Genomic DNA, 57,456 nt, shown 5'->3' on the forward strand with positions numbered 1-57,456 from the left:
GGCACCGCGGCGCCTCCCGCGGCTCGAGGATGCCCTCGAGCGCGGCACGCCGCTCGGCGAACGGGCGGCCCGTCAGATCGGCGTCACCCAGGGCGAGCAGATCGAATGCCACGAAGCGCGCCGGCGTCTTCTCGGCCAGCATGCGAACCCGACTGTCCGCGGGGTGGATTCGCTCCGACAGCGAGTCCCAGTCCAGGCGCCACGATCCGTCGCGCTCGAGCGAGACCACCAGTTCCCCGTCGACGACGCAGCGGGTGGGCAGTTCCTCCTTCACCGCCGCGACCATCTCCGGGAAATAGCGGGCCAGATCCTTGCCGCCCCGCGATCCGAGCACCACCTCGTCCCCGTCGCGAAAGACGATGGTGCGGAAGCCGTCCCACTTGGGCTCGTAGGACCACACAGCATCCGGCGAACCCTGGTCCGGCACCACCTTCGCGGCCTTGGCGAGCATCGGCTGCAGCGGCGGCATCACGGGGAGGTCCACACCGGTCATCCTCGCACGAGACGCCGACGTCCCACGGGCATACAGTGACCGCCATGCCTCTTCTCCGGACTCGCCGCACGCGCCCCGCCGCGCTGCTGCTCGGTGCGGTCGCGGCGGTGCTCGTGGCGGCCGGATGTTCGTCCACGGTCACCGGCACCCCGGTCGCGGCGCCGACCACGTCGGCGGCGTCCACGACCTCCGAGATTCCGAACGACCGCCTCGTTCCCCCGACCACCACGTCGTCGGGCGGGGACGTCTCCATCGACGTCGCGCCGGGTGACTGCGTGCGCCTCGGCGGCACGGTGAACGACGCGACCATCGAGGAAGCCGAGTGCGGCTCGGACGAGTCGAACTACGTCGTGGTGGCGTCGTCACCGACGTCGAGCGGGTGCCCGTCCGACGTCGACCAGACCTACTACGAGACGCTCGACGGCATCGAACAGGGCGCGCTGTGTCTCGACATCGACTTCGTCGTGGGCGGCTGCATGGACCTCGGCGGCGAGGACCCCGTGCGCGCCGACTGCTCCGAGCCTATGGCCGACGGCGTCCGTGTCGCCGAGATCATCCAGGACTCCGTGGACGAGTTCGACTGCAACACCGACCGCGCGTACGTCTACGACGAGCGGGAATTCGTCGTGTGCTTCGACTCGCCCTGATCCGCCCCGACTCGCCGTGATCGACGCCCCGCGCCTTCGCACCGCTCGCGGACGGTGGATCGTCGCCGCGACCGTGCTCGGCTCGTCGCTGACCATGCTCGACGGCACCGTCGTGAACATCGCGCTCCCTGCCATCGCCGCCGATCTGGACGCGGACGTGTCGGGCCTGCAGTGGACCGTCACCGGCTACACCCTCACCCTGGCCGCATTCGTGCTGCTGGGGGGCTCGCTGGGTGATCACCACGGCCGTGCCCGCCTCTTCGCGATCGGGACGGTGTGGTTCACGGCGGCGTCGGTGGCCTGCGCGCTCGCCCCGTCCGTCGACGCGCTCGTCGCCGCCCGCGTGACCCAGGGGGTCGGCGCAGCGCTGCTCACGCCGGGATCGCTCGCGATCCTCTCGGCGTCGCTGGATCCCCGCGATCGCGGCGCCGCGATCGGGCTGTGGTCGGGGCTCGGCGGGGTGGCCGCCGCGGTCGGACCCGTCCTCGGGGGCTGGCTGGTCGACCTGGCCGGATGGCGGTCGGTGTTCTGGATCAACGTCCCGCTGGGAATCGTCGTCCTGGTGGTCACCGCGCGCCATGTCCCCGAATCCCGGGATCCCGACGCCACGGGTCGTCTCGACTGGGTGGGCGCAACTCTCGTCGTGGCCGCGTTGGCCGCGGTCACCATGGGCGCGATCGACGGGAATGCGGTGGCGGTGGGACTCGGGCTCGTCGGGGTCGGCGTGTTCGCCGCGTGGCAACGACGCGCTCGTCGTCCTCTGGTGTCGCCGGCGCTCTTCTCGTCCCGGACGTTCGTCGGCGCCAACGTGGTGACCGTCGCGGCGTACGCCGCGCTGGGCGGAGTGTTCTTTCTGCTCCTGCTGCAGTTGCAGACCGCGCTGGGGTACGACGCAATCACCGCGGGCGTGGCGACGCTGCCGATCACCGCTGCGATGCTGCTGTTGTCCTCACGCACGGGCGCGCTGGCGGACCGCATCGGCCCGCGCATTCCGATGACCGTGGGTCCGGTGGTGGCCGCGGCCGGGCTCGCGCTGATGACCCGCATCCATCCCGGCGCCGCGTACGTCGGGACGGTGCTGCCCGCCGTCGTCGTGTTCGGGGTGGGGCTGTCCATCCTGGTGGCGCCGCTGACCGCGGCGGCCATCGGTTCGGTGCCGAGCGAGCACGCGGGCGCGGCGTCGGCGGTGAACAACGCCGTCGCGCGGACGGCACAACTGCTGGCGGTGGCCGCGCTGCCGGGCCTCACCGGGATCACCGGAACGCTGGATGCGGACACGGTGGGGCGAGGCTTCACCCCGGCGATGTGGATCTGTGCGGGACTGCTCCTCGCGGCGGCCGCCGCGGCGTTCGTGCTGGTCCGGCCGCCGGCACGGGCCTGAGTTCAGTCGGCGAGGCAGGCGACCCGCGGGTCGACCCGGAGCTTGGCCAGGGCGCTGCGGATGCGCGACTTCATGGTCGAGACGGGAACGCCCATGCGGTCGGCGGCCTCGGCGTAGGTGAGTCCCTCGAAGAACGCCATGAAGAGGCACTCGCGCTGGCGGCTCGACAGTGTGGACATCGCGTCCAGCACGGGCCGGCGGTCGAGGAAGCGGTCACCTCCGTCCGCCGAGCCGATGGCGGCGTCGAGCATCGCCCACTTGGACTCACGATCGGAGCGGGACTGCTCGGATCGCACCCGGTCGATGGCGCGGCGGTGCGCCATCGTGACCAGCCACGCGGCGGGCGAGCCCTGTGACGGCGAGAACGTGGGGGCCTTCTGCCAGACCTCGAGGTAGACGTCCTGCACGCACTCCTCCGAGAACCCGCGGTCCCGCAGGACGCGCAGCACGGCGCCGTAGACGCGAGACGAGGTGAGGTCGTAGAACCGGGCGAAGGCCGCACGGTCTCCGCGTCCGACGGCGACGAGAAGGTCGACCAGTTCACCGGTGGCGGTCTCCGGACGTCGGGCAGGGGCGGCGGCGGGCGGGGTCCGGTCGACGACGTGCTTGTCCGCCAGTCCTACCGATCCCGAATCGGGTTGTGCGACAAGAGTGTTCACGGTCATCACCTCGGTCCGCGGAGCACGGGGTCGTGCTCGATGTCTCCGACAGTGCCAGCGCCCGACAGCGGTACTGCGACACGCATGTCGCAATCAGGACACCGTCCGGTAACGAACCGATCACGACGCTCGACGTACGCCGCACCACCCGGATCGCCGCGGCCGCGTGCAGGTCTAGGGTTTTCGCCATGAGCAGCACCCCCGGCAGCACTCCTTCCGGCACCACTCCCACGACCGACCCCGACGTCAAGCCGCGCAGTCGCGACGTCACCGACGGCCTCGAGAAGACCGCCGCCCGCGGCATGCTCCGTGCCGTCGGCATGGGCGACGCCGACTGGAGCAAGTCGCAGATCGGCGTCGCGTCGTCGTGGAACGAGATCACGCCGTGCAACCTCTCCCTCGACCGGCTGGCCAAGGCCGTCAAGGAGGGCGTGCACACCGGCGGCGGTTATCCCCTCGAGTTCGGCACCATCTCCGTCTCCGACGGCATCTCGATGGGCCACGAGGGCATGCACTTCTCCCTCGTCTCCCGTGAGGTCATCGCCGATTCGGTCGAGACCGTCATCAGCGCCGAGCGTCTCGACGGATCCGTGCTGCTGGCCGGCTGCGACAAGTCCCTGCCCGGCATGCTCATGGCCGCGGCCCGCCTGGACCTCGCGTCCGTCTTCCTCTACGCGGGCTCGACGCTTCCCGGTTTCGCCACGTTGTCCGACGGCAGCGAGCACCAGGTGACCATCATCGACGCCTTCGAGGCCGTCGGTGCCTGCTCCCGCGGGCTGATGTCCCGCGAGGACGTCGACACCATCGAGCGCGCCATCTGCCCCGGCGAAGGTGCCTGCGGCGGCATGTACACCGCGAACACCATGGCCAGCGCCGCCGAGGCGATGGGCATGTCCCTGCCCGGCAGTGCCGCGCCGCCCGCCCCCGACAAGCGTCGCGACGGGTTCGCCCGCGCCAGCGGCGAGGCCGTCGTCGAACTGCTCCGCCGCGGCATCACCGCACGCGACATCATGACCAAGGAGGCCTTCGAGAACGCGATCGCCGTCGTCATGGCGTTCGGCGGGTCGACCAACGCCGTCCTGCACCTGCTGGCCATCGCGCACGAGGCGGATGTCGAGCTCACGCTGGACGACTTCATCCGCGTCGGCTCCAAGGTCCCGCACCTCGCGGACGTCAAGCCGTTCGGTAGGCACGTGATGACCGACGTCGACCGCATCGGCGGCGTGCCGGTGGTGATGAAGGCTCTCCTCGACGCCGGTCTGCTGCACGGGGACTGCCTGACCGTCACCGGCCGCACGGTCGCCGAGAACCTCGCCGACATCGCACCGCCGGATCCCGACGGCCTGGTCCTGCGCGCGATGTCGGAGCCGATCCATCCCACCGGCGGCATCACCATCCTGTCCGGATCGCTCGCACCCGGCGGCGCCGTGGTGAAGTCGGCCGGCTTCGATTCGGACGTCTTCGAGGGCACCGCGCGGGTGTTCGAGCGCGAGCGCGCCGCGATGGACGCACTCGAGGACGGCACGATCACCGCCGGTGACGTGGTCGTCATCCGCTACGAGGGCCCCAAGGGCGGACCCGGCATGCGCGAGATGCTGGCCATCACCGGCGCGATCAAGGGCGCCGGCCTGGGCAAGGACGTGTTGCTCATGACCGACGGCCGCTTCTCCGGCGGCACGACGGGCCTCTGCGTCGGACACATCGCGCCCGAGGCCGTCGACGGCGGGCCGATCGCCTTCGTTCGCGACGGCGACCGAATCCGCCTCGACGTCGCGAACGGCACGCTCGACCTGCTGGTCGACGAGGCCGAGCTGGCGTCCCGACGCGAGGGGTGGGCACCGCTGCCGCCGCGCTACACCCGCGGCGTCCTGGCGAAGTACTCCAAACTGGTCGGCTCCGCGTCGCAAGGCGCCGTCTGCACCTAGTTCCCCGCGAGCCACGCCGCTCGTGACCGACCCGAGGCCCCACCGTGATCAATTCGTGACGCGGTGGGGCCGTGGTCGTCATCGGGGCGGGGAACTCTGTCTCGTGACGGGGCAGCGCAGGGCTGCCTGAACCATCGGGAGGCAGCGCGCATGTCCATCATGAAGAAGTCCATCGCAGGAGCGTTCGGTGTAGCCCTCGGTGTCGCGGCGTTCCTGCCCGCCACCGCCTCGGCCGCTCCGGTCGACGCATGTCAGGCCCCCTTCGGCCGGGACGCCGTCACCGGTGAATGCTCCGCCACCAGCGACGCCTCCAGCGCTGCCGCGGCCTACGGCAACGCCGCCGCCGACGCCAACCGCAACGCCCTCGCCCTGGCCCTGGGCCTGAACGGCGGCTCCGCCACCTCGTCGGCCGTCGGCCTGGCCGCTCCCGCCGCCATCGCGTTCGGACCGGGCAGCGTCGCGGAGGCCATCGGCCTCAACCCCGGCCTGTCCATCGCCATCGCGGGGCCCGGCGCCACCATCACCGTCGACTCCGTCGGCGGCGTGACCTGCGACGGCCCCGGCTTCGCGGGTGACCTCACCACGCTGAAGGCCTGCATCGGCCAGAACTGACGGGTCCCGGCTGGTCGAGCACCCTGTGCGCCTCGGCGTCGGATCCTCCGGATTCCCGTCCGCCGACGCCCCGAGCCGCACAGTGCGCTCCGAGACGGACCCTTGACACACACGAGCCCCGCACCGAGAACGGTGCGGGGCTCGTGTGAGTGCTGGGTCAGGGAGCAGGAACGAAGCCCGTTCCCACGCCGCCACCGCGGTTGATGTCGTCGAAGACCGCGCGGATGTTGGTGCCCACCTCGGGACCGATGCACGGGATGCCCAGGTAGGCATTCACCATGCCCACCAGCGTGGTGCCGGCGACCACCGGACCGCCCGAGTCACCCTGCTGCACGCAGATCTGGGTGTAGGTGCGGTCGTTCTGGAACAACTCGCCATAGGTGATGCCGCAGGTGTTGCCGGTGGTCCGGCCTTCCTTGCACATGATGCCGGGGAACGTCGCGGGCTCGCCGACACCCGTGATGGTCACGTTGCCGACGCGGTTGGTCGGGGCCACACGGTTCCGATCGAACTCGATCACGGCGTAGTCCAGGCCGCCGACCGAGGAGACGATGCGGCCCACCGCACCGGCGTCCGGCAGGTATTCCGCACCCACCAGGTCACCCGGAACACCGCAGTGACCGGCGGTGATGCCGACCAGGCGACCGGCGTTGTCGTTCCCGATGGTGGTCAAGGTGCAATCGAACTTGCCCTTGCCCGAGCTGTCGGCGATCAGGATGCCGGACCCACCGCCCAACACGGCGACGGGTGCGGCGGACGCGGTGCCCACGCCGACACCGGCGGTCAGGGCGAGAGCAGCGGCAGCCGCGACGACGAGTTTCTTCAGCATGTATTCCCCTCCGGAGTTCCCGCACACCGTAGCAATCTCGGGCGGGGAATCCGTACTAGTTGCCCTGCTCGGTCAATCGGTCGAGCGCCCGGCGGGCGTCCTCGAGCTCGCGGCTGAGAACCTCGACCCGCTCACGCGCCGCCGCCCGAGCGGCCTCGACCTTCTCCTCCACGGCCTCCGACGCCGCCGGATCACCCAGTGCGCGCACGGCCTCGAGCACCCGATCGGCCGTCACGACGGTGGGCCTGCCCGCCTTGCGTGCGCCGTGCGACACCGTGACGGTCCACGTGTCGTCCGGTCCCGACGCCACGGTGACCCCGATCGACACCGGAGCCGACTTCGAGCGGCGCGGTTTCGCCGGGGCGGGTGTGGATGCCGGGGTCTGGGTCGGGGTCGGGGTCGGCGCCGCGACCGGAGCCGTCGGCGCTGCCGGGGCCGTCGGCGCTGCCGGGGCCGGGGTCGTCGGGGTCGGCCGTGGAGTCCGCGCAGCCCGGGGAGCACGGGGAGCCCGCGCGGTCGGCGCCGCCACGGGCGCGGTACGGGAGCGCCGGAGCTCCTCCGCCTCGTACGGCAGCCGGTCGTCCACCCCGGCGGGACTGACGGTGACCGTGGTGCCGTCGATCGACACCACCCGTGCGGACGCACCGGCCTCGAGACCCAGCGAGGGCGTGGCCTCCCGGAGATAGACGGTGGCGCGCTTACCGGCGTCCAGGGCGGCCTGCAACGCGGCGAGGTCGTCCGCGGTGAGGGCATCGGCCGGCGGTCGCCGACGGGACGAGGCCATGGGTGTCCTCTCGGGAACTGGGCGGGGAGGTGACGGACAGCGCCGACAGTCTGTCACGCGCCCCCGACACCTCCGCCGACGTCGCGGCGCGACGGTTGCGTGCCGATCCTGCCGGGTACGCGCCGCCCATGACCGACACCGATTCCCGCGCCCACGTCGTCGAGCTTCTCTCCGACGCGAACCTCTGCATGTTCACCACCACCTCCACCGACGGGCACCTCATCGCCCGACCGATGGCCCTGCAGGAGACGGAGTTCGACGGCGATCTCTGGTTCTTCGCCGCAGCCGACTCGCGCAAGGTCGCCGACATCGGCGCGAACCCCTCCGTCGGCATCTCCTTCCAGTCCGGCACCTCGTGGGTGTCGGTCTCGGGCCGCGCGTCCGTCGTCCGGGACGACGCGAAGAAGAAGGAGCTGTGGAGCCAGGGCGTCGCCGCGTGGTTCCAGGACGGTCCGGAGTCCGACGGCATCGTCCTGATCAAGGTGGAGGCCGAGGGCGCGGAGTACTGGTCCGCCCCGGGATCGAAGGTGTCCACGCTGATCGCGTACGCCAAGTCCCGCATCACCGGTGATCGCCCCGACGTGGGCACCAACGACACCGTCGACCTGTCCTGACACCACGCGGCCGTTCGCCCGGAGCGGACACCGCTGTGAACGGTTCGAGAGGGCGCGGAATCGGCACCGCCGTACCGCTCTGCCGCGTACCGTTCGACGGGTTCTCTGCGCCCCGGTGCTCGTGACGGGGCGGCTCCGCCACGTTCCCGGGAGAAGGCACGTTATGTCGCTGGACACGACTCCGTCCGACACGTCCTCGTCGACGGCGGCGGCACGGGAGCAACTCTTCCTCGTCGACGCGGTGACCGACGAGGACGCGCAGATCGCGAGCGCGTGGATCGAGAAGCACAGCCGGGTTGCGGATCCGCGCACCGTCCCGATGACCGGTCGTGCGCTCGATCGTGTTCTCGACGGCCTCACCGACGGCGACCCGTTGGTCACCCCGGTGCGCGTGGTCCACACCAAACCGGACTCGCCGTCGCGAGGCCTGCGCCGCTGGATCCGACCCCGCAAGGGTGAAGCCCGGGTCGCCGTCGGCGAGCCGGCGACGCTGAGCGACCTGCGTCGCCGGTTCGAGTCGACCGCCGGCCGGTCGTTGTCGACGTACGTGGCACGGCAGGCGAGCCTGACCCTCGACCGCGCCGAGCGCGACATCATCGGCAACGAGTACAAGGTGCCGCGGTTCGTGGTCGAGGAGCTGACCGAGCGGTCGCAGTTCCGACGCGACCTGGCCGAGCTGTCGAAGGCGGTGAACACTCCGCTGGCCGAGGTCCGCGCGCGGGTGCACAAGATCCTCGACGAGATGGTCGCCACCGAGAACAAGCAGGCGGTGGAGCTCTGGGGACAGCTCGGAGCGTTCTTCTCGCGGGCCTACCGCGTGGAGGTCGACGACGAGTCCCTCGCTGCGCTGCGCGAACTGGACAAGTCCTATCCCCTGGTCTTCCTGCCGAACCACCGGTCGTACCTCGATCCGCTGGTGCTGCGGCCGGCGCTGCTCGACCAGGGTCTGCCCCTGAACCACGTCATGGGCGGCATCAACGTCGGGTTCTGGCCCCTCGGCCCGCTGGCCAAGCGCAGCGGTGTGGTGCTGATCCAGCGGAAGTTCTCCGACGACGTCTACAAGTGGACGCTGCGCCAGTACATGAGCTTCCTGCTGAGCAAGAAGTTCAACCTCGAGTGGTACATCGAGGGAGGTCGGTCCCGGACGGGCAAGCTGCGCCCGCCCCGCTTCGGCTTGCTCACGTATCTGGTCGACGCACTCGAGACCAGCACCGCGGCCGACGCGTACCTGGTGCCCACGTCGATCACCTACGACCGCCTGCACGAGGTCGGGGCCATGACGGCGGAGATGCACGGCGCGCAGAAGCAGGCCGAGGGCATCAAGATGGCCATCGACTACGTGCGGGCGCAGGGCAAGATCCGCGGGACGGTGTACCTGCGGTTCGGCACGCCCATGTCCGTCCGCGCCTTCCTCGAGGAACACGAGGACAAGCGCGTGGCGGTGCAGCGAGCCGCACTGGCGGTCTCGCACGCCATCAACGAGGCCACCCCGGTGACGCCGGCCGCCCTGGTGGCGATGGCGATGCTCGGCACCGAGGACCGGGCCCTCGACATGGCCGAGATGTGCGGGGTGATCGACCCGCTGGCGCACTACATCCGCCTGCGCGGACTGCCGACGGCCGGCGGGGTGGACCTGACCGATCGCGCCGTCGTCACGGCGGCGCTGCGCACCCAGGTGACGGCCGGCGTCGTCACGCGGTTCGACGACGGCCCGGAGCCGCTCTACCTGCTGGCGCAGGACAAGCACCTGGTCGCCTCGTTCTTTCGGAACAACACCATTCACTTCTTCGTCATGCGCGCCATCGGCGAACTGGTGGTGCTGCGCATCGAGGACTGCCCGCAGGGTGTGGCCGGGGCCGACGATCTGTGGCGGTCCGCGCTGGAATTGCGCGACCTGCTCAAGTTCGAGTTCTTCTTCGGCGACAAGCGGGAGTTCGGCGCGCGTCTGGAAGCCGAGGTCGACCTGATCGATCCGGGCTGGCGCGACCGGTTGGACACCCCGGGCTACGCCGTGGCCACGCTCGAGCGTCAGCCGTTCCACCTCGCCCATCGCGTTCTGCAGCCGATCTTCGAGGCGTACCAGGTGGTGGCCGACCGACTGGTGCTCGCCGACCCGAACGCGGAGTTCGACAAGTCGGCGTTCCTCACCGAGTGCCTCGGTGTCGCGCACTCCCGTCGGCTGCGTCAGGAGCTCGATCACAGCGAGGCCATCTCGAACGAATTGTTCGACACGGCACTGCAATTGGCGGACAACCGGGGAATTCTGAACTCCGACGCATCGGACGTGCGGGAGCGCCGCGAGCAGTTCGCGGTGGAGATCGCCGCCTGGGGGCGGGTGTCGCGTCGAATCAGAGCCATGGTGTACCGCAGACTCGCCGGGCACGAGGGTGCCGCCGACTCCCCGCTCGCCGACCACCCGACCGCCGCCGACCGATCCGGAGAATCACGGTGACCTCTCGCCCGGCCCAGTCCCTGACCGATCTGCTCGACCTCGTCGCCGCGGCCCCCGAGGGCCCGGAGGTGGTCGCGTTCTTCGACTTCGACGGCACCGTGATCGACGGATACTCGGCCACGGCGGTCTTCAAAGAGCGCCTGCGCCGCTTCGACGTCGACCTGTTCGAGCTGTGGGACATCAGCAGTGCCGTCGTCGAGATGCGGCTGCGCGGCACCACCGTGGACAACCTCATGGACAAGGCCGTGCGCGCTCTCGCCGGCAAGACGCACGAGGAGCTGATGGAGCAGGCCTACCTGCTGTTCCGGTCGGAGATCGCGTCGCAGATCTTCCCGCAGGTGCGCACGTTGATCGCCGCGCACAAGGCGCGGGGGCACCGCATCGTGCTCTCCACGTCGGCCACGCCGTACCAGGCGACGCCGGTCGCCGAGGACCTCGGATTCGACGCCCTCGTCTGCACCCATCCCGAGATCGGGGAGGACGGTGTGCTCACCGGCTCTCTCGACGGTCTGTCGCTCTGGGGTCCGCGCAAGGCCGCGGGTATCGAGGACTGGGCGGCGGGCGAGAAGGTCGACCTCGCCGGCTGTTTCGGTTACTCGAACGGCGCCGAGGACGTGCCGATGCTCGAGACGGTGGGCATTCCCGTCGCCCTCAATCCCGACGGTGACCTCGACCGCACCGCCCGTGACCGCGGCTGGGCCCGCGTCCGACTGCAGAAGCCGACGACGGGGGTCGACGTCACCTCGACCGTGCGCAGCGTCGCCGCCCTCGGTTCCGTGCTGGCGAGTGCCGGGCTGGGTGCCACGCTCGGCCTGCTGAGCGGGTCCCGCCGCGTGGGCGCCAACATCACCAACTCCGTGGCGCCCGAACTGGCGTTGGCCCTGACGGGCATCGAGGTGGAGGTGATCGACGAAGCCAACGCCTGGTCGCATCGGCCCGCGGTGTTCCTCTTCAACCACCAGTCGACGATGGACATGATCGTCGTCGCCCGGGTGCTGCGTCGCGACATCACCGCCGTCGCCAAGAAGGAACTGGCGCGCGACCCCCGGTTCGCTCCCCTCGGCGCGTTGTTCGACGTCGCCTACGTCGATCGGGCGAACGGAGCGCAGGCCCGGGACGCGATCAAGCCGGCCATCGACAAGTTGAAGAGCGGCACCTCGGTCGCCATCGCGCCCGAGGGCACGCGGATGCCGACCTCCCGCCTGGGCCGATTCAAGAAGGGCGCCTTCCACCTCGCGATGGAGGCGGGCGTGCCGGTCGTTCCGCTGGTGCTCGAGGGCGCGGGCGACGTGATGTTCCGATCCGCCTTCACGGCGCACCCCGGGAAGGTGACGGTGACCGTGGGCGCACCGGTTCCCACGGACGACTGGACCCCCGACACTCTCGACGATCACATCGCCGAGGTCCGCGAGTTCTACGAGCGGACGCTCGGCCATGTCCGATAGCACCGACACCGCCGACGCCACCCGCCGCCGGGTCGAGGATGCCCTCCTCGGGTCCTCGGCGTCGTACACCCGCGACGAGGTGGCCCGGCGCGCCGGCGTCGACCTCGACCGCGCCCGACGCCTGTGGGTCGCGATGGGCTTCCCCGTGAATCCGGACCCGGACGCGGTGATGTACACCGACGCCGACGTCGAGGCGCTCCGTGCGCTGACGACGTTGGTGGACCGGAACGTCGTCGAGGAGTCGATGGAGCTGGCCGTCGCGCGCACGCTCGGTCAGTCGATGTCCCGGCTCGCGGAATGGCAGGTGGGCGTGGTCAACGCGTACATCGCGGCACGCATTCGCGAGGACGAGGCCGCGGGCGGCGAGAGCGATCCGGACGGGATCCGACACGATGCGCGGGAATTGGCCGCGGAGACCGTTCCGACGCTCGAGATGCTGCAGAACTACGTGTGGCGCCGCCACGTCGCGGCGGTCGCCGGGCGATCGTTGGACATCGACGGCTCGCCGGACAACCGTCGGACGCTGGCCGTGGGGTTCGCCGACATGGTCGGCTACACCTCGCTCACGCGCCGCCTCGACGTCGACGAGCTGACGTCGTTGCTCGAGGAGTTCGAGTCGGTGGCCGGCGAGGTCATCGCGCGCGGGCACGGGTCGGTGGTCAAGAACGTCGGTGACGAGGTGATGTTCCAGTGCGCCGACCCCGTCGACGCGGCGCGGATCGCGTTGCGGCTCCACGAGGCGTTCGCCGACCGTGACGACGTGCCGGCGCTGCGGGTGGGCATCGCGCTGGGACCCGCGCTGGCCCGGTTCGGCGACCTGTACGGCTCGGTGGTCAACATCGCCGCCCGCCTGACGAGCAACGCCCATCCCGGCACCGTGCTGGTCGACGAGCACACGGCCGAGGCGCTCACGGACGTCGACGAGTTCTACCTCAAATCGCTGCGTCCGCTGCGGGTGCGCGGCTTCCACAAACTGCGCACCTTCGCCCTGCGACGCAACCGCGATCACGGCGGTGACCGGGAAGGATCGAGCGACTCCGGGCGTTGACCGGGGCAATGACTCCCTCCCCGGCGACCGGCCTGGTCCAGGCTACCCGCCTCTGGACGCCGAAGCACGTCGTCGTCACGGCGTCCGCCGCCGACCTGCCGCACACCGCCGAGATCCTGCGACGCTGCGCGGCCGCGGGCGTCGACGACGTGACGATGCTGCCGGGCGACCGGATCACCGGGCTGCGTGCCGGGTCCGACCGCGAGGTGTACGCGCGGGCGAAGTCGACCCTGGCCGTCGTCGTCGCCCCGCCGAGTGCCCGTAAGCCCCAACCGATTCCGCCGAGTGCGGACTGGCGCATCGACCTGGCCAAGGGCTGCCCCGCGCACTGTCAGTACTGCTACCTCGCGGGCTCGTTGTCGGGACCGCCGATCACCCGCGTCTACGCCAACCTCGACGAGGTGCTGGCGCCGATCGCGTCGCACGTCGGCCGGGGGTCGGTCACGTCCGGCACCGCCGAGCGCGCGCACGAGGGCACCACCTTCGAGATGTCCTGCTACACCGACCCGTTGGGCATCGAGCGGGTCACGGGGTCGCTGGCCGCCGCGATCGCGCGGGTCGGCGCCGGCGAGTTCGGCGACGACGCGTCGATCCGCTTCACCACCAAGTTCGACGACGTCACCGAGCTCGCCGCGCTGGACCACGGCGGGCGTACGCGGGTGCGGTTCTCGGTCAACGCGGCCGACGTCGCCCACCGGTTCGAGGGCGGCACCGCCCGGATGCCGGCTCGACTCGCGGCGCTGCGCACCCTGGCCCGCGCGGGGTACCCGGTGGGCGTGACCATCGCCCCGATCATGCCGATTCCCGGCTGGCGCGAGCAGTACGGACGGTTGCTCGCCGACCTGGCCGACGCCGTCGCGGACGTCCCCGATCTCGATCTGACCGCCGAGATCATCACGCACCGCTTCACGCCCGCGAGCAAGGACGTGCTGCTCGGCTGGTACCCGGCGACCAAGCTCGAGATGGACGAGGACGCGCGCAGCGCCAAGCGGTCCAAGTTCGGCGGGGTCAAGTACGTCTACCCGAAGGACGTGATGGCCGAGATGCGCTCGTGGTTCACCGCCGAACTCGAGCGGGTGGTGCCGTCGGCGCAGCTGCTCTACTGGACCTAGCCGTGCCGGAAGGGGACACCGTCTTCGCGCTCGCGCGTCGGCTCCGGCCCGCCCTCGACGGGCAGCGACTCGCCGTCGGGCGCCTGAACGTCCCCGCCCACGCGACCGCCGACCTGTCGGGTCGGACGGTGCTCGGGCATCGCACCGTCGGCAAGCACCTGCTCACCGACCTCGACGACGGCCTCACCCTGCACACCCACCTGAAGATGACCGGCTCGTGGACCGTGACCCGGCCCGACCGACGCCTCCCGCGCCGGCTCGCCCCCGACGTGCGGGTGGAGCTCGGCGTCGCCGACGGGCCGACCGCGTACGGCATCACACTGCCCGTCGTGCAGCTCATGACCACGCCCGACGCCGCCCGCGAGCTCGCGTATCTCGGCCCGGATCCACTGCACGACGACTTCGACGCCGAGCTCGCCGCGGCGAACGTCCGCGCGGATCCGCGGCCGGTGATCGCGGTGCTGCTCGATCAGCGCGTCATGGCCGGGCCGGGCAACCTGTGGGCCAACGAACTGTGTTTCCTCCGCGGCCTCGGCCCCTGGGTTCCCGCGTCGGAGGTCGACGCCGATCGACTGGTCGCCCTCACCCGGAAGACCATGCGGCACTCCGCGACCGTGCCCGGCGCGATGCAGGTGACCACCGGCGACACCCGCCCCGGCCGGCAGCACTGGGTGGCCGGACGGGCCGGCAGACCCTGCCTGCGCTGCGGCACCACCATCCGCGTGATGGCCGAGGTGCCCGGCGACCCCGAACGTCGTCGGACCTGGTGGTGCCCGCACTGCCAACCGGGCCCGGACCGGCCCTGACGTGCGGTGATAGGTTGACTGCCGTATCGGCCGTCGACCAGGAAGACAGTGATGCAGTATCAGTCCACGCGGGGCCACGACGTGCCCCAGCACTTCTCGGACATCCTGCTCGGCGGCCTGGCCCCCGACGGCGGGCTCTACCTGCCCGCCGAGTACCCGCAGCTGACGACGGACGAGCTCGAGTCGTGGCGGTCGCTCTCCTACGCCGATCTCGCCTACGAGGTGCTGCGGAAGTTCGTCGACGACATTCCCGAGGACGCGCTGCGCGACATCACCCGGCGGACCTACACCGCCGAGATCTACTGCAACGGCCGCCCCGGTGACGACACCTCCCTCATCACCCCGCTGCGCACCCTCGGCGAGGAGCAGGGCGCGCCGCTGCACCTGCTGGGTCTGTCCAACGGACCGACGCTCGCCTTCAAGGACATGGCGATGCAGCTGATCGGCAACCTCTTCGAGTACACGCTGGCGCGCGACGACGCCGACCTGAACATCCTGGGTGCGACGTCGGGGGACACCGGCAGCGCCGCCGAACACGCGATGCGTGGCAAGCGCGGTATCCGCGTGGTCATGCTGAGCCCGCACGGTCGGATGAGCAGCTTCCAGCGGGCGCAGATGTTCAGCCTGCAGGACGAGAACATCGTCAACCTCGCGGTCGAGGGCAACTTCGACGACTGCCAGGACATCGTCAAGGCGGTCTCGCGCGACGCGGAGTTCAAGGCGCACCACGCCATCGGCACGGTGAACTCGATCAACTGGGCGCGCGTCGTCGCGCAGGTCGTCTACTACGTGCACGGCTGGTTGCTCGCCACCGACGGACCGGGGCAGCGGGTGTCGTTCTCCGTCCCGTCGGGCAACTTCGGCAACGTCTGCGCGGGACACATCGCGCGGTGCATGGGCCTGCCGATCGACCGCCTCGTCGTCGCCACCAACGAGAACGACGTGCTCGACGAGTTCTTCCGCACCGGCGTCTACCGTCCGCGGTCGGCCGCCGAGACCCACCACACGTCGAGCCCGAGCATGGACATCTCGAAGGCCTCGAACTTCGAGCGCTTCCTCTACGACCTGGTCGATCGAGACGCCGCCCGGCTGGGCGAGCTGTTCTCCCGCCTCGACACCGAGGGCGGCTTCGACTTCACCGGCACCCCCGAGTTCGACCGCATCGCAGGCGATTTCGGGTTCGCCTCGGGCAAGAGCACGCACGGCAACCGCGTCGAGACCATCCGCGACGTGCACGAGCGCTACGGGGTGGCGATCGATCCGCACACCGCCGACGGCGTCACCGTCGCGCGGCGCCACCTCACCGCGGGCGTGCCGATGATCGTGCTCGAGACGGCGCTGCCGGCGAAGTTCGCCGACATCGTCCGCGAGGCGCTCGGCCGCGAGCCGGAGCGGCCGGCGGCGTTCGAGGGCATCGAGGATCTACCGCAGAAGTTCGACGTGGTCCCGGCGGACGCGGACCGCGTGAAGGCGGTCATCGCGGAGCACACCGGACGCTAGTTGTTCTTCGCGGCTGTAGCGCTTCTGACTACGAGGTTCGATTTTGGCAGTGAAGATTGCCCGCGGACCGTTGGAAAGCCTGAGGAGCGCCGCCGCACTGTTGCCACGGTGTCCACAAATACAGGGCTCCGCTAAATTAGATTCCGAAAGGCTCCGGAATCTCCGCCCGTGCTCCTGTACACCGAACAGTGACCCCAACGAGGGCATGGTCTCAAACTAGTGGCCAAAATCATTGCCACACCTACGATATCTAGCAGGTCTGCGCCCGCACATCCGCCTTAACGGAGAAATGCAGCGGCGGCTCGCACGCCAGCGCCAGGGTCGAGTCCAAACAGGTGCAGTGGATAAGCGGGCCCGTAGATGATGTGGGTCTATTCTCGATGACGCCCCGATCAAGACGGCGGTGGCGTCGTTGCTCGACCAACCATTGACTTGCCCGTATGCCGCCGCTTAACTAACCTGAATTCCTTAGCGCTCTGCACTACGGACGTCTTTTTCTTCGCTTAAGACGCATCTGGAGGCCTCGTTGTTTCACAGTCACACTCAACCGTGGGGGACCGGAAACGCACAAGCCTGGATCCGCGAAAAGTACGGACCGGGCTATGAACCGGTGCCTTACAAGACAACCTTCGCGAGCTTCGACTACGGAGAATTCGCGATCATGCACCGCATAGTCGCGCGTCGGGTGGATCTCTACACCGGCAGGTACACGTTGAAGTCCATGCCGCTGCATGATGCTGCATTGCCGGAAGACCTGATCTTCCCTATCCCCCTGCGTGACGAAGCAAACAACTTGGACGCTTTCAGCTATCACTGGCAGCAGCTGACATACGCTTTCAAACTTCCAAGTCCTGCGGACTTCCCAGCGCTGACGTTGTCCGATCATGAGCGGGCGCTTCTGAAGCAGTACGTGGCCTACTGCCGTCGACTCGCGAAGTACTCTGTTTTCAACGAAAAGCTCGGCTCGCTCTCTATTACTACTCAGCATGATGAGACCTACATATCCGCCACGCTACCGAGCGAGGAGGCATTCACTGCGGCGTCCGCTACTTTCAGGCTCATCAACAACGACGGAGATGAGGCTTCGTTCGACAAGGCCTTCAAACTCCTCAACAAGACTCTGCAAAGCGAGACTAGCTCGCGCATCGCGCGCGGAAATGTCGTACTTTCTGCATGGATGCAGGCACGCAAGGAAATCAGCAAACAGATGTTGGAAACATACATATCGCGTAAATTGGTAGCTCACAAAGAAATCGACAAGCGACCACCTCTCACATTTTCAAACATTAATCCTAGCAGGCTGATTCGTGATTTCAATTACGGCGACACACTTCACTGGGGGAAAAGGCGAGAAGCGCTTGCCGAACTGACGGCGGACGGCCAGATGGAGCAATTCTACAAGTACTGCGTCCTCAGTTCGATGCTGAGCCTGGGTCATTTGTACTTTGGTTTCGCGGTCACAGTTGAGGCTGCACTGGGCGCTCGCAGGTAGCAGGCAGGCCCCGGCACGAGAGGATGGTCGTAGGCCGGAGTGGACACACACGACTACTGCAACGCATGCAGGAAGAACCGCAGCATGCCTTCGACAGCGGAGCTGGCGTTAGCCCAGTCAGTCAAGATGGCGACATATTCGCGGCATGCCTATGCAATAGTCGTCGATGCGAGAAGCCAAGATACGAGCATCTCAGCCCTCCGCATGAGCGCCAACTGGCCCGTACAGACACGTTCAGTAGGCCGCGCGATCGCATGGATGGCGGCCAATAGGTTGAACGACTAAACGTCATTTTGAGTTTTTTGACGTACATTTGTGAGCGAGAGCAGGAGAACAACCTGAATAGTTGCTCTTTGTAAGTCTGCACCGCAAGCAGCCTGGTGATGTCGAGGTACGATACCCGCATGCTTGGTCAGGCGTTCATGTGGTTCGTGGCTCCAATCCTTGGGTTCCTCTATATCTGGAACGTCATCGGTTTGGTGATCACGCGCCGAGACCGCTCGTGGCCGGTCAAACTTGCCAAGCATAGCTGGCAGGGCCTGTTGCTACTGTTCGTAACGCTGGGTGTATCCGCGGCTTCGATCGTGCGAGGCGTTCAGCTGCTGATTGCATTCTCTTCCATGTAAAATCGTTATGAATTTGTCAATTTCTTCGTCGACCGTCGTTCTAAATGCGGCCACCCTCGAAGCCTGCGATCCGCGCTAGTTCCGGGTTTGCGGCGAAGCCGTTAGTCACTCCTAATGTGCCTCCGACCGAAGCGTGCGCTTTACTGATGCGTGAACGCTGTTCGTGCCCCAAGCTTGTCGCCCACCAGCGCTAGTACCTCCTTGGCCTCGAACTTCGTATGACCGCGTCCTTTCGTGTCGGGTTGTTCCCATAATGGCGCGCCTAAGCCCCGTCACGTTCGTTTGTTCCTCCTTGCAAACCCGGTACCGGTTGGCCGATTTGTCCGCGAAGTTGGTGATGCCAAGAAGGCTTCCCAGCTGTCGGTGCAGCTGTGGGTATCCCACACCGACACCAATACGCCCGCCTGTCTGTTGTCGTCGCAACGCAGTCCAAACGTCCCCGGCCAATACAGCTAGCCGCTTCTACCTGGCGTCAGCCGGCGATGTCACGGTGGTAGGCCGCCATCGCGGCGGTGAGGGCGCCGAAGACACGGTGGGCGGCGTCGAGGTCGGCGTCGGGCAGGTCGGCCATGGCCGTCCGGACGTGCACGCCGAGCGGACCGAAGAACTCGCGTGCCACCTCCATGCCGGGCTCGTCGTACCGCAGGATGACCCGGCGTCGATCGCGGGTGTCCGGTTCGCGGCGGATGTGGCCGGACGTGATCATGCGCTCGACGAGGTAGGTCATGGCGGCCGAGGACAGCCCGAGGACGGAGCCGAGCTCACCCGGGGACACGGGCCGACCGCCGACGTCGGCGACCATGATGTGCAGCAGCGCTCGGAAGTCGTTGGCACTCAGGCTGTGCTGGGCTCCGAATACTCGACCGAGACGATCGGACTCGGCGGTCATCGCGCGCACGTCCGATGCGATGCGGGACTCGAGCTCGGCCCGCTCGGGGGTAGGACGGCCGTCCTGGGCTGACATCGACACTCCTTCGACCGGAGTCAGACTACTCGCGCTCAAGTATCTCAGTTGCTGAATCATCAAAAAACTGAGATAGTTGTCGCCGTGAGCGCATCGACCGCACCCGCCGACTCGTCGTCCCCGTCGTCCCCGTCGTCGCTGTGGAGCCGCGTCTCCGCTCTGGTCTCCTCGCGCCGATCCTGGATCGTGGCGCTGATCGTCACCATCGCGGCCATCGGACTGGTCGGCGGCGTGGGGGCCAACGACGCCGCCGAGAGCTCCCCCAGCTCGGTCCCCACCGACGCGGAATCGGCCCGGGCGAGCGCAGTGCTCGAGCAGTTCCCCGACGCCGACGTCGCGTCGACCATCCTCGTGGCCACCCGCGCGGACGGCGGAGCGCTCACCCCGCAGGACCTCGCGGCCGTCGACGAGGCACGCGGTCGCATGCTCACCGTCGACCGCGGCCTCGACGCCGATTCCCCGGCAGCGCCGGTGATTCCGTCGCCCGACGGCCAGGCGGCCATCGCCCCGGTGCAACTGTCGACGGCGGAGACCGGACTCGGCCTGTCCGACACCGTGACCGAGCTGCGCGACGCCGCCCGTGACGGTGCGCCCGCCGACCTCGTCCTCCAGGTCACCGGTGGGCCGGCCTTCGGCGCCGACATCGCGAACTCGTTCTCGGGCGCCAACTTCGTCCTCCTGGGCGTCACCGCCCTGGTCGTGGCCGTCCTGCTGATCGTCACCTACCGCTCGCCCGTCCTGTGGCTGATTCCGTTGGCCGTCATCGGATTCGGTGACCGCGTGGCGTCGTCGGTCGGCACGGCCGTCGCCGAGCTGACCGGGCTGTCGTTCGACGGCAGCACGTCGGGCATCACCAGCGTGCTGGTGTTCGGCGCCGGCACCAACTACGCCCTGCTGCTCATCTCCCGCTACCGCGAGGAACTGCGCCGCGAGGCCGACCATCGCGTCGCGCTACGCCTGGCCGTGCGCCGCGCCGGCCCGGCGATCCTCGCCAGCAACGCCACCGTGGTGCTCGCGCTGCTGACCCTGCTGCTCGGCACCCTGCCCAGCACACGGAGTCTCGGCGGACTGGCCGCGGCCGGACTGGTGGTCGCCGCGATCTTCGTCCTGTTCGTGCTCCCCCCGTTGCTGGCCCTGTTCGGGCGAAAGCTGTTCTGGCCGTTCGTCCCCCGCGTCGGTGATCCCGAGCCGACCGACAAGGGCGTCTTCTTCCGCATCGCCTCCGGGGTGAGCCGTCGCCCCGGCCGCACGGCCGTCGTCTCCATCGTCGCCCTCGCCGTCTGCGCGCTCGGGCTGATCGGCACCAGCGTGGGGCTGTCGCAGACCCAGCAGTTCCGCGTCGAGGCCGAGGCCGTGACCGGCATCGACACCCTCGCCGAACACTTCCCCGCCGGTCGGTCCGATCCGACCGTGGTCATCGCGCGGACCGACGCCGCCCCCGCCGTTCAGGACGCACTGGACGCGGCCCCCGGCGTGGTCTCGGCGACCGAGTCGGCCGCGTCGACCACCGGGCTCACCGAGTGGTCCGTCGTCCTGGACGGTGAGCCGGCCTCCGATGCCGCGTTCGACGCCGTCCGGGCCGTGCGCGGCGAACTCTCCGCCGTCCCGAACGCCGACGCCGTCGTGGGCGGCAGCGACGCCGAGGCGCTCGACACCGCCGACGCCGCGCAGCGGGACCGCCTGGTGATCATCCCGGTGATCCTCGCCGTGGTGCTCGCCGTCCTGTTCCTGCTGCTGCGCTCGGTGGCCGCGCCGCTGATCCTGGTGGCCACCACGGTGCTCAGCACCGTCGCCGCGCTGGGCGTGGGCAGTTGGGCCAGCCAGACCGTGTTCGGCTTCCCGGCCCTGGGCGACAACGTCCCGCTGTTCGCGTTCCTGTTCCTCGTCGCGCTGGGCGTCGACTACACGATCTTCCTGGTCACCCGTGCGCGGGAGGAGACGCCGCAGCACGGCACCCGGACCGGCATCGTGCGCGCGGTCGCCTCGACGGGTGCGGTCATCACCAGCGCGGGCATCGTGCTCGCCGCCGTGTTCGCCGTGCTCGGCGTGCTGCCGCTCATCCTGCTCACCCAGCTGGGCATCATCGTCGGCATCGGCATCCTGCTCGACACCTTCGTCGTCCGGACCGTCGTCATCCCGGCGCTGTTCACGCTGGTGGGTCCCCGCATCTGGTGGCCGACCGCGCTCGACCCCGAATCCGAAGAACCATCGACACCCGAAGATCCACGGACACCCACTCACGAAGGAGCTCATCGATGAAGCGCACGTTCGCCCGAGCCGCCGCTGCTCTCGCCCTCGCCACCGGAGCCGCACTGGCCGGCAGCGGCGCCGCCTCCGCCCAGCCGCTGTGGGAGCCGCTGCAGCCGATCCAGAAGCTCGACATCGAGCGCTACACCGGCGACTGGTGGCAGCTCGCCGCCGTGCCGCAGCCGTTCAACCTGAACTGCGCGAAGGACACCAAGGCGAACTACCAGCTGCTCGACCCGGCGAACGTGCGCGTGCAGAACACCTGCACCCGCTGGGACGGCGGCCGCAACGAGATCCTCGGCAACGCGCGCGTCAACGACCCGGTCACTCAGGCGCAGCTGCACGTGAGCTTCCCCGGCGTCCCCACGCAGGACAACCCGGACGGCCCCACCAACTACATCGTCACCTACATCGCCGACGACTACTCGTGGGCCCTGGTCGGCGATCCGTTCCGCACGTCGGGCTTCGTCCTCTCGCGCTCCCCGCAGGTGAGCACGGAGAAGTGGCAGGAGATCCGGCGCGTGGTCGAGAGCCGCGGTTACAACGCCTGCCTGGTGCTCACCTCGCCCACCACCGAGGGCTCGAACGAGATCCGTCCGCTCTGCACCGTCTGACGCACCGAGGACCGCCGCGGTGGCTCGCGTCACCGCGGCGGTCGACGGCCCCCGTGCGCCGATAAACTGGGCTCACCATGCTCACACCCATCACGGTCGCGCTCTACGTGCTTCCCCTCGTCGCCGCGGGGTGGGCGACGGTGAAGATCGTCCGCGACAAGCCGCTGCTGCTGGCGCACCGCAGCGACCGCGTCTTCTTCCGTTTCCTCGTCGGCATCGAACTGCTCGTGATCGTGCAGGCCGTCGTCGGCTTCGTCAGCCTCGCGGTGACCGATCACCAGGTCCACGCCGTGACCTTCGGCGCCTACCTGATCGGGCTGACACTGCTGCTGCCCCTCGGGGTCTGGTGGTCGCTCGGCGATCGCAGCCGCGGCGGTACCGCCGTCCTCGTCGTCGTCACCCTCACGCTCGCGGTCATGGTGCTGCGACTGACCCAGATCTGGAACGGCCATGCCTGACGCCCACACCGACGACACCCGCGCAACCCTGGCGGCCACGACGCGGTCGGGGCCGGGTCGCATCCTCATCGCCCTCTACGCGATCTTCTCCGTCGCCGCGACGTCCCGGTCCGCAGTGCAGATCGCGACGCGATTCGACGCGGCCCCGATCGCCTTCCTGCTGTCGGCGTTCGCCGCGGTGGTCTACATCGTCGGAACCGTCTGTCTGGCCCGCGCCTCGGTCGTCTCCCGGCGGATCGCCACGATCTCGTGCGTGGTCGAGCTGGTCGGCGTCGTGGCCGTCTCGATCGCCAGTTACGCCGTGCCGCAGGAGTTCCCGGAGCCGACGGTCTGGTCGCACTTCGGGTCCGGCTACCTCTTCGTGCCGGTGGTCCTGCCCATCGCCGCGCTCTGGTGGCTGCGGCGCACCGAGCGCGTCGGCGGCTAACCCAGCTTGGCCAGGTTGGTCACCGAGTCCCGCACGTCGGATTCGAGCACCTTGGCCACGACGGTGCCGATCGGACCGCTGAGCAGTCCACCGCGGAAGTTCGCCTCGAGGGTGAACGTCGACCCCGCGTCCTTCGGCGCCACCAGCATGCGCAGATCGATCTTGACCCCGCCCTTCCCGGTGCCGAGCAGGGCGATCTCGTGCGGCTTGTCGTACTCGGCGATGGTCCAGGTGATGACGTTGCGGAAACCCTTGACCTTGATCAGGGAATCGACCGTCACGCCCTCGTGCAGCGTCGTGGGAATCGGGCTGCGCCATCCGCCGAAGATGGTCATCCAGTCGTCGAACCCCGACAGGTCCGACGCCCGCGCCCAGGCCTCGTCCGGTGTCATCGTCGATTCCACCGACACGTTCACTCCCGCCACGCGGATCCTCGCTCCCACTCGTCGTGCCCGAACCCGGGTCACCGGTCCGGATCGAGTCCACCTGTACCCACGGAGGACTCGCCACAACCGTCCCACGGCTCACCGAGGCGCCCCCGCCTAGGGTGGAGCGCATGCCACCCGCCGGGTCGACGCGTCGCGAGATCGACGGGCACACGCTGACCTTCACGAATCCGGACAAGATCCTGTATCCCCAGACCGGCACCACCAAGGCCGAGGTGATCGACTACTACCTCGCCGTGGCCGACGCCATGCTGCCGCATCTGGCCGGCCGACCCGTCACCCGCAAACGGTGGCCGAACGGCGTCGAGCACCCGGCCTTCTTCGAGAAGAACCTCGCCGCGTCGGCTCCGGACTGGTTGGACCGCCGCCGCATTCATCATTCGGACCGCGTCGTGGTGTACCCGGTGTTCCACGGCCACGCCGACCTCGCGTGGCTGGGGCAGCAGGCGGCGCTCGAGGCGCACGTCCCGCAGTGGACCTTCGATCGGGACGAGCAGGGCAAGGCCACCCGCATCGTGTTCGACCTCGACCCCGGTGACGACGTCGACCTCGACACGTGTGCGACGGTCGCGTGCGCGGTCCGGGCCATGGTCACCGACATCGGACTGACCGCCTTCCCCCTCACCAGCGGCAGCAAGGGAATTCACCTCTACGTGCCGCTGGAGAAGCCGGTCACCTCGGCGGGCGCGTCGACCGTCGCCAAGCGCGTGGCGACGCTGCTGGAGGGCACGATGCCGGACCTCGTGACGGCGTCGATGTCCAAGGCGCTCCGGCCCGGCAAGGTGTTCCTCGACTGGAGTCAGAACAACGGCAAGAAGACCACCATCGCGCCGTACTCGCTGCGCGGACGCAGCCGGCCGACCGTGGCCGCCCCTCGGACCTGGGAGGAGATCGAGGGCGGCGGGCTGACCCAACTCGCGTTCGGCGAGGTGATCGATCGCCTGCACCGCGACGGCGATCTGCTGGCGGATCTCGACGCCGCCGTGCCCGGGGGCACCTCCGACCGGTTGGGGCCGTACCGCGGTAAACGCACCACGTCGCGCACACCCGAGCCCGTCCCGACCGGTTCGGCGCCGGAATCCGCCTCCGCGACCACGACCTTCGTCATCCAGGAACACCACGCCCGTCGGCTGCACTACGACTTCCGACTCGAACGCGACGGCGTGCTCGTCTCGTGGGCGGTACCGAAGAACCTGCCCGCCGACACCGCGACGAACCACCTCGCCGTCCACACCGAGGATCACCCCCTCGACTACGCCACCTTCGAGGGCACGATCCCGTCGGGCGAGTACGGCGGTGGCGAGGTCACCGTCTGGGATCACGGCACCTACACGACCGAGAAGTGGCGGGACGACGAGGTGATCGTCACCCTGGCCGGCCAGCGCGTCTCCGGCCGGTACGCCCTGATCCGGACCGGGGGCGATCAGTGGCTGGTCCGCCGGACCAAGACGACCGCGTCGGGCATCCCGCAGGGCGACGCGGCGCTGCCCACCCGGGTTCGTCCCATGCTCGCGACCACCGGTGAGCTCGACGCGCTCGACGCGGATCAGTGGTCCTTCGAGGGCAAGTGGGACGGCGTGCGCGTGGTGGCCACGTTCGACCGGGGCGAGGCCGTGCTCGAGAGCCGCACGGGACAGGACCTCACCCGTCGCTACGCGGGCATCACGGCGTTGGCGGCGGACCTCGCCGACCACCGGGTGGTGCTCGACGGGGAAGCCGTCGCGTACCGGGAGGACGGCGTCACCAGTTTCGAACTCCTGCAGGACGCCCATCCCGACGACGTCCAGTACATCTGCTTCGACATCCTCCATCTCGACGGCACCGACCTCACCGGCAAGAAGTTCGCCGACCGACGCCGCATTCTCGAGCTGCTCCTCACCGGCCTCGAATCGGCGACGGTGTCGCCGCTGATGGCCGGCACCCCGGCGGGCGCGCTGGCCGAGAGCGAACGACGGGGGTGGGAAGGCATCGTCGCCAAGCGCCGCGATTCCGTCTACGAGGTCGGCCGGCGCAGCACCGCGTGGATCAAGGTGAAGAACTGGCGGACGCAGGAGGTGGTGATCGGCGGGTGGCGTGCCGGACAGGGCGGGCGGACCGGCAGCATCGGCTCCCTCCTGCTCGGGGTCCCCGACGGCGACGGGCTGCGGTACGTGGGCCGGGTGGGGACGGGATTCACCGAGCGCGCCCGTGCCGACCTGCTCGACCGGTTGCGCCCACTGGTGCGGGAGGACTCACCGTTCGATCGTCCGCTGCCGACCGTGGATCGCAAGGACGCGACCTGGACCGAACCCGTCCTCGTCGGCGAGGTGCGGTTCTTCGAGTGGACCGAGGGTGGGTCGTTGCGTCACCCCAGTTGGCGCGGGCTGCGCGAGGACAAGAATCCCGACGACGTGGTGCGGGAGTCCTGACCCCACCGGGGGCTACCCGGGACCGTTCACAACACCCGCGCATTCGATTGCCGGTGTTCGCGCGCATGGTTACGGTTCGGATACGGAGCGGGGTGCCGGTTGCTGTGCTCGCACGGCACGGGGGGCGTCGGTTTTTCGGGACCATTACGGGCCCGAGGACCGATGTGCCACCATCGGCACCGACAACCGCACGGTCGGTTCGTAGGGAGTGGTATCACCGTGGGCACAATTCGTCGTTCGTTTCTCGTCGCCGTCGCGGCCGCACTGGTCGCCGTCGGTCTACCCGGTTCGGCGTCCGCGGGGGCGCAGTACCCCATCCCCAACGCCGACCCGTTCTACTCCGCCGGCGGCGACATCTCCGGAGTCGCCCCCGGTACGGTGCTGGCGGCGCGGCAGGTACCCAACCCGCCCAACTTCATCGGGGTGAACACCTGGCAGCTCGCGTTCCGCAGCACGGCCAGCGAGGGCAAGCCCATCGTCGGCGTGACCACGGTCTTCGTGCCGGTCGTCAAGGCGCCGGACGGGCCCCTGCTGTCCTACCAGCAGATCGTCAACGCTCTCGGGCTGAAGTGCGCGCCGTCGCAGGCCCTCTACTCCACCGACCCCAACGTCGTCATCCGTGACGCGGCAGCGCTGAACGTCGTGTTCCAGCGCGGGTGGTCGGTCGCCATGACCGATCATCTGGGCCCCACCAGCGCCTACGGCGCGGCCAAGCTCGGCGGCCAGCTCACCCTCGACGGCATCCGCGCCGCCAAGAACTTCGACCCGCTGCAGCTGCGCAACAGCCCGGTCGCCATGGCCGGCTACTCCGGCGGCGGCATGGCCACCGCCTGGGCCGCGGCGCTCGCGCCGTCCTACGCCCCCGAGCTGAACATCGTGGGCAGCGCCCAGGGTGGGGTGCCGATGAACCTGGTGAAGATGGGCTACCTGCTCGGCGAGGACACGCCGCACCCCGCGTTCGGCCTCGTCCTCGCCGCCGCCATCGGCCTGGGGCGGGAGTACCCGGATCGGATGCCGGTCTCGGAGAACCTGACGCCGCAGGGCACCGCGATGATGAACCAGGTGGCCAACTCCTGCACCAACGACATCCTCGCCGTCGGCGCGAACCACAGTGCCGCGGAGATCACCGCCAACCGGTCCGTGTTCCAGGACCCCGAGGGTCGGCGCGTGGTGGAGGAGAACAGCCTCGAGCTCTACCCCGGCATCCCGCGAGCGCCGATCTTCGAGTGGCACAGCCCCACCGATGTGCTGATCCCGGTGGACGCGATCGACAACTCGACCAGGCGGTACTGCGCAGCCGGCACCCCGGTGCAGACCCTGCTGACGCCGAGCCCGGACCACCTGTCGGCGGCCCTGCTCGGCCTCCCCGCAGCGCTGCAGTGGCTGAACGACCGCTTCGCCGGGCTGCCCGCGCCCAGCACCTGCTGATCGGTCAGGTGCGGACGGGCTCGTCGAACTGCGTCCGATACAGCTCGGCGTAGCGGCCGGAGGTCGCCAGCAACTCCACGTGGGTCCCGCGTTCGACCACCTGTCCGTCCTCGATCACCAGGATCAGGTCTGCCGCGCGGATGGTCGAGAGCCGGTGGGCGATGACGAGCGAGGTGCGTCCGTCCAGGGCCTCGGCCAGCGCGTCCTGCACCGCGGCCTCCGAGGTGGAGTCCAGCGACGCGGTCGCCTCGTCCAGCACCACCACCTGTGGATGCGCGAGCAGCAGACGCGCGATGGTCACGCGCTGACGCTCGCCGCCGGAGAAGCGGTAGCCGCGCTCGCCGACGACGGTTTCCAGACCGTCGGGCAGGGATCGCACCAGCTCCCCGAGGCGGGCGCGCTCGAGTGCGGACCAGACCTCCTCGTCGGTCGCCTCGGGGCGTGCCAGCGTCAGGTTGGCGCGCAGGGTCTCGTGGAACAGGTGCCCGTCCTGCGTGACCATGCCCACCGTGGCGCGGACGGACTCGGCCGTGAGGTCGCGAACGTCCACGCCGGCGAGACGCACCGCGCCGCCGTCGACGTCGTACAGGCGTGAGACCAACTGCGCGATGGTCGACTTCCCGGCACCGGACGAGCCCACGAGGGCCACCATGTGCCCGGGCTCGGCGCGGAACGAGATGCCGTGCAGCACCTCCTCACCACCACGGGAATCGAGCACCGCCACGTCCTCGAGCGAGGCCAGCGACACCTTGTCGGCCGACGGATAGGCGAACCGGACGTCGTCGAACTCGACCGTGACCGGCCCGTCCGGCACCGGGCGGGCGTCCGGCGCGTCCGCGATCAGGGGCTCGAGGTCGAGGATCTCGAAGACCCGCTCGAAGCTGACCACCGCACTCATGATGTCGACCCGCGCACTCGCGAGCGCGGTCAACGGCGCGTAGAGGCGCGTGAGCAGGAGGGACATGGTGACCACCGACCCCGCGTCGAGGGTGCCGCGCAGCGCGTAGAAGCCGCCCAGCCCGTAGACGAGGGCGAGCGCCAGAGCCGAGACCAGGGTCAGGGCGGTGACGAAGGTGGTCTGCACCATCGCGGTGCGTACGCCGATGTCCCGGACTCGGCCGGCCCGCGTCGCGAACTCCTGCGACTCGTGATCGGGTCGGCCGAACAGTTTGATCAGCGTGGCGCCGGGCGCCGAGAACCGCTCGGTCATCTGCGTCGACATCGCCGCGTTGTGGCCCGCCGCTTCGCGCTGCAGCGTCGCGAGTTTCGCGCCCATCCGCCGGGCCGGGATCACGAAGACCGGAAGCAGGATCAACGCCAGCAGGGTGATCTGCCACGAGATCCCGATCATGACGACCAGCGTCAGCAGCAGCGTCACGACGTTGCTGACCACACCGGACAACGTGCCGCTGAACGCGCGCTGCGCGCCGATGACGTCGTTGTTCAGCCGGGAGACCAGGGCGCCCGTCCGGGTGCGCGTGAAGAACGCGATCGGCATCCGCTGCACGTGGTCGAAGACCCGGGTACGCAGGTCGAGGATGAGGTTCTCCCCGATCCGCGACGACAGCCAGCGGTTGGCCAGACCGCTGGCCGCGTCGAGCACCGCGACGAGGGCGATGACGACCGCGAGGATCAGCACGGTCTCGAAGGCCACCCCGCGCACGATCCCGTCGACCACTCGGCCGGCGAGGATGGGCGTCGCCACGGCCAGCGCCGCCGACACCACGCTGAGGATCAGGAACCCGATCAGCAGGCCCCGCAGCGGGCGGGCGAACACCAGGATCCGGCGCAGGGTGACGCGGGAGACCGGCCGCGCATCCGGCGTGTGCATGCCGCGATACATCTGGCTGTACGCCACCGATTCCATGCTCACGACGCGCTCCTCCACTCGTCCGACCGCACCGGGTACCCGCTCACGCCGCCGGGGTCTCGGCCGCTGACGCCACCGGCTCCAGCGCAGCCGCGACGATATCCGCCACGTCCGACATCGGACGGACGTCGAGGGCGTCCAGGACGTCCGTGGGCACGTCGTCGAGATCGGGCTCGTTGCGGATCGGCACGAACACCGTGCTCAGCCCCGCGCGCTGGGCGGCGAGCAGCTTCTGCTTCACCCCGCCGATCGGCAGCACGCGGCCGTTCAGCGAGACCTCACCGGTCATGCCGACGTCCGAGCGCACGGGTCGCCCCGTCGCCATCGACACCAGGGCGGTGACCAACGTGACTCCCGCGGACGGTCCGTCCTTGGGTACCGCGCCGGCAGGGACGTGCACGTGGATCGCGCGGTCGAGCGTCACGGGGTCCACCCCGAGCTGCTCGGCGTGCGCCCGTACGTAGGACAGGGCGATCTGCGCGGACTCCTTCATCACGTCACCGAGCTGGCCGGTGAGCGTGAGACCCGGCTCCGCTCCGGTGCTGCTCGCCTCCACGAAGAGGACGTCGCCACCGAGGCCGGTCACGGCCAGTCCCGTGGCGACGCCGGGCACCTCGGTGCGCTCGTGCGCCTCCGGGGTGAAGCGGGGTCGGCCCAGGTAGGCCGTGAGATCGTCCGCATCGACGGTGACCGGGCCGGTCTCCGCCGCCGCGATCTTCCGCAGCGTCTTCGCGACCAGCCGCTCGACCTGCCGCACGCCCGGCTCGCGGGTGTACTCGGCGGCGATGCGGCGGAGAGCGGCCTCCGTGAACTGCACGTCGTCGCCGGTCATCGCGGCGCGGTCCAGCTGACGCGGCACCAGGTAGTCCCGTGCGATCGCCACCTTGTCGTCCTCGGTGTAGCCGTCGACCGTGACCAGCTCCATACGGTCGATCAGGGCCGCCGGGATCTGCTCGACCACGTTGGCGGTCGCGAGGAACAGCACGTCCGACAGGTCGAGGTCCAGATCGAGATAGTGATCGCGGAACGTGTGGTTCTGCGCCGGGTCCAGCACCTCGAGGAGTGCGGCGGCCGGGTCGCCGCGAACATCGGACCCCACCTTGTCGATCTCGTCGAGCAGCACGACGGGGTTCATCGAACCCGCCTCCGCGATCGCCCGCACGATCCGGCCGGGCAGCGCACCGACGTACGTCCGACGGTGACCACGGATCTCGGCTTCGTCGCGGACGCCACCGAGCGCGACGCGGACGAAGGTCCGGCCCAGGGCTCGGGCCACGGATTCGCCGAGCGAGGTCTTGCCGACGCCGGGAGGTCCGGCCAGCACCATGACGGCGCCGGAACCACGACCACCCACCACCGACAGCCCGCGAGACGCACGACGGGCCCGGACGGCGAGGTGTTCGACGATGCGGTCCTTGACGTCGTCGAGGCCGTGGTGGTCGGCGTCGAGCACCGCGCGCGCGGACTCGGTGTCGGTGGTGTCGTCCGTGACGACCGACCAGGGCAGACCGAGGACGGTGTCCAACCACGTTCGAATCCAACCGGTTTCGGGGCTCTGGTCGCTCGAACGCTCCAGCCGCTCCACCTCGCGCAGCGCGGCCGACCGCACCGCGTCCGGCAGCGGGGCGGACTCGACGCGCGTGCGGTAATCGTCCGCACCGTCGGGCTCGGTCTCGCCCAGCTCCTTGCGGATGGCGGCGAGTTGTTGGCGCAGCAGGAAGTCCTTCTGCGTCTTCTCCATGCCCTCGCGCACGTCGCCGGCGATCTTGTCGGTCACCTCCATCTCGGCGAGGTGATCGGTGGTCCACCGGATGAGCGTGGCCAAACGGGTTGCGACGTCGGGGGTTTCGAGCAATTCCCGCTTCTGCACGTCGGTCAGCCACGACGCGTAGCCGGCGGTGTCGGCGAGCGCGGAGGGATCGGTGAGCTTGGTGACCGAGTCGATGGCCTGCCACGCCTCGCGACGCTGTAGGAGAGCCAGCACGAGCTTCTTGTACTCCGCGGCCGACGCGCGCACGGCGTCGGAGGGCTCGTCGGCGGCGACGATCTCCGCCTCGACCCACAACGCGGTGCCCGGCCCACTCACGCCGGCGCCGAGGTGCGCCCGTGTGCGAGCCTCGAGCACGGCCGCCGGCGCTCCGGTCGCGAGGCGGCCGACCTGCACGATGGTCGCGACCACGCCGTACGCGGGATAGCGATCGTCGAGCCGCGGTGCGACGAGCAGCTTGCCGTCCGCCGACGTGCGAGCGGCATCGATGGCGGCGCGGGCGGCGTCGTCCAGTTCGACGGGCACCACCATGCCGGGCAGTACCACGGGATCGTCGAGGAAAAGCACGGGCAAGCGAGTGGGTTCGCTCATGGGGGCCTCCAGGGTTCAGCGTGCTCGGCTCAACCTCGGGGCCGACCGCCCTGTTCCCCACTGGACCCCCGTTCGCTGGGGGCGTAAGGACCGCCTCTGATCAGCTGGTCAGCGCGACGTCGACTCCGGTGACGGACTTCAGGAACGGGCAGATCGAGCGCGCCTGTTCGAGAACGTCACCCGCGTTCTCGACTCCCGGCAACGTGACCGACAACCGGTAGGTCGCGTCGTACCCCGCACCGTCGGCGGCCGCGAGGGTCACCGCTCCCTCGACCGACGCACCGTCGAGACTGCCGCCCGCGGTGCCGACGGCGATGCGGAGCGATTCGAGGAGGCAGGACGACAGCGCGGCCGCCATGAGCTGCTCGGGGTTCGTGGCACCGCCGGGACCACCGAGATCGGTGGGCTCGTGCACGTCGAGGGTCAAGACGTCGTCGGTCGAGGTGACGGATCCGTCGGTCGCGGTGACGGTGGCGGTGTACAGGTCCTGGCTCATGCCTGTCGGGTGTCCGCCCGCGGCCGCTGGCAAACCCTCCTCGGTGGCGGCGGGCGTCAGGAGGTGAGGAAGTCGACGACCACCGACACGAACTTCTCCGGCTCGTCCAGGAAGACGGCGTGGGAACTGTTCTCGAACAGCTCGAACCGGGCGTTCGGCACTGTGTCCGCCACGAATCGTGCCGCCTCCCACGGGAATGCGCGATCGTGACGTCCCACGACGACCAACGACGGCAGGGTGAGCCCGGGCAGCAAATCACGCCAGTCGTGGTGCGTGTGATCGGCCATCACCGCGTTGCGGGCCGACGACGCCATGCGCGACATCTCGTCGAACAGGACGTCCGCTCGGTCGTCGGGCAGGTCCGTCGCGGTGATCTCGTCGAGTTGCTCCCGATCGAAGGCAGCCCGGTCGTACGTGACCCGTCCCTGCACCGCGGCGAGAGTGGCGTCGTCGAAGATCGAGTTGTGCGCGAGCGTCCAGTCGGGTGCGCGGTACTGCTTGGGCGTCTGGGCGACGTAGACGGCCTGCCGCAGGCGGTCGGTGCCGAACAACTCCTGGTAGCTCCAGATCACCGGACACCCGAGCGACCAGCCGAGCACGGTGACCTCGTGCAGGTCGAGGGCAACGATCAGGTCGCGCAGGTCGGCGGCGAGGCGGGACACGCGATAGCCGTGACCCGGGTCCTCCGACCGTCCGTGGGCGCGGAGATCGACCGCGATCACCCGGGCATGCTCGGCGAGGCCCGGCACCACGCCGGAGAAGTACTCGCCGCTGAATCCCCACCCGTGCAGCAGGATCAGAGGTCTCCCCTCTCCCTGTTCCGTGTAGTGGAGGGTGGTGCCGTCGCCGGCCGTCACGGTGCTCATCGTTACCCCGTACCCGAATCCCGCTGCGCGATAACGGTGCGGTCACGCCTCCCCTGTTGCGGTCCGGTGTCCGATTACAGTCGCGAGCACCAGCCGAGACGTGACGGATCCCGGCTCGACCCCGAGGAGAGCCATGACCGGTCCCCAGTACCCGGGCCAGCCCGGCCCCGACGACACGCCCCGCGACCCGGGCCAGTACCCACCCCCCGGGCAGTACGGCTCCAGCCCGCAGGGCGGGCAGTACGGCTCCAGCCCGCAGGGCGGGCAGTACGGCGGTCAGTACCCACCCCCGCCCGGCGGGCAGTACGGCTCCGGCCCGCAAGGCGGGCAGTACGAGTCCGCCCCGCAGTACTCGGGCGGCTACCAGCAGCAGCCCCCGGCGAGCCCGAAGAACGGCATGGGTATCGCCGCGCTGATTCTGGGCATCATCTCGGTGCTGGCGTTCTGGACGTTCGGCTTCGGCATCCTGCTCGGCATCGTGGCCGTGATCCTCGGCATCGTCGGACGAAACCGCGCGAAGCGCCTCGAAGCGACCAACAAGGGTGTCGCCACCACCGGCCTCGTCTTCGGCATCCTGGGCATCATCGCCGGCGCGGTGTTCATCGCGCTGTCGGTGTGGGTGTTCAACGAGGTCGGCGGACAGGATCTCACCGACTGCCTCTCGAATGCCGGCGGCGACCAGGCCGCGATCGAGCAGTGCCAGCAGGATTTCACCTCGAACCTGGAGGATCGCTTCTCGGTGACCATCACGCCGTCTCCGTAGGACGAGCCACCCGTGACGCGGATGCCCGGTTGACGACCCCGTCGACCGGGCATTCCCGTGTCATGAGCGATGCCGCGAACACTCCCGTCGACACCACCAGCGTCGATCCGCGCGAGGCCAGCCGGGGCACGGGCGCGGATTCCGTGCAGTCCGACTCCGAGCGCGACGAGGCGATCCGAGAGTTCGACCATCACGCGGAGACGGACGGCCCGGACACTCTCGATCGCAGCGAGGCCGTGGTCGACGAGGGCAAGACGCTGGGCACCCCGGATCCCGAGGACGTCACGCCGGGGGACAAGGACGACAAGCAGACGACTCGGTCCGAGTAGCCCGATCGATCAGGAGCCGCTCAGAACAGGGTGACGGGGTCCGCGGCAGCCATCGCAACCGCGGCTCCGACAGGCGGTGACTCCGACAGCGTGCCGTCCCGGACGCCACGCGCGGCCTCACCGGCGAGCTGGTCCGCCATCTCGTTGTACTCGTTGCCGACGTGTCCCCGAACCCACCGGAACCGCACGGGGCCCTCGCGTTCGGTGATCGCCCTATCGATGGCCCGCACCAGGTCGAGGTTGCGCACCGCGGTGCCGGTGGACGTCCGCCACCCCTTGCGCTTCCACCCCGGCAGCCACTCCGACGCGCACTTGATGGCGTACTGACTGTCCGCCTCGATCAGCAGCGGTTCTGCACCCGGGTGTGCGAGCACGGCCTCGAGCAGCGCTCTGAGCTCGGCAATCTGGTTGGTTCCGGACGCCGCCCCACCCGAGGCGCTGGGCCCGGTGTGGTCCACCCAGGCCCAGCCGATGGCGCCGCCCGGGTTCTTCAGGCAGGACCCGTCCGTACTCACGATGATCACGTCCGCGACAGTATCCGCACCCACCGACACGGTCCGGTTCCCGCGCCGACGCCGTCCGTCGGCGGTCCCCTACCCTCGATCCTGACCTCGTCCCCCGATGGGGACAGCCGTCGCCGCGAAGGAGCACTCCCGTGACCGCATCCACCGACAGCTTCCGCGCACTCGTCGCCCGCGAGACGGACGACGGGATCACGCTGGCCGACGAGGCCGTCGACGCGTCGTTCCTGCCCGCCGGCGAGGTCACGGTGGCCGTCGAGTACTCCTCGATCAACTACAAGGACGCGCTGGCGGTCACACCGAAGGGTGGCGTCGTCCGGAACTACCCGATCGTGCCGGGCATCGATCTGGCCGGCACCGTGGTCGCGTCGGACTCGGCGGACGTCGCCGTCGGGACCCGCGTCGTCGCCCACGGCTACGAGATCGGGACGGGACGCCACGGCGGGTACGCCGAGTTCGCCCGCGTTCCGGCGGAATGGGTGGTGCCGTTGGCCGACGGTCTGTCGACGGCGGACGCCGCGGCCATCGGCACGGCCGGGTTCACGGCCGCGATGAGCGTGCAGGCCCTGGAACGGCACGGAATCGGGCCCGAGGACGGGCCGATCGTGGTCACCGGCGCGAGCGGCGGTGTGGGCACGGTGGCCGTGGACCTGCTCTCCCGCAGGGGGTTCGAGGTGGTGGCGTCCACCGGCAAGTCGTCGGCGCACAATCTGCTGCGCACCCTCGGTGCCGCCGAGATCGTCGGTCGGCTGCCCGAGGACCCCGACGCGAAGCCCCGCCCGCTCGGCAAGGCGCGCTGGGCCGGCGCAGTCGACTGCGTGGGCGGCGCGACGCTTGCCGACGTGCTCTCCACAATCCGGTACGGCGGCGCCGTGGCGGCGAGCGGACTCACGGGTGGGCCTTCCGTGTCCACCACCGTTCTGCCGTTCATCCTGCGCGGAATCGCCCTGCTGGGCATCGATTCCGTCCAGTGGCCGATCGACGCCCGGCGAGCGCTGTGGGCACGCTTGGCCGACGATCTGCGGCCGAGCCGACTGGCCGAGGTCACCACCGAGGTGGGCCTGGACGGTGTGCAGGGCGTGATCGACGCGCTGCGCGACGGCGAGAACACCGGGCGTGCGCTCGTCCGTGTCCGGTAGCGACGGTCCTGTTCTGCGGCGAACGATCCACTCGGATCGTCCACTGAGCCTGCGCCACACGCTCTCTCCCCATCAGCGGGGTCGGAGCGACCCGACGCACCGCACGCTGCCCGACGGAAGCATCTGGCGAACATCGTTGTTCGCGAGCGGGCCCGTGACCTATCGACTCCGCCAGCCGTCGCGCACCGAGGTCGTCGCCGACGTGTGGGGCGAGGGCGCGGAAGAGTTCGTCGCCACGATGCCCGGACTGATCGGAATGCTGGACGACGCAAAAGGATTCGCACCCGAGCACCGCATCCTCGTCGAGGCCGCCCGACGCCTGACCCACCTCCACCTCGGTCGGACGGGGCAGGTGTTCGAAGCGCTCGTCCCCGCCGTCCTCGAACAGAAGGTTCACGGCGTCGCCGCGTTCGCGTCGTGGCGTCGCTTGGTGACGCGCTTCGGCGCTCCCGCACCCGGCCCGGCGCCGTCGGGCATGGCGGTGTCGCCGCCACCGGACGTCTGGCGTCGTGTTCCGTCGTGGGAGTTCCACCGCGCCAACGTCGATCCGAAACGGGCACGCACGATCGTGGAGGCCGCACGGGTCGCGGACAAGCTCACCCCGATCGTCGGCATGACCCACGACGATGCGTATCGACGCCTGCGGCTGGTCCCCGGCATCGGCGAGTGGACGGCTGCGGAGGTGTGCCAGCGCGCCCTGGGCGACGCCGACGCGCTGTCGGTCGGGGACTACCACCTGGCGGCGGTGATCGGGTGGAGCCTCGTGGGCGCTCCGATGACGGACGACGAGATGGTCGCCTACCTCGAGCCGCTCCGGCCGCACCGCTACCGGGCGGTGCGACTGCTCGAGGTGAGCGGGATGGCGGTCCGGCCGAAGTTCGGGCCACGGACGGCGATCACCGACCACCGGTTCCACTGATCCGTCGGGAATGGTTCGCGTACAGTTTGCGTTGAAGCTTCAACACAGACCGGAAGGACCCCCATGGCCATCTCTCGACTCAACCACGCCGTTCTCTACGTCCGCGACGCCGAGCGCAGCGCCGCGTTCTATCGCGACGTGCTCGGATTCCGCGTCGTCATGGCGATGGGCGACCGTGCCGTCTTCCTGCAGGCACCCGACAGCACCAACGACCACGATCTGGGTCTGTTCTCGATCGGCGACGCGGCCGGCGCCAGCCCCGCCGGTCGGGCGACCGTGGGCCTGTATCACCTGGCCTGGGAGGTGCGCACTCTCGCCGACCTGGCCACGGTGCGCGACGACCTCGCGGGCGCCGGAGCGCTGGTCGGCGCGTCCGATCACGGCACCACCAAGAGCCTCTACGGGCAGGACCCCGACGGCCTCGAGTTCGAGATCGTCTGGCTGATCCCGGCGGACCGCATCGACGATCGGATTCTGCAGGCCAAGACCACCATTCGGCCGCTCGACCTGGACGCGGAAATCGAGCGTTTCGGTGCGGACACCCTCGGCGGCATCGGAATCAGCGTGTCGGCCTGAGGCGGGAACAGTGAGCACGGCTCACGAGTTGTTCTCGGTATGACTCGCATCGGACACTCGGACCTGGATGTTTTCCCGCTTGCGCTCGGTGCCAACACCTTCGGATGGACGGCCGACGAGGCCGCGTCGCACGACATCATCGAGGCGTTTCTCGGTGCCGGTGGGTCGCTGATCGACACGGCCGACTCGTACTCGGCGTTCGCGCCGGGCAATTCGGGTGGCGAATCCGAGACCGTCATCGGCAACTGGTTCGCCCGCACCGGCCGGCGGGACGACGTCGTCCTCGCGACCAAGGTGAGCCGGCACCCGGACTTCCTCGGCCTGGCCGCCTCGACCGTCGCGGCCGCGGCAGACGCCTCGCTGAAGCGCCTCCAGAGCGACCACATCGACCTGTACTACGCGCATTTCGACGACGAGGACACCCCGCTCGAGGAGACGGTCGCCGCGTTCGACGCGCTCGTGAAGGCCGGCAAGGTCCGCTACGTCGGCATCTCGAACTACTCCCCCGAGCGCGCACAGGCCTGGCTCGACATCGCCGAGCGCGAAGGGTTCGACAAGCCGGTAGCGTTGCAGCCGCACTACAACCTGGTGCACCGGCAGTCCTACGAACCGGCGCTGCAGGAGTTCGCGACGACCAACCACCTGGGCGTGTTCCCGTACTTCGCACTCGCGTCGGGATTCCTGACCGGCAAGTACCGCACGAAGGACGACCTCGCCGGCAGCGCGCGCGGGAAGATGGCCGGGGGTTACCTGAGCGACGCGGGCCTGGCCGTCGTGGACGCGCTCGCCGAGATCGCCGACGCGCGCGACACCGCGATCCCCACGGTCGCACTGGCCTGGCTGCTGACCCGGCCGGGCATCGTCGCCCCGATCGCCAGCGCGAGCCGAATCGGGCAGCTGGCGTCGCTGACCGACGCTCCCGGCCTGAGCCTGACGGACGACGAGGTCGCTCGACTCACCTCGGCGTCGGACGCCGTCGGCGGGTAGGACTCACTCATCGGCAGCCCGCCGGTTCATTGCCGTCCCGGTTTCCGGTCGGTGGAGCGGCGGGTGTCGGTGGGGATCATTACAATCGAACACATGAGCGATCGGGGGGTCGGCGCGGTGAACGCGCCGCAGGTGGGAGGCGTTGCCTGGGCTACGCGTGACCACACCGCGATGGGTCTGCCCGTCTCGTTCGACCTGCCCGTCGGTGGGCATCTCGACGCACTGGCCGACCTCGCGGCCGGAGCGGCGTACCTGGAATGGCGCCGCTACCGACATGTCGCCGCCCTGCACACCGACCTGGTGCTCGCCGAAGAAGACCGCGACGAGCGGGCGGTCGATGCGTTCGCCCAGTGCGCCGCCCGCATCGCCACCGCCCTGTCGGTCTCGCAGTACGTCGCCGAACGGATCCTCGACCACGCCGTCGCCCTCCGGGACCGTCTCCCGCGGGTGTTCGAATGCCTCCGGGACGGGGTGGTCTCGCCCAGTCACATCCGCACCATCGTCTCCCGCACCGAGTTGATCCACGGCCGGTCGTATCAGGGACTGGTGGACGCCGACATCGCCGACGCCCTGCGTAAGCCGGGGTCGTGGTCCACGGGCCGGGTGCGGGATCTGTGCGATCAGATGGTCTACCGCCGCGACCCCGACGCCGTCCGCGAACGCCGCGACGACGCCCTGAAGGGGCGGTGCTTCTTCACCGAGGCCGGACTCGACGGCATGGCGACCGTGGGAGCGACGATGTCCGCCGAACAGGCTGCCATCGTCGCCCGCGTCGTCGAACGCCTCGCCGCACAAGTCTGCCGACACGACAGCCGCACCAAAACAGCGCGGGCATCGGACGCGCTGTTCGCGCTCGTCAAGCACGCCCCGTTCGGCTGCGACTGCGCACGCCCCGACTGTGCCTACACCGTGGTCGATGCGGACGAGGTCGCAACCAACGCAGCACGCATCGTCATCCACGTCGTCACCGACACCACCACCCTCACCGGACCCGCGACCACCACCGAGGGTGCGGCAGAGCCGGCCGCGCATGCACGGACTCAGGACGCCGGAACGACCGCGGCTGCCGCAGAGGAAGTTGCGGTCGAGGAGGTCGTGGTCGAGAAGACAGCGGCCGACACGGCGACGTCCGATGCCGTTGCCGCCGACGCTGTTGCGGTCGATGAGGTCGCAGTCGATGAGGTCGCGGCCGCGGAGACTACAGCCGAGGCTGCAGCGGCTGATGGCGTTGCGGCGGAGGCGGTCACGACCGACGAGGCTGCGGTCGAGGGGGCAGCGGCCGACGACGTTGTAGCCGAAGCGGTCTCGACCGACGAGGTCGCGGCCGAGGACGTTGCAGCCGAGGACATTGCAGCCGAAGCGGCGACGGATGAGGTTGCAGTCGAGTCCGAGTCCGAACTGGTGGACGGTGTCGGCTACATCCCCGGGCTCGGCATCGTCTCCGGCGCCCACATCCGCGACCTCGCCGCCGATCCCGCCACCCTGATCCGCCCCTTGGGCGACGGCACCGACACCCCACTCCCGGCCACCCAACCCGCGGACCCCTACCGACCCTCGGCGGCACTGAACACCTACATCCGCGCCCGAGACCAGTACTGCACCTGGCCCGGCTGCAACAGACCCGCGTGGGACGGCGACCTCGACCACATCACCGAATACGACCACGCCCACCCCGAGCGGGGCGGACAGACCACTGCGACCGGGCTCGGCGCGAAATGCCGGTTCCACCACCTGCTCAAGACGTTCGGTGACTTCGTCGACGACCAGTACCCCGACCCCGACCACCCCGGCCGCATCATCCGGACGTTCACCATCCCCGAAGGCCGCACCGTCCTCGGCCCCGCCTACACCGGCCACGACGCCCACCCCGGACTCGACATGATCGTCTTCGGCGACCCACCCGACGCCGGCAAGAAAACACCACCGACACCGCGCACCCCGACACCGGGCGAACCCGAACCCACCCGACCAGCCCCACGCACGGAGCAGAAACACGCCCGCCGACGGCAGGAGCGCAATCGCAATCGACTCCGCAACGCCCTGAACGGCGTCGCCCCACCCCTGGCGGAGGACACACCACCGCCGTTCTGACGGGGCGGCTCCCGGCGCAGCCGACACACCGGCCCGAGTAGAACGGAACGTATGGACGGAGACGACAGATCGACCACCCGCGATCGCCTCGCCGACGGCCGACCCCAGAACGCCCGACCGCGGGACGTCCTGGGCCGGCCGCTCCCGCACGGCTCCGTCGGCGTCCCGCGCGTGCCGGACGACCTGCAACTCCCGCCGCGCGAGTCGTTGCCCCTGGCTCAGCGCTACTTGGACGACGGGATGCCGTTCCACGCCCACGACGTCCTCGAAGGCACCTGGAAAGCGAGCGTCGGCGACGATCGCGAACTCTGGCAGGGGCTCGCGCAGCTCGCGGTCGGTCTCACCCACCTGCACCGCGGAAACCCGGCCGGCGCTGTGACGCTGATCACCCGCGGTCGTGACCACATCACCCCGTACCGCGCCGCACCCCCACACGGGGTGGCCGTCGCGAGCCTCGTGGACTGGGCCGACGCGGCGATCGACGGGATTCACCGCGGCGTGCCCGACGCCCCTCCCCCGCCCCGTCTCACCGCCGACTGACTCGGGTCCGCGCGGCCGGGAACAGAATCGGCGCCCGAGGTGCTGCAGCCCGGGTGACGACGAAACCCGCCTCGGTCGCTGCCCGCACCACGACCCACGACGAGTCGCCGCCCTCGCGACTGCGCATGATTCTCGTCCTCGGCGCTCTCGTCGCCCTGGGCCCCCTCACCATCGACGTCTACCTGCCGGCGCTGCCCGCCATCACCGACGATCTGAACTCCACCGACGCCGCGGTGCAGTTCACCCTCACCGGCACCCTGATCGGCCTCGCCGTCGGCCAGCTGATCATCGGCCCGCTGTCCGACGCTCTCGGTCGGCGCCGCCCGTTGATCGCCGGCACGGCCGTCCACATCCTGGCGTCACTGCTCTGCATGATCGCCCCGTCGGTCGCGGTGCTCGGGGTCACGCGGGCACTGCAGGGATTCGGCGCCGCCGCCACCATGGTGATCGCCCTCGCCATCGTCCGCGATCTCTACGAGGGCCGCGCCGCCGCCACCGTCCTGTCCCGTCTGGTGCTGGTGATGGGCGTCGCGCCGATCGTCGCCCCGAGCCTCGGCGGCGTCATCCTGCTGCAGGGCTCCTGGCGGGGGATCTTCGCCGGTCTGGCGGTGGCCGGTGTCCTGCTCATGCTCGTCGCCGTGTGCTTCCTCCGCGAGACGCTTCCCGCCGAGCGCCGCCGCGCCCCCGAGGTGGTGCCGGTGCTGCGGACGTACGGCAGCCTGTTGCGCGACCGCAGCTTCGTCGTCCTCGTGTTGGTGGCCGGTCTCGGTATGTCGGCCCTGTTCGCCTATATCTCGGGCAGCTCGTTCGTCCTCCAGGACGGGTACGGGCTCGGTGAGCAGCAGTTCGCGTTGGTGTTCGGCATCGGCGCCGTGGCACTCATCGGGGCCTCGCAGCTGAACGTGCTTGCACTGCAGCGGTATTCGCCCGCCCGCATCGTGACGGTGGCCCTCGTGGCCATGGCGATCTCCGGAATCGCGCTCATCGTGACCACGACGACGGAGGTCGGCGGTGTCGTCGGCTTCATGATTCCGGTGCTCTGCGTGCTGGCCTCGGCGGGCTTCGTCATGCCCAACTCGCCGGCCCTGGCGCTGTCACGGCACGGCGAGGCAGCCGGCACTGCCGCGGCCCTGCTCGGCGCCGCACAGTTCGGGCTGGGCGCGCTGATCGCCCCGCTGGTCGGCGCTCTGGGCAACGACGGACCCGCCATGGCGATGGCGATGACGGGCGGCGCGCTGGTGGCCCTGGCCGCGCTGGCCTACGCCCGTCCCGACCGCGACCGGCCGGCGACCGTGGTCGACGGGTCAGCGACCGCGTAGGTACGCGACGTCGTCGGCGATGCCCTCGCCCGGCGTTTCCAGAATGATCGGGGCGCCCGACTCCGCCGCCACCGCCGCGAGGACCTCGGGGTCGATGGACCCGGATGCGAGGTTCGCGTGGCGGTCGCGGGCCGAGTCGAACTCGTCCCGAGAGTTGTTGAGATGCACCAGGTCCACGCGGCCGGTGATCGCCTTCACCCGCTCGACGACGTCGACCAGCTCCTCGCCGCCCGCCCACGCGTGACAGGTGTCCAGACAGAACCCGGCACCGAACTCGCCGACCGCGTCCCACAGTCGGGCAATGGCATCGAACCGGCGCGCCATCGCGCGGTCGCCACCCGCGGTGTTCTCGATCCAGATGGGCACCTCGAACCCACCCGTCTCGGCCTGGCGCTCGAAGAGCTTGCGCCAGTTGGCCACACCTTCGGCCGGGTCCTCGCCGTCGCGGACGTGGCCGCCGTGGACGACCATGCCCAGCGCCCCGAGTTCGGCGGCGACGGTGGCCTGCTGCGCCAACGCCTTGCGAGACGGAATGCGAATGCGGTTGTTGAGACTGGCGACGTTGATGACGTACGACGAGTGGACGACGACGTCGACCTCCGAGTCCCGCACCGCCGCGAGAGACTCGTCGATCACCGGCTTGTTCCACTTCTGCGGGTCGGTGACGAAGAGCTGGACGAGGTCGACGTCCAAGGACGTCGCCTCGTCGAGCGGTGAATCCGACCTGACGTGTGCCCCGATGCGCATGCGTCGACCCTACCGACGAGCACCGACGCAATCGGTCAGCGCAGTCGGACCACGACCTTTCCGATGGCCGTGCGATTCTCCAGCGACGCGATGGCCGCCCCGGCCTCCTCCAGCGAATGGACGGACGGTTCGGGCGCCGAGAGTCGGCCGTCCGCGAAGAGCGGGGCGAGTTCTGCCCACTGGGTCTTGGTGTAGCCGGGCCGGGACATCCACCAGGCACCCCACCCGGCGCCGACGACCTCGACGTTGTTCAGCAGGAGACGGTTGACCTTGACCGTCGGGATCTCGCCGCCGGTGAAGCCGATGACCACCAGCCGACCCGCCGGGGCGAGGGATCGGATGCTGTCGGTGAACCGGTCGCCGCCGACGGGGTCGATCACCACGTCGACACCTCGTCCACCCGTCAGCTCCTTCACCCGATCGCGCCACCCGTCGACGAGCACGACGTCCGTCGCTCCCGCGGCGCGCGCGACCGCGGCCTTCTCCTCGGTGCTGACGACGGCGATGGTGCGGGACGCGCCGAGCACGGGGGCCAGGCGCAGCGCGGAGGTACCGATGCCGCCGGCGGCGCCGTGCACCAGCACGGTCTCGCCCTCGGCGAGACGACCGCGCTCACGGAGCGAGAAGTGCACGGTGAGGTCGTTGAAGAGCACCCCGGCGCCGGCCTCGAACGAGACCCGGTCCGGCAGCGGGAACACCAGATCCGGCGTCGCGAGCACCACCTCGGCCATGCCGCCGCCGATGCCGGTGAGCGCCGCCACGCGGTCGCCCACGGCGAGACCGGATCCCTCCGGAGCGGAGCGAACCACGCCGGCCACCTCGCTGCCGGGCACGAACGGCAGGTCGGGCTTGTACTGGTAGAGACCCCGGGTGAGCAGCGCGTCGGGAAACGCGACGCCGGCCGCGTGCACGTCGATCAGCACGCCGTCGCCGGTCGGTTCCGCGATGTCGGCGACGGACACCGCGTCCGGCCCGTCGAGTGTGGTCACCTGTACTGCGCGCACGCCGTGGGTCCTTTCGTCGGGAACTGCTCTGCACCCTCAGACAACCACACGCGTGCCGAGCGTCACACGCGCGCCGCGTCGAGCGCCCGCACCACCGGCACCACCTCGTCGACCGGGACCGGTCGGCTGACGAAGAAGCCCTGCACCGCGTCGCATCCCCACTGCCGCAGCATCTCCAGCGACTCGGCGTTCTCGACGCCCTCGGCCACCAGGTGCAGACGCATCCGCCGCGCGAGGTCGACAGTGGAGGCGACGATCGCCCGGTCGACCTCGTCGTCGACGATCGAGGCCACCAACGACCGGTCGAGTTTCAGCTGCTGGACCGGCAGCCGCGACAGGTACGCCAGGGAGCTGTAGCCGGTGCCGAAGTCGTCGATGGACAGCGTCACGCCGAGGGCGCGCAGAGCCGTCATCGTGATCACCGAACGCGTCGGGTCGGTCATGGCGGAGGTCTCGGTGACCTCCAGAACCACGGCCGACGGCGGTACGGCGTGCCTCGCCAAGGCCTCCGAGACCTGTTCCGGCAGAGTCGAATCCACCAGGTTCCGCACCGAGAGATTGATCGCGACGTCGACATCCAGCCCCGCCGACCGCCACCCGGCGCAGTCCCCGAGAGCCCTGTCGAGGACGAACGACGTCAACACCCCGATGGCCGAGGTCGCTTCGGCTCCCGCGAGGAAATCGGCGGGTCCCAGGAGGCCGTCGTCCGGGTGACGCCACCGCAGCAACGCCTCGAGACCCGACACCCGACCCGACCGCAGATCGAGGCGCGGTTGGTAGAACAGCTCGAGCTGGCCCGACCGCATCGCCACCTCGAGCTCGCCGAGCCGGCGGACCCGGTTGGCCTGGTCGGTCTCCATGGTCCGGTCGTACACGGCGACGCGCGGGTGCCGACGCTGCGCCTCACCGACCGCGGCGTGCGCGCGCTGAATCATGCCCTCGGCCGTCGTGATTCCCGCCCCGCCGGTCCCCGATCCGTCGCACGCACGCAGTGCGACGCCGATACTGCAGTCGACGGTGACTCGCATGTCGCGCATCTCGATCGGCGCGGTCACGGCCGCGCGCACGACGGCGGCTAGCCGGGTCGCGGACCGTTCGTCGAGCGGTCCGGCGACCACCGCGAACTCGTCGCCACCGAGACGACCGACCACCGACGTGGGCGGCACGGCGTCCGACAGTCGCGCACCGATGATCTTCAGCATGCGATCCCCGTCGGTGTATCCGAACGTGGCGTTGACGTCGGCGAACCCGTGCAGATCGACGAGCACCAGTCCCACCCACGGGTCGGTCGCAAGACGGCGGGACAGCCGTCGCTCGAGCTCGTTGCGCGTCGCCAGGCCCGTCACCCGGTCGGTGGTCGCGGATTCGCGCAGGGCCTGGGCCTGGCGTGCCAGCAATTTCAGGAAGATCCACATGCGCACGGTGCCGATCGTCACCATGATCGCGGTGGCCACCACCGCTACCGACCCCCACTCCGACGCCGGCACCCCGCGGGCGAGCTGCACGGTCATCGCCGCGGGCGTCAGCGCCACGGCGAGCGTCATCAGCGCGAGCCGCGAGAGTCCCGTACTGCGCCGCGAGAAGGTGGGCTCGGGCGGCGGACTCTCGGGCCGCACCGCGGCGGCGGCGAAGAGGACGTAGGCCGTCAGCCACAGCATGTTCAGCACCCGGTCGAGCGCTCCGCCGGCACTCCACACGTAGGAGCCGTAGTCGGCGATCACCATGATGGCCAGGCCGAGTCCGAGCAGCACGAGGGTGACGGTGCTGGCCCGTCGACGCAGGAAGATCGACAGGACGACGACGAGGACGAAGACGTCGATCTCGGTGTAGAAGAGCCCGAGCCACACCGACGCGGGGGTGTCCCCGAACTGCGTCGACACGACGACCCAGGACGCGAGACCGATGCCCGCGGTCATCATCGCGGCGTCGAGCACGTCGACGGGCGCGACGAGTCGACCGTGCAGGTCACGGGCGACCAGGAGCGCCACCACCACGGACAGGTAGCCCGCGACGTACCCGGCGTCGGCCCACGACGGGAAGGGGGCACCGCCCTGCGTGTTCTCGAGAACCCCGGTGTAGACGTCACCAGCGGTCCAGGCGGTCAACCCGGCCGCCAGGAACCACCACGGCGTGGTGTCGTTCTTGAACCCCGCCCGGATGCCGAGGACCACGGCGATCACCGACGACGCGGCGACGAGCGCGTAGACGCCGCTGGCCACCGGGCCGGGGGCGAGGAGGCCGTACGTGAGCACGACGACGGCGCCCCCGATCAGGACGCGAGTGGACCAGAACGACGTCATGGACCACCTCCCGGCACCGAGCAGTGCAGCCTTCCCGTGACCTCCGACTCGTTCATTGTCACCACGAACCGCCCGTTCCGCACGTATCGGGTCCATCGAAGTTGGTGAATCTTCGTTAACCGAATACGGTACGCTGCGGACCGGGCATCGAACGAGAGGGCGGCGAGGCAGGTGGGCCAGAGAAGCGGCGGCACCGAAACCGAACGTTCTCGCCTCAAGGCCGAACGCCGCAGCAACCTGCTCGACGCCGCCGCCGAACTGGTCGCGGCACGCGGCTACCACGGGCTGCGCCTCGAGGACCTGGGCGCGGCCGTCGGCATCAGCGGGCCGGCCGTGTACCGCCACTTCCCCAACAAGGAAGCCGTCCTGGTCGAGCTGCTGGTCGGGGTGTCCGAGTACCTGCACACCGGCAGCCGACGGGCGGTCGACGAGCCCGATCCGGCGGCGCGCGTCCGCGCCCTCGTCGACTTCCACCTGGAATTCGCGCTCACCTCGCCGCGCCTGATCGAGATCCAGTTCCGCGACCTCGCCAACCTTCCCGACGACGCGCGGCACCGCGTGCGCTCCCTCCAGCGGGCCTACGTCGAGACGTGGGTCGGCGCGCTCCGCGACCTGGACCCGTCGCGGTCCGAGGAAGATGCCCGCATCCGCGCGCACGCCGCCTTCGGGCTGCTCAACTCCACCCCGCACTCCGTGGGCCGCGTCCCGACCCCGGTACTGGAACAGACCCTGTCCAGCATGTCGTTGACAGCCCTGGGCGTGCACCGCATCGGCCACCCCACCGCCCCACCCCCATCAGAAGCGAGGATCCCGTCATGACCGCACCGACTTCCCCCACCTCCGTCATCGTGGCGGGTGCCCGCACGCCGGTCGGTCGGCTGCTCGGATCGCTGTCCACCCTGTCCGGGTCCGACCTCGGCGGCGTCGCCATCGCCGGAGCCCTGGAGAAGGCGGGCATCAGCGGTGACCAGGTGCAGTACGTGATCATGGGACAGGTCCTCACCGCCGGCGCGGGCCAGATCCCCGCACGTCAGGCCGCCCACGCCGGCGGCATCCCGCTCACCGTGCCCGCCCTGACCATCAACAAGGTGTGCCTGTCCGGCGTCGACGCCATCGCCCTCGCCGACCAGCTCATCCGCGCGGGCGAGTTCGACATCGTCGTCGCCGGCGGTCAGGAGTCGATGTCGCAGGCCCCGCACATGCTGTCCAAGAGCCGCACCGGCTTCAAGTACGGCGACGTCACCCTCGCGGACCACATGGCGTACGACGGACTGCACGACATCTTCACCGACCAGGCCATGGGCGCCCTCACCGAGGACCGCAACGCCGACGCCGCGTACGTCTCCCGCGAGGACCAGGACGCCTTCGCCGCCGCCTCGCACCAGCGCGCGGCCGCCGCCTGGAAGAACGGCGCGTTCGACGACGAGGTCGTCCCCGTCACCATTCCCCAGCGCAAGGGCGACCCGATCGTCGTCACCGAGGACGAGGGCATCCGACCCGACACCTCCGCCGAGTCCCTCGCGCGCCTGAAGCCGTCGTTCGACCGGAACGGGACCATCACCGCCGGGTCCGCCTCGCAGATCTCCGACGGCGCCGCCGCCGTCGTGGTCATGAGCCGCGCCAAGGCCGAGGAACTCGGCCTGACCTGGCTCGCCGAGATCGGCGCCCACGGTGTCGTCGCCGGCCCCGATTCCTCGCTGCAGTCGCAGCCGGCCAACGCCATCGCCGCCGCCTGTGCCAAGGACGGCATCGACCCCACCGACCTCGACCTCGTCGAGATCAACGAGGCCTTCGCGGCCGTCGGCATCGCGTCGACCCGCCAACTGGGACTCGACCCGGAGAAGGTCAACGTCAACGGCGGCGCCATCGCCATCGGACACCCTCTCGGCGCGTCCGGCGCCCGCATCGCTCTGCACCTCGCCCTCGAGCTGCAGCGTCGCGGCGGCGGCACCGGCGCGGCCGCACTGTGCGGCGGCGGCGGCCAGGGCGACGCCCTGATCCTCCGCGTCCCGGCGAACTGAGCGACTCCTGCGGGGTCGGGCCGGTGGACTACTCCTCCGACTGACCCCGCAGGTACCGGCCGAAGTGGGGGACCGTGAATCCGATGGACCCCCGCTCGGCGGAGTAGATCAGGCCCTTCTTGATCAACCCGTCCCGTGCCGGCGACAACGACGCCGGTTTGCGACCGAGTTCGACGGCGATGCTCGCCGTCGACACCGGTCCGTCGTCGCCCGACAGCTCGGCCATCGCCCGCATGTACTCGCGCTCGGCGGGCGTCGCGCGCTCGTAGCGCGACCCGAAGAAGCCGACGGCCAACTCGTCCTCCGCGGTCGGTGCGGCCACGCGGACGTCGTCGGCGGTGATGGGACTGTCCGCGGCGTGATCCCACGTCGCCTTGCCGTAGGCCTGCACGAAGTACGGGTAACCGTCGGCCGCGGCGTACAGCGCATCGAGGGCCTCCGCGGTGTACTCGACGTCCTCGCGCTCGGCCGGCGCGATCAGCGCCAGATCCGCCGACGCGCGGTCGAGACGGTCGATGCGGTGGTAGCCGAACAGCCGCTCCGAGTAGCTCTTCGAGGCCGACAGCACCGCGGGCAGGTGCGGCAGTCCGGCCCCCACGACGATCAACGGGGCCGCGTCCTGACTGAGCTCGTGGCAGGCACCGCAGATGGCGGAGATGTCGGCGGCGCCGAGGTCCTGCATCTCGTCGACGAAGATCGCGATGCCGACGCCGACGTCGCGGGCGAGCGATGCCGCGTCGAGCAGGAGTTCGACGAGGTCGATCTCGATGTCACCGGTGTCCGCGCGCCCTTTCACCGCCGGCGCGTCGATGCCGGGCTGCCATTTGTCCCGCATCCCCTTGTCCTGTGATGCCCGCAGCGCGAACGACTTCAGGACGCCGAGGAACTGCTCGACGCGGTCCGGATCCCGATGCGCGACAGCGATTTCCCGAACGGCCATGTGCAGCGCCGACGAGAGCGGCCGACGCAGGTCCTGGTCCGGCCGTGCCTCGATCTTGCCGGTCCCCCACCGCCGCGAGATCGCGGCGGACCGAAGATGGTTCAGCAGCACGGTCTTTCCCACGCCGCGCAGTCCGGTGAGCATCACACTGCGTTCCGGGCGGCCACGAGCGATGCGTTCGAGCACCACGTCGAAGGCGTCGAGCTGCTTCCCGCGTCCGGCGAGCTCGGGCGGGCGCTGGCCGGCACCGGGGGCGTAGGGGTTCCGCACGGGGTCCATGGCGTGACGGTAGCAACCTCGTCAGGTCTTTCTCGGTCTTTCTAGCTCGTGTCCTAGAACCGTCGATAATCGGCAAGCGACCGCGCGCCTCTATCCTGCGGGCATGGAGTGGGCACTGGTCGGGGCGGGATTGGTGCTGCTGACAGGCGCGGGCGACCTGCTGGTGCGCGGGGCCGTCGGCCTGGCCCGGCGGGTGGGCATCTCCGCCCTGATGGTGTCCCTCACCGTCGTGTCGTTCGGCACGGCGGCGCCGGAGGTCGTGGTGACCGTCGAGGCGCTCCTCGACGGGGTGCCGCAGGTGGCCCTCGGCAACGTGGTCGGCTCGAACATCGTCAACGTCCTGCTGGTCCTCGGTGTGCCGGCGATGATCTCCGTCGTTCGCAGTGCGGGGCGCGACCTGCGGACGAGCTACCTCCAGATGGTCGCGGCCACCGTGGTTTTCGTGGCACTGTGCGCCGCGGGAACCCTCACGCCGATCAGCGGCACGATCCTGTTGCTCGGACTGGCCGCCCTCCTCGGCCATCAGATCCGGACGGCGCGCCGACACCGGGACACCGACGCCTCGCCGGGCCCGTCCCCGGAGGCCGACGGGCCGATCCCCGGCCCGGGACGCATCGCGGCCTTCCTGGTGGCCGGCCTGGTGGGCCTCCCGATCGGCGCGAACCTGCTCCTCGAGGGCGCCACCGGCATCGCCCGCGACGCGGGGCTCTCGGACAGCGTCATCGGCCTCACCCTGGTCGCGGCGGGGACGTCGCTCCCCGAACTGGCGACGACGGTGATCGCGGCGCTGCGCGGGCGCGCCGACGTGGTCCTGGGCAGCGTCGTCGGCTCGAACCTGGTGAACATCCTGCTCATCGGCGGGCTGACCGCCATCGCGGGACCGGTGCCGGTCGACCGCCATCTGCTGCAGCTCGACCTGTGGGTGATGCTCGCGGCGGCGCTGATCCTGATCCCGGTGGTCCTGCTCGGGAAGAACATCACGCGCACCGGCGGCGTCCTGATGACGGGCGCCTACGTCGCCTACCTGGCGGTCCTGCTCCAGTAGTCCCGCTCCCGAGGCTCGGATCCCTCGCGGTTCGCTGTTCCGACGGATTTCCCTTGCCGTCCATCCCGCGTCGCACCTACCATCGAGGTATGTCGCGCATGCTCGTAGTTCGCCGCCGCAGCGGGGTCTGATCAGGACCGACCCCTCGCTGCGGGTCGAACGAGCGCCCGGTCGGTCCACCTCCCCCTCTCGGAAGTGACCCGCATCCCATGAGCATCAGCGCAGACATCCCCGGCATCGCCTTCGCAGCGCCCCCAGCGGCGCGCCACCTCCCCGCCCCTGCGGCCGTCCGGTTCGGCTCGTTGCGGATCTCCGGTCGCCGCGCCGGCCGCGCCGACTACACCCTGACCCTCGCCGTCGGCGACGCCATCCTGCGGGACACCGTGCGGACGCACGGACCGGCCGACGCCGTCACCACGCTGCTGTACCGCGCCGGCATCAGGCTCGAGATCCAGGAATTCCACCAGCGCACCACGGCTGCGGGCGTGGTCACGGAGCTGCGTGCACAGCAGGACCGCCGCACGGAGTGGGCCACCGGGGTCGGGGCGGACGCCGCGGAGTCGACGGCGCGAGCGCTCGTCGCGGCGGCGAACCTGACGGCGTGACCCGTCAGCGCCCCTCGGCGAACAGTCGGGCGAGGGCCTCGTCCCACTCGCGATCCCGGAGGTCGGCGTAACGGCGAGTCGCGGCCCCACGGATCGTGAGGAGGACGACTCCGGCGGCGGCGAGCACGAGCACGGTCAGGAACGCGCCGGCGACGACGTTGTCCGCGTTGCTCGGGGGTGGGGCGACCCGGTTGCCGGCCGCGTCGACCGTGATGGAGACGGTGGCGCCGGCCGGCGTTCGGGGTGGCATCGCGACCGTGCCCTCGTGCTCGCGGCCGTCCAGGGTCCACGTCGCAGGCGTGGCCAGCGAGCTCGACGCCCCGGAGGTGACGTCGGCTCCGGTGGTCGTCGCCGAGGGCGCGTCGGCGGTGGTGGTGGCCTCGACGGTGTGCAGGGACACTGCAGCAGCGTCGGCCGACCGAGCCAACTGGCCGTAGCCGAAGACACCGAGCACGACGGCGAACGGCACGATCAGGAGGAACACGGTCAGCGTCGTGCGGTGCAGGCGCGCCTCGGCGCGGTCCACGGGCCGGACCAGCGGATTGTCGGCCACGTGCACGGGGCGCGTCTGCCGGTTCCTGCGCTTCTGCATGTCGCTCATCGGTAAGTCCCTCTCCCCTCGACCGTGCCGCCGACCCCCGAGCCGCCTCTATACCCTTCGGTGTTCCCCCTCCGTCCGGTTTGCAGTCCTGCCGCCGGGTGTGGAGTCGCACACGCCGCGGCTGGTTACTGTTACCGTGTGTCATAGCAAATATCGTCGTCAGAGGATCGAGAGTCCACGGAAGGGTTCCCCGATGCCGCCCACCGAGCAATCGACCGTCTCCCGCCCCGGGGTCGACCTGGCGGTGTTCGTCACCGGTCGCCGCGACGCCCCGACCCTCGTCCTCATGCACGGATGGCCGGACACCCACGAGCTGTGGACGCACGTCGTCCCGTTGCTCGCCGATCGGTACCGCGTCGTCACCTACGACGCCCGCGGCGCCGGCGCATCGACCACCCCGAAGCGCACCCGCGACTTCCGCCTCTCCGAGCTCGCCGCCGACCTCCGGGCCGTGATCGACCATGTCTCCCCGTCCGCCGCGGTCCACGTCCTCGCGCACGACTGGGGCGCCGTCGAGGCCTGGGAGGCCGTCGCCGAGGCGGACGCGCCGACCCGCATCGCCTCGTACACCTCGGTGTCCGGACCCAACCTGGACCACCTCGGCCGGTGGACGCGCTCCCGCCTGCGCAGGCCTCGTCCGCGCGGCGTTCTGCAGGTCCTCGCCCAGCTCCGCGCCTCCTGGTACACGGTGACCTTCCACGTGCCGCCGCTGGCGCGAGTGCGGATGTGGCGGATGAAGCGGAAGGGCTGGACGACGTTCGTCGGCGAGTTCTCCGGCGTGCCGGCGTCGATGGCGGTCGAGTCACCCACCCTGCTCGACGACGCCTGGAACGGGCTGCGCCGCTACCGCGCCAATCTGGCCCCGCGTCTGCTGCGCCCGCGGCGTCGGTACGTCGACGTGCCGGTCCACCTCGTCGTGAACACGCGTGACGCCGCCGTGCGGCCGTTCCATTACGACGACACCCGCCTCTGGGTCCGCGACCTCTCCCGCACGGATCTCGACGCCGGCCACTGGTCACCGCTCTCCCACCCGTGGGACATCGCGCGCATCACCGCCGCGTTCGTCGAGAGCGTCGAGGGGACGTCGACCGCGCACACGGGCGGCGCGGCCGAGCCGACGAGGCTCGCCTCCCGCTAGATGCCGTCGACGTAGACCCACCGCCCGTCGACGCGGGCGAAGGTGCTGGTCTCCCGCAGCCGACCGGACCGTCGGCCGTCGCGAAAGTGGGCCTCGAACTCGACCGTGCCTTCGGTGTGGAACGGGCCCCCTGCGGTCGTCCCGAGGACGTCGAGCGACGTCCACACCCGACCGTCGTCGAGGTCGAGCGTGCTCGGCAGGGTGGCGGGGTGCCACGTCGCCAGCAGGTGTGCGTCGTTGCCCGTCGCGAAGGCGGTGAAGCGCGAGCGCATGAGCCGCTCGGCCGTGGGTGCGGCGCGCGGGTCGGCGAGGACCGGGCCGCAGCACGCGGACATGGGCCGGCCCGAGGTGCACGGGCAAGGGTCGGGCCGCTGGGTCACGCACGCCATCCTAGGGACCCGTTGCGGCGGGTCGGGCTCCACCACAGATAGATATATTGCTTTCTCGCATCGAGACTAGAGTCCGATATACGCCCCGACAGACCCCCGGGCCCCGACTACAGTGGCGCCATGACGCTGTCGGACAGTTGGGCCAGCAAACAGGCCACGGTCACCCGGGTGGGGGCCGCCGAGGCCGTGCTGCGCGAACTGCGCTCGGCCATCGAGGGCGGTGAGCTCGGCGTCGGCACCCGACTGCCGTCGGAGGCCTCCCTCGCCACCCGGTTCGGCGTCAGCCGCTCGGTCGTCCGCGAGGCCCTGCGCTCCACCACCGCGCTCGGCCTGACCGAAACCCACACGGGCAAGGGGACCTTCGTGGTCTCGACGCGGGTCGAGGCGGACGCCGTCTTCGGTAACCACTCCGCCGAATCCCTGCGCGAGGCACGCCCACACATCGAGATTCCCGCCGCCGCGCTGGCCGCCGAACGCCGCTCGGACGACGACGTCGACGCCCTGCGCGAACTGCTGCGACGCATGGAACGCGAAGCCGACCCCAAGGAGTGGGTGCGGCTCGACGGCGAGCTGCACCTGCGCATCGCCACCGCGAGTGGAAACGACGTCTTCTCCGCCGTGCTCGCCGAGATCCGGGAGGCGCTCGCCGGCCAGTCCGAGCGGGTCAACCTGCTCCCCGACCGCGTCACCGCCTCGAACGCGGAGCACCGCGACATCGTCGACGCCATCGCGGCGGGGTCGGCCGACGCCGCGTCGGCGGCGATGAGTCGGCACCTGCGGCGCGTCCAGGACGCGTTGGGGCAGCTCAGCACCCGCTGATCGGGAGGGTTGACGCCATACCCCTGGGGGGTACCCTGAAGACATGACCACCACGAGCATCACCGTCACCGGCATGACCTGCGCCCATTGCGTGAACGCCGTGACCGAGGAGGTCGGCGCTCTCGACGGCGTCACCGGAGTCACCGTCGATCTCGCCACCGGCCGGGTCGACGTCGAGTCCGACGCCCCCGTGTCGGCCGACGCCCTCGCCGCCGCCGTCGACGAGGCCGGGTACGAGATCGCACCGTCGTGACGACGACGTCCCCGGCCGTCGCGCCCGTCCTGCGCCTCGACATCGGCGGGATGACCTGCGCATCCTGCGCCGCGCGGATCGAGAAGAAGCTGAACCGACTCGACGGCGTGACGGCGACGGTCAACTACGCCACCGAGCAGGCCGTCGTCGAGACCGCCACCGTCACCACCGACGAGCTGGTCGCCGCGGTGGAGAAGGCCGGCTACACCGCGACCGTGCCGACGCCCGATCCCGAGCCGGACGGCGAGTCCGAATCCGCGTCCCCGCCGGCCGCCGATCCCCTCCGCACGCGGCTGGTGGTCTCCACCTGGCTCACCGTGCCCGTCGTCGCGATGGCGATGATCCCCACCCTGCAGTTCGAGTACTGGCAGTGGCTCTCCCTCACGCTCGCCGCTCCCGTGGTGGTGTGGGGCGGTCTGCCGTTCCACCGCGCCGCCTGGACCAACCTCCGCCACGGCGCCACCACCATGGACACCCTGGTGTCCGTGGGCACGCTCGCCGCCTTCGGCTGGTCGCTCTACGCGCTGTTCCTCGGCCACGCCGGAATGCCGGGCATGACCCACGCCTTCCGGTTCACGGTGGAGCGATCCGACGGCGCGGGCAACATCTACCTCGAAGCCGCCGCGGGCGTGACCACCTTCCTGCTCGCGGGTCGCTACCTGGAGGCGCGCTCGAAGCGCAGCGCCGGCGCCGCCCTGCGCGCCCTGCTCGACGTCGGGTCCAAGACCGCCACCGTGCTGCGCCACGGACGCGAGACCACCGTGCGCGCCGACGATCTGGTGGTCGGCGACGTCCTGGTGGTGCGTCCCGGCGAGAAGATCGCGGCCGACGGCGTCGTCACGGTGGGGACGTCGTCGATCGACGCGTCGGCGATCACCGGCGAGTCCGTCCCCGCCACCGTCGAGCCCGGCGACGCCGTCACCGGCGGCACCGTCAACGTGGGCAACGCACTCGAGATCACGGCCACCCGCGTCGGACCCGACACGGCGCTGGCACACATGGCGCGCATCGTCGAGGACGCCCAGAACGGCAAGGCCGACGCGCAGCGGTTGGCCGATCGGGTCTCGGCCGTGTTCGTCCCCGTCGTCATCGCCCTCGCCGCGGCCACGCTGATCGGGTGGATGCTGCTCGACGGCAGCTGGTCCGCCGCGTTCACCGCGGCCGTCGCGGTGCTGATCATCGCGTGCCCGTGCGCACTCGGACTGGCGACGCCGACGGCCCTGCTCGTCGGCACGGGACGCGGCGCGCAGCTCGGCGTGCTGATCAAGGGCCCGGAGGTGCTCGAGCGGACCCGCCGCGTGGACACCGTGGTGCTCGACAAGACCGGCACGGTCACCACCGGCGTCATGACGGTGCGGTCGGTGGTCACGGACGGAGCGGACACCGACGAGGCCGACGTTCTCCGCCTCGCCGCCGGCGCCGAGTCGCGCTCCGAACACCCCGTCGCCCGGGCGATCGTGCGTGCCGTGGGTTCGGTACCTACCGCCACCGTGCCCGCCGCTACCGGGGCCGAGAACCTGCCCGGTCTCGGGGTCCGCGCGACGGTGGACGGCCGCCGGGTCACCGTCGGACGTCCCGATCTGCTGGGCGCACTGCCGACGGCCCTCGACGACGCCGTCACCGCGGCCGAGTCCGCGGGTGCCACGGCCGTCGTCGTCGCGCTGGACGAGCGGCCGGTGGCCGTCGTCGCCGTGGCCGACACGGTGAAGGACACCTCCGCCGAGGCGATTCGCGAATTGCGGGAGCTCGGCCTCGAGCCGATCCTGCTGACCGGCGACAACGCGGCCGCCGCGCAGGACGTCGCGACGCGCGTGGGCATCGACCGCGTGCTGGCGGGAGTTCTGCCGGAGGGGAAGGTGTCCGCGATCGCCGACCTGCAGCGCGAGGGTCGGGTCGTCGCGATGATCGGCGACGGCGTGAACGACGCCGCGGCCCTGGCGACCGCCGATCTGGGGTTGTCGATGGGCACCGGCACCGACGCCGCCATCGAGGCCGGCGACCTCACCCTGGTCCGCGGCGACCTGCGGACGGCCGTGGACGCCGTCCGACTGTCGCGGGCGACGCTGCGGACGATCCGGGTCAACCTGTTCTGGGCGTTCGCCTACAACGTCGCGGCCATTCCGCTCGCTGCGGCGGGCATGCTGAATCCCATGTTCGCCGGTGCGGCGATGGCACTGAGTTCCGTGTTCGTGGTGACCAATTCGCTACGCCTGCGGAGATTCCGATCCGCGGTGACGGAGCAGTCCGTTCCCCCGGCGCAGGGTCCGCGAGCGGACTAGTCTCTCGCGCATGACCGTGACGCAGGACGGTGCGCGGCGAGCGGCGACCCCCGGGCGGCCCGACGAGTTCATGACCCTCGCCGAGCCGCACCGTCGTGAACTGCTGGCGCACTGCTACCGCATGACCGGCTCGATCCACGACGCCGAGGACCTGGTGCAGGACACGTTCGTCCGCGGCTGGAAGGCGTACGGAAATTTCAAGGGCGACTCGTCGCTGCGCACCTGGCTGTACCGCATCGCCACCAACACCTGCCTGACGTCGCTCGAGGGTCGCGCGCGTCGGCCGCTGCCGTCCGGGCTCGGCGCACCGTCGGCCGACCCGTCGGACGAGTTGGTCGAGCGCCACGAGATCGCCTGGCTCGAGCCGTTCCCCAGCCGGGATTCCGACGACGATCCGGCGACGGCGGCCGTCACCCGCGATTCCGTACGACTGGCTTTCGTCGCTGCGCTGCAACACCTCTCGGCTCGACAGCGTGCGGTGCTGGTGCTGCGCGAGGTGCTGCAGTGGAAGGCGGCCGAGGTGGCCGAACTCCTGGGCACCTCCACCGCGGCGGTCAACAGCCTGCTCCAGCGCGCCCGTGGTCAGATCGAGCAGATCATGCCCAGTGAGGACGATGTCGACGAACCCGAATCACCGGCGACGCGGGAGCTGCTCCAGCGGTACGTCGAGGGCTTCGAGACCTACGACATCGACGGCATCGTGAAGCTCTTCGCCGCCGAGGCGATCTGGGAGATGCCGCCGTTCACGGGGTGGTACCGCGGGCCGGCCGACATCGGCGGCCTGATCTCCACCAAGTGCCCGGCCACGGGGCCGGAATCGATGCGCATGGTCGAGACCGTCGCC

54 protein-coding genes (2 of these 54 running past the window's edge) are annotated in these 57,456 nt (G+C 70.2%); 37 read left to right on the forward strand and 17 right to left on the reverse strand.

Annotated features, from left to right (window positions below; genetic code table 11):
* Positions 1–484: the 5' portion of an ATP-dependent DNA ligase gene (locus tag RC2_RS08780; RefSeq protein WP_068153297.1), read on the reverse strand. The gene continues 563 nt to the left of window position 1, outside the view; 484 of the gene's 1,047 nt are visible here — the first part of the coding sequence; it begins with the start codon at positions 482–484; its stop codon lies beyond the left edge, outside the window.
* A gap of 53 nt (positions 485–537) precedes the next feature.
* Between RC2_RS08780 and lppU the strand changes: the two genes are divergently transcribed.
* Together lppU and RC2_RS08790 are read left to right on the forward strand one after the other, a co-directional pair.
* Positions 538–1,140 carry an LppU family putative lipoprotein gene (gene lppU / locus RC2_RS08785; protein WP_068153298.1) on the forward strand — a complete coding sequence of 201 codons (603 nt, stop codon included), beginning with the start codon at positions 538–540 and terminating at the stop codon, positions 1,138–1,140.
* 16 nt (positions 1,141–1,156) lie between these two features.
* Positions 1,157–2,521, forward strand: a complete 1,365-nt coding sequence (locus RC2_RS08790) for an MFS transporter (RefSeq protein WP_072681290.1) — start codon at positions 1,157–1,159, stop codon at positions 2,519–2,521.
* A gap of 2 nt (positions 2,522–2,523) precedes the next feature.
* On the opposite strand, the gene RC2_RS08795 is transcribed toward RC2_RS08790, so the two are convergent.
* Positions 2,524–3,180 (reverse strand): sigma-70 family RNA polymerase sigma factor, encoded by a 657-nt coding sequence (locus tag RC2_RS08795; RefSeq protein ID WP_245811027.1) that lies wholly within the window; start codon positions 3,178–3,180, stop codon positions 2,524–2,526.
* Positions 3,181–3,368: 188 nt separating this feature from the next.
* Between RC2_RS08795 and ilvD the strand changes: the two genes are divergently transcribed.
* Both ilvD and RC2_RS08805 read left to right on the forward strand, forming a co-directional pair.
* Positions 3,369–5,105 (forward strand): dihydroxy-acid dehydratase, encoded by a 1,737-nt coding sequence (gene ilvD / locus RC2_RS08800; RefSeq protein WP_072681292.1) that lies wholly within the window; start codon positions 3,369–3,371, stop codon positions 5,103–5,105.
* 150 nt (positions 5,106–5,255) lie between these two features.
* Positions 5,256–5,717, forward strand: coding sequence for a DUF6764 family protein (locus RC2_RS08805; RefSeq protein ID WP_072681294.1), 462 nt, complete (start codon positions 5,256–5,258; stop codon positions 5,715–5,717).
* 157 nt (positions 5,718–5,874) lie between these two features.
* Here RC2_RS08805 and RC2_RS08810 read toward each other — a convergent pair whose 3' ends face one another.
* Together RC2_RS08810 and RC2_RS08815 are read right to left on the reverse strand one after the other, a co-directional pair.
* On the reverse strand, positions 5,875–6,546 hold the full coding sequence (locus tag RC2_RS08810) for a chymotrypsin family serine protease (protein WP_072681296.1): 672 nt from the start codon (positions 6,544–6,546) through the stop codon (positions 5,875–5,877).
* 55 nt (positions 6,547–6,601) lie between these two features.
* Positions 6,602–7,330 (reverse strand): DUF6319 family protein, encoded by a 729-nt coding sequence (locus RC2_RS08815; protein ID WP_072681298.1) that lies wholly within the window; start codon positions 7,328–7,330, stop codon positions 6,602–6,604.
* Between the two features lie 2 nt (positions 7,331–7,332).
* Between RC2_RS08815 and RC2_RS08820 the strand changes: the two genes are divergently transcribed.
* The 9 genes from RC2_RS08820 to RC2_RS08860 all read left to right on the forward strand — a co-directional run bounded on the left by RC2_RS08820 (position 7,333) and on the right by RC2_RS08860 (position 18,425).
* Positions 7,333–7,944 (forward strand): pyridoxamine 5'-phosphate oxidase family protein, encoded by a 612-nt coding sequence (locus tag RC2_RS08820; RefSeq protein WP_245811028.1) that lies wholly within the window; start codon positions 7,333–7,335, stop codon positions 7,942–7,944.
* Between the two features lie 163 nt (positions 7,945–8,107).
* Positions 8,108–10,396 (forward strand): glycerol-3-phosphate 1-O-acyltransferase, encoded by a 2,289-nt coding sequence (locus tag RC2_RS08825; protein ID WP_068144259.1) that lies wholly within the window; start codon positions 8,108–8,110, stop codon positions 10,394–10,396.
* Complete coding sequence (locus tag RC2_RS08830) at positions 10,393–11,841, forward strand: HAD-IB family hydrolase (RefSeq protein ID WP_245811029.1); 1,449 nt, start codon at positions 10,393–10,395, stop codon at positions 11,839–11,841. The genes RC2_RS08825 and RC2_RS08830 overlap by 4 nt, the downstream gene beginning before the upstream one ends.
* Positions 11,831–12,889: an adenylate/guanylate cyclase domain-containing protein gene (locus tag RC2_RS08835; RefSeq protein ID WP_068144257.1), complete on the forward strand. Its 1,059-nt coding sequence runs from the start codon at positions 11,831–11,833 to the stop codon at positions 12,887–12,889. Before RC2_RS08830 ends, RC2_RS08835 begins: the two co-directional genes overlap by 11 nt.
* An 8-nt stretch (positions 12,890–12,897) precedes the next feature.
* A complete protein-coding gene (locus RC2_RS08840) occupies positions 12,898–14,001 on the forward strand; it encodes a spore photoproduct lyase family protein (RefSeq protein WP_068144255.1) in 1,104 nt (367 codons plus the stop codon).
* A 2-nt stretch (positions 14,002–14,003) separates the two neighbouring features.
* Entirely contained in the window at positions 14,004–14,807 is an 804-nt protein-coding gene (locus tag RC2_RS08845) for a DNA-formamidopyrimidine glycosylase family protein (protein WP_068144252.1), read from the forward strand.
* Between the two features lie 51 nt (positions 14,808–14,858).
* The gene (gene thrC / locus RC2_RS08850) at positions 14,859–16,307 is read left to right on the forward strand and encodes a threonine synthase (protein ID WP_068144249.1); all 1,449 of its coding nucleotides are present in this window, start codon (positions 14,859–14,861) and stop codon (positions 16,305–16,307) included.
* A 610-nt stretch (positions 16,308–16,917) separates the two neighbouring features.
* Positions 16,918–17,799, forward strand: coding sequence for a hypothetical protein (locus RC2_RS08855; RefSeq protein ID WP_082895310.1), 882 nt, complete (start codon positions 16,918–16,920; stop codon positions 17,797–17,799).
* Positions 17,800–18,203: 404 nt separating this feature from the next.
* The gene (locus RC2_RS08860; protein WP_068144246.1) at positions 18,204–18,425 is read left to right on the forward strand and encodes a hypothetical protein; all 222 of its coding nucleotides are present in this window, start codon (positions 18,204–18,206) and stop codon (positions 18,423–18,425) included.
* A gap of 472 nt (positions 18,426–18,897) precedes the next feature.
* On the opposite strand, the gene RC2_RS08865 is transcribed toward RC2_RS08860, so the two are convergent.
* The gene (locus RC2_RS08865; protein WP_068144273.1) at positions 18,898–19,389 is read right to left on the reverse strand and encodes a MarR family winged helix-turn-helix transcriptional regulator; all 492 of its coding nucleotides are present in this window, start codon (positions 19,387–19,389) and stop codon (positions 18,898–18,900) included.
* A 138-nt stretch (positions 19,390–19,527) separates the two neighbouring features.
* On the opposite strand from RC2_RS08865, the gene RC2_RS08870 reads away from it, so the two are divergent.
* The 4 genes from RC2_RS08870 (at position 19,528) to RC2_RS08885 (ending at position 23,135) form a co-directional block, all read left to right on the forward strand.
* Positions 19,528–21,648 (forward strand): MMPL family transporter, encoded by a 2,121-nt coding sequence (locus RC2_RS08870; protein WP_245811049.1) that lies wholly within the window; start codon positions 19,528–19,530, stop codon positions 21,646–21,648.
* The gene (locus RC2_RS08875; RefSeq protein ID WP_068144245.1) at positions 21,645–22,250 is read left to right on the forward strand and encodes a lipocalin family protein; all 606 of its coding nucleotides are present in this window, start codon (positions 21,645–21,647) and stop codon (positions 22,248–22,250) included. The genes RC2_RS08870 and RC2_RS08875 overlap by 4 nt, the downstream gene beginning before the upstream one ends.
* A gap of 77 nt (positions 22,251–22,327) precedes the next feature.
* On the forward strand, positions 22,328–22,708 hold the full coding sequence (locus RC2_RS08880; protein WP_068144243.1) for a hypothetical protein: 381 nt from the start codon (positions 22,328–22,330) through the stop codon (positions 22,706–22,708).
* Positions 22,701–23,135: a hypothetical protein gene (locus tag RC2_RS08885; protein ID WP_068144241.1), complete on the forward strand. Its 435-nt coding sequence runs from the start codon at positions 22,701–22,703 to the stop codon at positions 23,133–23,135. The genes RC2_RS08880 and RC2_RS08885 overlap by 8 nt, the downstream gene beginning before the upstream one ends.
* On the opposite strand, the gene RC2_RS08890 is transcribed toward RC2_RS08885, so the two are convergent.
* Positions 23,132–23,560, reverse strand: coding sequence for a type II toxin-antitoxin system Rv0910 family toxin (locus tag RC2_RS08890; RefSeq protein ID WP_068144238.1), 429 nt, complete (start codon positions 23,558–23,560; stop codon positions 23,132–23,134). The two genes, RC2_RS08885 and RC2_RS08890, sit on opposite strands and share 4 nt — an antisense overlap.
* Positions 23,561–23,691: 131 nt before the next feature.
* Between RC2_RS08890 and RC2_RS08895 the strand changes: the two genes are divergently transcribed.
* Together RC2_RS08895 and RC2_RS08900 are read left to right on the forward strand one after the other, a co-directional pair.
* Complete coding sequence (locus RC2_RS08895; RefSeq protein WP_068144269.1) at positions 23,692–25,989, forward strand: ATP-dependent DNA ligase; 2,298 nt, start codon at positions 23,692–23,694, stop codon at positions 25,987–25,989.
* 219 nt (positions 25,990–26,208) lie between these two features.
* Entirely contained in the window at positions 26,209–27,417 is a 1,209-nt protein-coding gene (locus RC2_RS08900) for a lipase family protein (protein WP_371828661.1), read from the forward strand.
* Between the two features lie 4 nt (positions 27,418–27,421).
* On the opposite strand, the gene RC2_RS08905 is transcribed toward RC2_RS08900, so the two are convergent.
* The 4 genes from RC2_RS08905 to RC2_RS08920 all read right to left on the reverse strand — a co-directional run bounded on the left by RC2_RS08905 (position 27,422) and on the right by RC2_RS08920 (position 33,008).
* Positions 27,422–29,290: an ABC transporter ATP-binding protein gene (locus RC2_RS08905; RefSeq protein WP_068144268.1), complete on the reverse strand. Its 1,869-nt coding sequence runs from the start codon at positions 29,288–29,290 to the stop codon at positions 27,422–27,424.
* Between the two features lie 40 nt (positions 29,291–29,330).
* Entirely contained in the window at positions 29,331–31,646 is a 2,316-nt protein-coding gene (lon, locus tag RC2_RS08910) for an endopeptidase La (RefSeq protein WP_068144235.1), read from the reverse strand.
* 100 nt (positions 31,647–31,746) lie between these two features.
* Positions 31,747–32,142: an OsmC family protein gene (locus RC2_RS08915; RefSeq protein WP_068144231.1), complete on the reverse strand. Its 396-nt coding sequence runs from the start codon at positions 32,140–32,142 to the stop codon at positions 31,747–31,749.
* A 56-nt stretch (positions 32,143–32,198) separates the two neighbouring features.
* Positions 32,199–33,008, reverse strand: coding sequence for an alpha/beta fold hydrolase (locus tag RC2_RS08920; RefSeq protein WP_068144228.1), 810 nt, complete (start codon positions 33,006–33,008; stop codon positions 32,199–32,201).
* A 133-nt stretch (positions 33,009–33,141) separates the two neighbouring features.
* Here RC2_RS08920 and RC2_RS08925 point away from each other — a divergent pair, with 133 nt between their 5' ends.
* Together RC2_RS08925 and RC2_RS08930 are read left to right on the forward strand one after the other, a co-directional pair.
* A complete protein-coding gene (locus RC2_RS08925) occupies positions 33,142–33,771 on the forward strand; it encodes a DUF4190 domain-containing protein (protein WP_068144226.1) in 630 nt (209 codons plus the stop codon).
* A 62-nt stretch (positions 33,772–33,833) separates the two neighbouring features.
* Positions 33,834–34,100 (forward strand): hypothetical protein, encoded by a 267-nt coding sequence (locus tag RC2_RS08930; RefSeq protein ID WP_068144223.1) that lies wholly within the window; start codon positions 33,834–33,836, stop codon positions 34,098–34,100.
* Positions 34,101–34,120: 20 nt separating this feature from the next.
* Here the strand turns inward: RC2_RS08930 and RC2_RS08935 are convergent, their stop codons facing one another.
* Positions 34,121–34,624 carry a ribonuclease H family protein gene (locus RC2_RS08935; protein WP_068144262.1) on the reverse strand — a complete coding sequence of 168 codons (504 nt, stop codon included), beginning with the start codon at positions 34,622–34,624 and terminating at the stop codon, positions 34,121–34,123.
* A 131-nt stretch (positions 34,625–34,755) separates the two neighbouring features.
* On the opposite strand from RC2_RS08935, the gene RC2_RS08940 reads away from it, so the two are divergent.
* From RC2_RS08940 to RC2_RS08970, 7 genes are all read left to right on the forward strand, one after another.
* Positions 34,756–35,760, forward strand: a complete 1,005-nt coding sequence (locus RC2_RS08940; RefSeq protein WP_068144222.1) for an oxidoreductase — start codon at positions 34,756–34,758, stop codon at positions 35,758–35,760.
* Positions 35,750–36,679 carry a DNA-3-methyladenine glycosylase family protein gene (locus RC2_RS08945; protein WP_371828662.1) on the forward strand — a complete coding sequence of 310 codons (930 nt, stop codon included), beginning with the start codon at positions 35,750–35,752 and terminating at the stop codon, positions 36,677–36,679. The genes RC2_RS08940 and RC2_RS08945 overlap by 11 nt, the downstream gene beginning before the upstream one ends.
* Before the next feature lie 63 nt (positions 36,680–36,742).
* Positions 36,743–37,255: a VOC family protein gene (locus RC2_RS08950; RefSeq protein WP_068144216.1), complete on the forward strand. Its 513-nt coding sequence runs from the start codon at positions 36,743–36,745 to the stop codon at positions 37,253–37,255.
* Positions 37,256–37,294: 39 nt separating this feature from the next.
* Positions 37,295–38,242: an aldo/keto reductase gene (locus RC2_RS08955; protein WP_068144213.1), complete on the forward strand. Its 948-nt coding sequence runs from the start codon at positions 37,295–37,297 to the stop codon at positions 38,240–38,242.
* Positions 38,243–38,335: 93 nt separating this feature from the next.
* Positions 38,336–40,333, forward strand: coding sequence for a DUF222 domain-containing protein (locus RC2_RS08960; protein ID WP_072681300.1), 1,998 nt, complete (start codon positions 38,336–38,338; stop codon positions 40,331–40,333).
* Positions 40,334–40,384: 51 nt separating this feature from the next.
* Entirely contained in the window at positions 40,385–40,873 is a 489-nt protein-coding gene (locus RC2_RS08965; RefSeq protein WP_068145737.1) for a DUF309 domain-containing protein, read from the forward strand.
* 125 nt (positions 40,874–40,998) lie between these two features.
* Complete coding sequence (locus RC2_RS08970; RefSeq protein WP_082895368.1) at positions 40,999–42,192, forward strand: multidrug effflux MFS transporter; 1,194 nt, start codon at positions 40,999–41,001, stop codon at positions 42,190–42,192.
* On the opposite strand, the gene RC2_RS08975 is transcribed toward RC2_RS08970, so the two are convergent.
* From RC2_RS08975 to RC2_RS08985, 3 genes are all read right to left on the reverse strand, one after another.
* Positions 42,178–42,939 (reverse strand): deoxyribonuclease IV, encoded by a 762-nt coding sequence (locus tag RC2_RS08975; protein WP_068145731.1) that lies wholly within the window; start codon positions 42,937–42,939, stop codon positions 42,178–42,180. The genes RC2_RS08970 and RC2_RS08975 overlap by 15 nt on opposite strands.
* Positions 42,940–42,974: 35 nt before the next feature.
* On the reverse strand, positions 42,975–43,943 hold the full coding sequence (locus tag RC2_RS08980; protein WP_068145728.1) for an NADPH:quinone oxidoreductase family protein: 969 nt from the start codon (positions 43,941–43,943) through the stop codon (positions 42,975–42,977).
* A gap of 62 nt (positions 43,944–44,005) precedes the next feature.
* A complete protein-coding gene (locus RC2_RS08985; RefSeq protein ID WP_068145725.1) occupies positions 44,006–46,243 on the reverse strand; it encodes a putative bifunctional diguanylate cyclase/phosphodiesterase in 2,238 nt (745 codons plus the stop codon).
* A 171-nt stretch (positions 46,244–46,414) separates the two neighbouring features.
* Here RC2_RS08985 and RC2_RS08990 point away from each other — a divergent pair, with 171 nt between their 5' ends.
* Positions 46,415–47,062, forward strand: coding sequence for a TetR/AcrR family transcriptional regulator (locus tag RC2_RS08990; protein WP_068145721.1), 648 nt, complete (start codon positions 46,415–46,417; stop codon positions 47,060–47,062).
* The gene (locus RC2_RS08995; RefSeq protein ID WP_068145718.1) at positions 47,059–48,264 is read left to right on the forward strand and encodes an acetyl-CoA C-acetyltransferase; all 1,206 of its coding nucleotides are present in this window, start codon (positions 47,059–47,061) and stop codon (positions 48,262–48,264) included. The genes RC2_RS08990 and RC2_RS08995 overlap by 4 nt, the downstream gene beginning before the upstream one ends.
* A gap of 28 nt (positions 48,265–48,292) precedes the next feature.
* Here RC2_RS08995 and RC2_RS09000 read toward each other — a convergent pair whose 3' ends face one another.
* Positions 48,293–49,483, reverse strand: coding sequence for an ATP-binding protein (locus RC2_RS09000; protein ID WP_068145715.1), 1,191 nt, complete (start codon positions 49,481–49,483; stop codon positions 48,293–48,295).
* A 103-nt stretch (positions 49,484–49,586) separates the two neighbouring features.
* Between RC2_RS09000 and RC2_RS09005 the strand changes: the two genes are divergently transcribed.
* Positions 49,587–50,528, forward strand: coding sequence for a calcium/sodium antiporter (locus RC2_RS09005; protein WP_068145712.1), 942 nt, complete (start codon positions 49,587–49,589; stop codon positions 50,526–50,528).
* A gap of 209 nt (positions 50,529–50,737) precedes the next feature.
* Positions 50,738–51,133, forward strand: coding sequence for an alpha-isopropylmalate synthase regulatory domain-containing protein (locus tag RC2_RS09010; protein ID WP_068145710.1), 396 nt, complete (start codon positions 50,738–50,740; stop codon positions 51,131–51,133).
* Positions 51,134–51,137: 4 nt separating this feature from the next.
* Here RC2_RS09010 and RC2_RS09015 read toward each other — a convergent pair whose 3' ends face one another.
* Entirely contained in the window at positions 51,138–51,734 is a 597-nt protein-coding gene (locus tag RC2_RS09015) for an Rv1733c family protein (RefSeq protein ID WP_068145707.1), read from the reverse strand.
* 193 nt (positions 51,735–51,927) lie between these two features.
* Between RC2_RS09015 and RC2_RS09020 the strand changes: the two genes are divergently transcribed.
* On the forward strand, positions 51,928–52,872 hold the full coding sequence (locus tag RC2_RS09020; protein WP_068145704.1) for an alpha/beta fold hydrolase: 945 nt from the start codon (positions 51,928–51,930) through the stop codon (positions 52,870–52,872).
* On the opposite strand, the gene RC2_RS09025 is transcribed toward RC2_RS09020, so the two are convergent.
* The gene (locus tag RC2_RS09025; protein WP_072681302.1) at positions 52,869–53,261 is read right to left on the reverse strand and encodes a YchJ family protein; all 393 of its coding nucleotides are present in this window, start codon (positions 53,259–53,261) and stop codon (positions 52,869–52,871) included. The two genes, RC2_RS09020 and RC2_RS09025, sit on opposite strands and share 4 nt — an antisense overlap.
* Positions 53,262–53,381: 120 nt before the next feature.
* Here RC2_RS09025 and RC2_RS09030 point away from each other — a divergent pair, with 120 nt between their 5' ends.
* The 4 genes in view from RC2_RS09030 to RC2_RS09045 are tightly spaced (at most 43 nt apart) and all read left to right on the forward strand, a layout consistent with a single transcriptional unit that may run on beyond the window.
* Entirely contained in the window at positions 53,382–54,080 is a 699-nt protein-coding gene (locus tag RC2_RS09030) for a FadR/GntR family transcriptional regulator (protein ID WP_068145699.1), read from the forward strand.
* A gap of 43 nt (positions 54,081–54,123) precedes the next feature.
* Entirely contained in the window at positions 54,124–54,333 is a 210-nt protein-coding gene (locus RC2_RS09035; RefSeq protein WP_068145696.1) for a heavy-metal-associated domain-containing protein, read from the forward strand.
* Positions 54,330–56,612 carry a heavy metal translocating P-type ATPase gene (locus RC2_RS09040; RefSeq protein WP_068145693.1) on the forward strand — a complete coding sequence of 761 codons (2,283 nt, stop codon included), beginning with the start codon at positions 54,330–54,332 and terminating at the stop codon, positions 56,610–56,612. Before RC2_RS09035 ends, RC2_RS09040 begins: the two co-directional genes overlap by 4 nt.
* Before the next feature lie 10 nt (positions 56,613–56,622).
* Positions 56,623–57,456, forward strand: partial view of a sigma-70 family RNA polymerase sigma factor gene (locus tag RC2_RS09045; protein ID WP_068145689.1) — the 5' portion only. Its footprint extends 168 nt past the window's final position; only the first 834 of its 1,002 coding nucleotides appear in the window; its start codon is at positions 56,623–56,625; its stop codon lies beyond the right edge, outside the window.

Source organism: Rhodococcoides corynebacterioides NBRC 14404 (assembly GCF_001894765.1).
GTDB lineage: Bacteria > Actinomycetota > Actinomycetes > Mycobacteriales > Mycobacteriaceae > Rhodococcoides > Rhodococcoides corynebacterioides.

Coding starts and splice junctions, on each gene's coding strand:
- lppU (WP_068153298.1), top strand. CDS start 538: ATGCCTCTTCTCCGGACTCGCCGCACGCGCCCCGCCGCGCTGCTGCTC.
- ilvD (WP_072681292.1), top strand. CDS start 3,369: ATGAGCAGCACCCCCGGCAGCACTCCTTCCGGCACCACTCCCACGACC.
- RC2_RS08805 (WP_072681294.1), top strand. CDS start 5,256: ATGTCCATCATGAAGAAGTCCATCGCAGGAGCGTTCGGTGTAGCCCTC.
- RC2_RS08810 (WP_072681296.1), bottom strand. CDS start 6,546: ATGCTGAAGAAACTCGTCGTCGCGGCTGCCGCTGCTCTCGCCCTGACC.
- RC2_RS08815 (WP_072681298.1), bottom strand. CDS start 7,330: ATGGCCTCGTCCCGTCGGCGACCGCCGGCCGATGCCCTCACCGCGGAC.
- RC2_RS08825 (WP_068144259.1), top strand. CDS start 8,108: ATGTCGCTGGACACGACTCCGTCCGACACGTCCTCGTCGACGGCGGCG.
- RC2_RS08835 (WP_068144257.1), top strand. CDS start 11,831: ATGTCCGATAGCACCGACACCGCCGACGCCACCCGCCGCCGGGTCGAG.
- RC2_RS08840 (WP_068144255.1), top strand. CDS start 12,898: ATGACTCCCTCCCCGGCGACCGGCCTGGTCCAGGCTACCCGCCTCTGG.
- thrC (WP_068144249.1), top strand. CDS start 14,859: ATGCAGTATCAGTCCACGCGGGGCCACGACGTGCCCCAGCACTTCTCG.
- RC2_RS08860 (WP_068144246.1), top strand. CDS start 18,204: ATGCTTGGTCAGGCGTTCATGTGGTTCGTGGCTCCAATCCTTGGGTTC.
- RC2_RS08865 (WP_068144273.1), bottom strand. CDS start 19,389: ATGTCAGCCCAGGACGGCCGTCCTACCCCCGAGCGGGCCGAGCTCGAG.
- RC2_RS08875 (WP_068144245.1), top strand. CDS start 21,645: ATGAAGCGCACGTTCGCCCGAGCCGCCGCTGCTCTCGCCCTCGCCACC.
- RC2_RS08880 (WP_068144243.1), top strand. CDS start 22,328: ATGCTCACACCCATCACGGTCGCGCTCTACGTGCTTCCCCTCGTCGCC.
- RC2_RS08885 (WP_068144241.1), top strand. CDS start 22,701: ATGCCTGACGCCCACACCGACGACACCCGCGCAACCCTGGCGGCCACG.
- RC2_RS08895 (WP_068144269.1), top strand. CDS start 23,692: ATGCCACCCGCCGGGTCGACGCGTCGCGAGATCGACGGGCACACGCTG.
- lon (WP_068144235.1), bottom strand. CDS start 31,646: ATGAGCGAACCCACTCGCTTGCCCGTGCTTTTCCTCGACGATCCCGTG.
- RC2_RS08915 (WP_068144231.1), bottom strand. CDS start 32,142: ATGAGCCAGGACCTGTACACCGCCACCGTCACCGCGACCGACGGATCC.
- RC2_RS08920 (WP_068144228.1), bottom strand. CDS start 33,008: ATGAGCACCGTGACGGCCGGCGACGGCACCACCCTCCACTACACGGAA.
- RC2_RS08925 (WP_068144226.1), top strand. CDS start 33,142: ATGACCGGTCCCCAGTACCCGGGCCAGCCCGGCCCCGACGACACGCCC.
- RC2_RS08930 (WP_068144223.1), top strand. CDS start 33,834: ATGAGCGATGCCGCGAACACTCCCGTCGACACCACCAGCGTCGATCCG.
- RC2_RS08950 (WP_068144216.1), top strand. CDS start 36,743: ATGGCCATCTCTCGACTCAACCACGCCGTTCTCTACGTCCGCGACGCC.
- RC2_RS08955 (WP_068144213.1), top strand. CDS start 37,295: ATGACTCGCATCGGACACTCGGACCTGGATGTTTTCCCGCTTGCGCTC.
- RC2_RS08960 (WP_072681300.1), top strand. CDS start 38,336: ATGAGCGATCGGGGGGTCGGCGCGGTGAACGCGCCGCAGGTGGGAGGC.
- RC2_RS08965 (WP_068145737.1), top strand. CDS start 40,385: ATGGACGGAGACGACAGATCGACCACCCGCGATCGCCTCGCCGACGGC.
- RC2_RS08970 (WP_082895368.1), top strand. CDS start 40,999: ATGATTCTCGTCCTCGGCGCTCTCGTCGCCCTGGGCCCCCTCACCATC.
- RC2_RS08975 (WP_068145731.1), bottom strand. CDS start 42,939: ATGCGCATCGGGGCACACGTCAGGTCGGATTCACCGCTCGACGAGGCG.
- RC2_RS08985 (WP_068145725.1), bottom strand. CDS start 46,243: ATGACGTCGTTCTGGTCCACTCGCGTCCTGATCGGGGGCGCCGTCGTC.
- RC2_RS08995 (WP_068145718.1), top strand. CDS start 47,059: ATGACCGCACCGACTTCCCCCACCTCCGTCATCGTGGCGGGTGCCCGC.
- RC2_RS09000 (WP_068145715.1), bottom strand. CDS start 49,483: ATGGACCCCGTGCGGAACCCCTACGCCCCCGGTGCCGGCCAGCGCCCG.
- RC2_RS09005 (WP_068145712.1), top strand. CDS start 49,587: ATGGAGTGGGCACTGGTCGGGGCGGGATTGGTGCTGCTGACAGGCGCG.
- RC2_RS09010 (WP_068145710.1), top strand. CDS start 50,738: ATGAGCATCAGCGCAGACATCCCCGGCATCGCCTTCGCAGCGCCCCCA.
- RC2_RS09015 (WP_068145707.1), bottom strand. CDS start 51,734: ATGAGCGACATGCAGAAGCGCAGGAACCGGCAGACGCGCCCCGTGCAC.
- RC2_RS09020 (WP_068145704.1), top strand. CDS start 51,928: ATGCCGCCCACCGAGCAATCGACCGTCTCCCGCCCCGGGGTCGACCTG.
- RC2_RS09025 (WP_072681302.1), bottom strand. CDS start 53,261: ATGGCGTGCGTGACCCAGCGGCCCGACCCTTGCCCGTGCACCTCGGGC.
- RC2_RS09030 (WP_068145699.1), top strand. CDS start 53,382: ATGACGCTGTCGGACAGTTGGGCCAGCAAACAGGCCACGGTCACCCGG.
- RC2_RS09035 (WP_068145696.1), top strand. CDS start 54,124: ATGACCACCACGAGCATCACCGTCACCGGCATGACCTGCGCCCATTGC.